Origin of the sequence: Microcoleus sp. B3-D7, from assembly GCF_036705305.1 — a bacterium.
In the GTDB taxonomy this organism is placed as follows: Bacteria; Cyanobacteriota; Cyanobacteriia; order Cyanobacteriales; family Microcoleaceae; genus Microcoleus.
The window spans coordinates 1-44,520 of sequence record NZ_JAUBUE010000053.1 but is presented as its reverse complement, the minus strand read 5'-3'; the positions used below and the strand labels follow the sequence as shown (position 1 = coordinate 44,520).

Here is a 44,520-nt window from a genome sequence, read left to right as displayed (position 1 = left end):
TCTAGCCAGTGCTAGCAACCCCCAAGAGCTTACTTTTACTTCGATCGCACGCGCTTTCCCAGCTAGTTTTTTATACATCATCATATTTTTGGCTTTTTGTCAACCTCTTTTACTGGACTGGCGCTCTAGACTATAAGTTAATTGAATTAGTATGGTCTTCAACAAAAGAATAAAGAATATATAGTCACTCGACTTTTTACATCAATTGAAGAGCTAGAGTATTTATTGCATGGCATCTTAAATGAACGATAATTAATAATTAAAGGAGGGCACAAAATCAAAAATAAGGGCAATTCTTGTATCAGAGTTTAAATATGCAATAGCTTAATGCTAATAGCCCTGGAGAGCAAGCACTTTGACCGCAGTTAGCTCGACACAAGGTAACAAAATCACTATCTAAGTACAAGACTCCGAGTTCGTCGCGCATTTTCATATACGGGTTTCCTTTCCGAAAGGAGGTTCGTGCTCTATTAAGCGGTGATTTCTGGAATCAATGACGAGTACCGGGGATGAAGAGTCATAATCAATTATTGAATGTGGTGCACGATCACACAATCCTTCTCGCTATTAATTGTGACTCTACCTGATGGTTTCACCCCTCAGGTAGAGTCAACAGTCTCTTTCAACCGCCGAGTAATCAATGAGATAACTTCTACTTGAAATCTCCTAAAGACCTGCCGCACAAACAGCCGCTCCAATTAATCCTACATGGGGATCCAAAACAAGACGAACAGGCATCATTTCTAACAGCGAATCCATCCGGCCTTTGTGGGTAAAAGCCCGCATAAAACCTCCGTCTTGAATCAGCGGCAAAATTTTAGCAGCGATGCCGCCGGCTATGTACAAACCGCCGTAAGGTAACAGTGTCAGAGCCAGATTTCCGGCCACTGCACCGTAGGCTTCTACAAACATTTGCATTGTTTGTTCCGAAAGCCGATCGCACTTTTTGAGTGCCGCCTGTGCAATTGTCGCTCCCGGATCGACAGTCTTTTCAGTTTTCCCGATTTCTGACTCCCATTTTTTGATAACTTCCCCTATCTCCGGCGATTCAGGAGCAAACTTTTTATCCCGCAAAAACTGGTAAATTGAAACAATCCCTTGTCCCGAAACTACACGCTCGATCGATATTCGGGAAATGTGGTGTTTTGCTAACAAATATTTCAGCAATTGAAACTCCAACTCCGAACGAGGAGCAAAGTCACCGTGCCCCCCTTCCGAAGAAAAAACCCTGATGCCATTTGCTTCGGGAATTGCATAACAATTTCCCAAACCTGTACCCGCACCAATCACAGCAATTGGGTCGTATTGGCGGGGTTTTCCAACTTGCAAAGTGTGCAAATCTCGATCGTCCAAAGCCCACACGCCGTAGCCAACCGCGACAAAATCATTAATTAAACTAACGTGTGATATTCCTAATTCCTGTTCCAGACGCTTCGCATCCAGCATCCAAGGCAAATTAGTCAGTTTTGCAGTGTTGTTAACCACCGGGCCTGCGATCGCAAAACAAGCTTTTTCAGGCAATGGCGTCAAATCCAATTTCGTAGCAGCTTCCCTCAAAAACTGCTGCACCATCGGCACTAAATCGGGAAACTCCGCGCTCGGATAGCGAAACTCGTAAAGAGCGTTCATTTCACCGTTAACAGTCCTTTCCACTAACCGCAAAATTGTCTTAGTTCCGCCAATATCGCCCGCTAATAATAATGCCATAAATCTCCTATTTTATTAGTAGTTGTCTTGATTTCGTTGCCGAATAACTCACCTAGTTTATAACAATTACAGGCAGATTGGTGAACTCTTTTTTTTAACGAACCGCAGAGGTACTCTTGACTCAGAGAAAGAGAACAGACAGAGAAAGAGAGATTCTCTTGAGGGCTTAAATTTGCGATATTACCAAATGATTGATAACACTACTAATTTAAACACCCACAGTATTAATTGCCAACCAAGCCCGCAGCACCTCAGCCACAGTCCAAGCTTGAGCCGTGCAGCCCCGAGGCGAGTGAGGGGCGTCGCCCTCAAAAATTTCGCCCAGACTGCCAACTCCGCCGCCCCTTATATGATGTGCCATCGGTTCCAGGAATTCGCGAGCTTGTGCTGGGTTTTTGTATACGTGTAAGTGCGCCAAGACAAACGGGCCAATCAGCCAGCCCCAAACTGTGCCCTGGTGGTAGGCGCTGTCGCGCTGCAATTGGTCGCCTCCGTATGCGCCGCGATATTGCGGGTGCTGCGGCGAGAGGCTGCGGAGGCCGACAGAAGTCAGAAGCTGTTGAGCGCAGGCGTCCACCACGCCGCGCTGCTGGATGGGCGTCAGTAAGGATGTATAGCGAGTTTCCTGGCGCATCCCCGCTGACAAGGAGTTGGCGGAGTGAGGAGGAATCGAGTCTAGGGGCAAGGATACGGCGAATATTTGGTTGGGTCGCAGCGAACTATCGTGTCCGTCGGGGCCGTCGAGAACGTCGTAACAGTAACCGGTTGAGACGTTCCAGAAGCGAGGGAATCCGGCGGCTGTTCGATCGCCCAATTGCTGGTATTCATTGTGAGGCTTGCCCAGTTTTCGAGCAAAACTTGCCATAGCTTGTATAGCATTGTACCAAAGCGCGCTGAGTTCGATCGGCTTACCAATCCGGGGTGTCACCACCCAATCGCCGATTTTCGCATCCATCCAAGTCAGTTGCACGCCGGTTTCGCCCGCGTAGACTAAACCGTCATCGGGATCGACGCGGATGTTATACCGAGTACCCTGCAAGTGCCAGTCAACAATCTCACATAACACCGGCCAGAGTTCGGTCAAAAGTTCGTCGTCGCCCGTGGCATCGATGTAAGCGCGAATTGCCTCAAAGTACCACAGCGTGGCGTCTGCGGTGTTGTATTCCGGTTCGCCGCCCGCATCCGGGAAGCGGTTCGGCAGCATCCCCCGATCGACATACCGCGCAAATGTCCGCAAAATCGATCGCGCAATTTCCCATCGCCCGGTACAGATTGTGAGACCGGGTAGGGCGATCGTCGTATCGCGCCCCCAGTCGCTGAACCAGGGATATCCGGCTATGATCGTTTTGCCTTGGGATTCCTCCGGTAGGGGGCGGCTGACGATAAATTGGTCGGCGGCTAGCACTAAGTGATTGATCCAGTCGGGAGATTCGCTCACTTTTGACCAGTGGTGCAGCAGTTGTTGGTCATAAGCGCGGCGCACTTCTAAAGCTTTACCGCCATTGAGTTCGGGATTTTTCTCGGTGCTGGCTATCAATGTGAGAGAACTTCCCGGTGCGATCGTCATGTGAAAAGTCGCCCCGTGCAAGTGATCCTCGCTGCAGTCCAATCCGCGGCGCTTTTCGGCTGCTAGGTCCAATCCGTAATGCCAATTGTATAAAGCCGCAGAAACTCGAAATTTTGCCTCGGCTTCGGCATCTGTCAGCAGGTACAGGGGTGCAGCCTTGGGAAATGCAGTCACGCAAACCCCGCGTTCCAAGGTTTCTAGGCTCATCTGCCAGTCGCCGGCGCTCGTGGTGTGGTGGTAGTCGCGGTAGTTGACTAGGGCTTTGACAGCGAGGGCGATCGGTTGTGAGGCCCGGTGCAAGCGGTATTGAATATATGTTGTGTTAGCACCTTGCTGCATCCAAATCCGCTTTTCCAGGATAGCGTCGGCGAGAGCAAACCTCCAAACAGGCGTCGTGCCTTCGAGGTGAAAGCTTTCGATGTAGTTGTAGCCGTGGGGTTCCATCGTCGCGTCGGTCCAGCGGTTTGTATAAAGCGGATAGGCGCGATCGTGATACACAGCCGTCTCGTCCAGCTTGGCGAGCATCAAAGTGCGTCCCAGCGGAGGTTTGAGGGCGGCTACCAGCAGCCCGTGATAGCGGCGGGTGAGGAGATTTGCGATCGTCCCGCTAGCGTAACCGCCGATCCCGTTTGTGACCAACCACTCCCGAGACTCCGCCGAGTCGAGATTGCAGCAGATTTCCCGTCCAAAAGCCATAACCATAAAGTCCACACTCGCGCTGATTTTTGACCTACCTTTAGGTAGATTTTCGACATCATATCAACCAGAAATATTAACGCTTCCAGACCGTTAATTTGGCGATCGCCCCCGTGCCGATTCATGCTCTAATTTAGACACAACCAACCGCTAATTTTGCCCTTTACACAATTTTTGCCTTTGATGCCTCTGTCTAAAGTTAGTTGTTTGTTATATTAAGTAATATTACCGTCTAAACAGGCGCTGAACGTTAAGGGCAAAGCATTTGATGGCGCGTCGGGCGATCGAACCACCAACCTATTTTATAAGGAGAACAACTCAAAGTGAAGATAGGAGCAAATTACCTCGGCAACAACCAATGTGAATTTACCGTTTGGGCGCCCACCGTCAAACAAATCGCAGTCCAAATTGTTTCCCCCAAAAAACGCCTGATACCCCTGCAACAATCAGCAGAAGGTTATTGGCAAACCACAGCTACAGACATCGAACCAGGAACCCTTTACACCTACCAAATCGAAGGAAAAACCGACCGACCAGACCCAGCCTCAAAATATCAACCCCAAGGCGTACACGCCCCGTCGCAAGTAATAGATGAAAATATTTTTATTTGGACTGACACAAATTGGCAAGGCGTGCCCCTAGCCGAAATGATTATTTACGAACTGCACGTCGGCACATTCACCCAAGCCGGAACCTTTGAAGCAATAATTCCCCAGCTAAAACAACTTAAAGAATTGGGAATCAACGCCATCGAAATAATGCCAGTAGCCCAATTCCCTGGCGAGCGAAACTGGGGATATGACGGCGTATATCCCTACGCCGTTCAAAACTCCTACGGCGGCCCCGAAGGCTTCAAAACACTCGTCAACGCCTGCCACGAACACGGTATTTCAGTAATTCTCGATGTAGTTTACAACCACCTCGGCCCCGAAGGAAATTATCTCAGGGACTTCGGCCCCTACTTTACCTCAAAATACGGCTCGATTTGGGGAGATCCCCTCAACTTCGACGATGCCTACAGCGACGGCGTGCGTAACTACTTTATTGAAAACGCCCTCTACTGGTTTCGAGACTATCACATCGATGCCCTGAGATTAGATGCAATTCAGGCAATATTTGAAGTTGGTGCAAGACCTTTTTTACAAGAACTATCCGATGCCACAGCCGAGATTTCCCAAGAACTAGGACGGAAACTTTACTTAATAGCCGAAAGTGACTTAAATGATGTCCGCACTATACGTCCTAAAGAACTGGGGGGCTTCGGATTAGACGCCCAATGGTGCGATGATTTCCACCACGCACTGCACGCCTTGCTCACTGGAGAAGACGACCGATACTACCAAGATTTCGGCAAGTGCGAACACTTAGAAAAAGCCTTCAAAGAAAGCTTTGTTTACTCCGGCCAGTACGCCCCACACAGAAAGCGGAAACACGGCAATTCTGTTAAGGATGAACCGGGTTATAAATTTCTGGTGTTTGCCCAAACCCACGACCAAATCGGCAACCGCATTTTGGGAGACCGATTATCCAAAATAGTTGACTTTGAAGGATTAAAACTTGCAGCAGGCACAGTCTTAATTTCTCCCTACATTCCCTTCTTTTTTATGGGAGAAGAATATGGAGAAGAAGCACCGTTTTTTTACTTCATTTCCCACTCGGACGAAAACTTAATTGAAGCTGTCCGCAAAGACAAACAACAAGAATTTAAAATCTTTGAAGGCCGAGGCGAGTTTAACGACCCCCAGAGTCCTGAGACTTTCGATAAGTGTAAGTTAAACTGGGAAAAACAAACCGAAGGCAAACACAAAATCCTTTGGGAATGGCATCAACATCTGATTCAACTGCGGCGGACAATACCGGCCCTTAAAAAACTAGACAAAAACAGTCTAGAAGTGTCCAGCATTGAAGCGGAAAAAATCTTATTTCTACGTCGCTGGACAGATGACAGCCAGATATTCTGCATTCTAAACTTCAACAGTCAAGAGGTAGCCTTTACGGCTGCACTTCCCCAAGGCAACTGGAACAAAATTTTAGACTCTGCTGATGAAAAATGGATGGGTTCAGGTTCTAGCTTGCCTGAAAAGATAAATTCACAGCAAGAATTGACTGTTAAACCTCAGAGTTTCGCACTTTACGAAATAATACAGAAATAGTAGGTTGGGCGGAGCGAAGCGTAGGGTTCGCTGCCGCTCAACCCAACAACTGATTTTAGATTGGCGATTTGAGATTTTAGATGGGAGCAACAATCTCAAATCTCACTTAAATCTCAAAGTGAAGGGCTTGGGCGGAGTGAAACGGAGGGTTCGTTCTCCACTCAACCTAACTATTTCTAATTTTAAACAACAAACCCAACCAACTAATTAATTAGGAGTAAAATTAAGGTGAGAATTCCCACAACCACTTATCGGCTTCAATTTCATGCAGGTTTTAACTTTGAATCCGCCAAACAAATCCTTAGCTATCTGGAAGATTTAGGAATTACCGACGTTTACGCTTCACCGATATTTAAAGCAAGAAAAGGCAGCTCTCACGGATACGATGTCGTTGACTCAAATCAGATCAATCCCGAATTGGGAACATCAGAAAATTTTGAAGCCCTCACATACGAAATCAAGAAACGGAACATGGGATGGCTGCAAGATATTGTCCCAAACCACATGGCTTACGACACTCAAAACTTGCTACTGTTAGACGTATTGGAACACGGGCCGGATTCCGACTATTTCGATTACTTTGATATTGAATGGAATCATGCTTACGAACATCTCAGAGGTCGAGTTTTGGCTCCGCTGCTGGGCAATTTTTATGGAGAGTGTCTGGAAAATGGCGAGATTCAACTCAAATACAGCGAAATTGGGCTGACAATCAATTATTATAGCTTACAATTGCCAGTAAGAATTGAATCTTATGCTAAATTTATTAGTCATAATTTGGGGCATTTAGCCAGAGAATTAGGCAGACGCCATCCAGATTTTATCAAGTTTTTGGGAATTCTTTATTTGATTAAAAATACACCTTCAGAAACTAAAGGTAAAACCCGATACGATCAGATAGCTTTTGTCAAAGGACTGCTCTGGGAACTCTACAATCAAAATCCCCTTGTACAGGAATTCATTGATGAAAATATCAAAGTTTTTAACGGAGAAAAGGGAAATGCCGAAAGCTTTAATCTGCTAGACGATTTGCTTTCCGAGCAGTTTTACCGTCTGTCTTTCTGGAAAGTCGGGGCAGAAGAAATTAACTACCGAAGGTTTTTTACGGTCAACGAACTTATTTCGGTAAAAGTTGAAGAGATTAAAGTTTTTCACAAAAACCATGCTCTGATATTCGACATGGTTGATGAGGGAAAGTTTACCGGATTGAGAATCGACCACATCGACGGACTGTACGACCCCACAGAATATTTGAAAAGGCTCCGGGAGAAAACCGGAGACACTTACATTACTGTTGAAAAGATTCTGGAACACGAAGAAGATTTGCCGTCATATTGGCCGATTGAGGGAACTAGCGGCTACGACTTTTTGAATTACGTAAACGGCGTTTTTTGTCGGTGCGATCGCGAGCAGCAATTTAGCGAAATATATCATAGATTTACTCGCTTGACCGTTCCCTACGAACAGTTGTTTTTAGATAAAAAAGGGCTGATTGTTGAGAAAAACTTGGCGGGAGATGTAGACAATCTAGCTCAACTTTTGAAGAATATCTCCGGTCAATCGAGACAGGGAAATGATTTTACTCGTCCCGGTTTGGAAAAAGCATTGGCGGCTGTTTTGACGATTTTTCCAGTCTACCGGACTTACATCAATCAAGATGGTTTGAGAGAGTCCGATCGCACTTACGTAAAATATGCGATCGCTCACGCGAAAGAACAAGTACCGCGACTTCTCAAGGAACTTAAATTTATCGAAACGGTGCTGTTGCTGGAAGAAGAAGAAACCCTAACAAGCGAACAAAAAGAGCAGCGCCGGCACTTTGTAATGAAACTCCAGCAGTTGACAGGGCCTTTGATGGCCAAAGGTGTTGAAGACACGCTTTTATACGTCTACTATCGGCTTTTATCCCTCAACGAAGTGGGAGGAAACCCCAGCCAGTTCGGCGTGTCGTTGGTAGATTTTCACGAGTTCAACAAAAAGCAGCAAGTCGCTTGGCCGCACAAAATGAATGCTACAGCTACCCACGATACCAAACGCGGCGAAGATGTGCGAGCCCGAATTAACGTTTTGTCCGAAATTCCCGATGAATGGGAACAGCAAGTCAAGTCTTGGAGAGAGCTAAACTCTTCTAAGAAAATCAACTTTGTGAATCGAATGGTTCCTGATATTAATGACGAATACTTCTTGTACCAAACTATGCTCGGCACTTTTCCCTTTGAGGGAATTGAAAACACTGATTATGTCGATCGCCTGAAAGATTATGCCATTAAAGCCGTCCGCGAAGCCAAAGTTTATACGGCTTGGCTGAGACCGGATAACGACTACGAAGCTGGTTTTATGACCTTTATCGATAGCGTTCTCGAACCTTCGGAACAAAATCAGTTCCTCAACAAATTTGTACCTTTCTGCAAAAAAGTAGCTAATTACGGAATTTTCAATTCTTTATCTCAAACGCTGCTGAAAATCGCGGCTCCGGGCGTTCCCGACATTTATCAAGGGACGGAATTCTGGGATTTAAGCCACGTCGATCCGGATAACCGCCGTCCCGTTGATTTTGACCGCCGAATCGAGGTTTTGCGGGAAATTAAAGAGCGATCTCAGACTGATATTTTGCAACTGGTTGAAGATTTGATGGCGACGCGGGAAGACGCTAGAATTAAGTTGTTTTTGACAGCAAGAGCGCTGTCTGCGAGAAAAAAATACTTGCAAGTTTTTCAATCAGGGGACTATCTGCCCCTGCAAGCAGTTGGCACATTTAAAGATAATGTTGTTGCCTTTGCCAGAAGCTTTGAAGATACTACAGTTATTGTCATTGCTCCCCGGTTTTTCACGGGAATTGTCAAACCAGAAGAATTGCCGATCAGCAAACAAGTCTGGAAAGATACTAATTTGAAATTATCCGAGCAAATGCCGTCGGTTTGGAAAGATGCAATTACAAATCAGGCGGTAGAAACTAACGGTACGTTGGCAATTGGTGAAGCTCTTAGTTACTTTCCGGCAGCTCTGCTGATCGGTGAAAAATAGCAATTAAACGCTGGAAAATTCCAGAATTTTCCGAGATTCCCAGGAGGCCGACTTGAGGCTCTCCCTCAATAATATATTCCTTCCCAGGCACAGCCTGGAAGCAAACTGATAGGGACAGGGCATTGCCGTGTCCCTTTTCAGAATTGATATTAAACCTGATTTCCAGCCAAAAAACCGATCCCGCCTACCAACCAAACAAAATTTATATACATAAGACGGCAAATACAACACAACGTATACGGTTTGCCACAATACCCGAATGGATCGCACACCGTACATTGGGAAGAGTAAAGAAAAGCAAAGCAGTCAACAACTGTAGCGGTGCAAGCCTCACGGATGCAACCGTCCCCCAATAGGTTCGGTAAATACCCCTTCATCGCAAGGTCTACCGCCCGCAGTATAGAGATCAGCACCCTATCGAAGACTGTATTAAAGCAGGACTCACTACCCGTAAACCGCGAGGTAAAATCGCAGTCCTGAATAACCAGACTATCGCACAGATAAAACACCAAAATTTTGTAGAGATTGGAGCCGGAACACCCCTATGGGAAAAGTAGTTGGAATTGACTTAGGTACGACAAACTCCTGCGTCGCAGTTATGGAAGGCGGCAAACCCACCGTCATAGCCAACGCCGAAGGGGGTCGCACCACACCTTCTGTAGTAGCATACGCTAAAAATGGCGATCAACTTGTCGGACAAATCGCCAAGCGTCAAGCCGTGATGAACGCCGAAAACACCTTTTACTCAGTAAAACGGTTTATCGGGCGTCGGGTTGATGAAGTAGCGCACGAAACCACTGAAGTTTCCTACAAAGTCCTCAAAGTTGGCAACAGCCTTAAACTAGACTGTCCCGCCCGCGGCAAGCAATTTGCACCAGAAGAAATTTCTGCACAAGTTCTCCGCAAACTCGTAGAAGACGCCAGCAAATATCTCGGCGAAACAGTTACCCAAGCGGTAATTACTGTTCCCGCTTACTTCAACGACTCCCAGCGCCAAGCTACGAAAGACGCGGGAAAAATTGCCGGTATAGAAGTGCTGCGGATTATTAACGAACCTACAGCTGCAGCTTTAGCTTACGGGTTAGATAAAAAGAGCAACGAAACCATCCTCGTATTTGACTTAGGTGGCGGTACTTTCGACGTATCTATTCTCGAAGTAGGCGACGGCGTATTTGAAGTGCTAGCAACTTCTGGAGACACTCACCTAGGCGGTGACGACTTCGACAAAAAAATCGTCGATTACATTGCAAACGAATTCCAAAGAGCCGAAGGCATTGACCTCCGCAAAGACAAACAAGCACTGCAACGCCTGACGGAAGCAGCAGAAAAAGCCAAGATTGAGCTTTCGAGCGTTACCCAAGCAGAAATCAACCTGCCGTTTATCACCGCGACTCAAGACGGACCAAAACACTTGGACACGACTTTGACGCGGGGCAAGTTTGAAGAACTGTGCTCGGATTTGATCGATCGCTCTCGCATCCCCGTAGAAAATGCGATCCGCGACGCCAAATTAGACAAATCTGCAATTAATGAAGTCGTCTTAGTTGGTGGTTCTACACGCATTCCTGCGGTGCAAGAACTGGTCAAAAAAATCCTCGGCAAAGAGCCAAACCAAACAGTAAACCCGGATGAAGTGGTCGCAGTCGGTGCAGCAATTCAAGCCGGCGTACTCTCCGGTGAAGTCAAAGATATTCTGTTGCTCGACGTTACTCCGCTGTCTCTCGGCGTCGAAACCTTGGGCGGCGTGATGACTAAAATCATTCCCCGCAACACCACTATTCCTACCAAGAAGTCGGAAACTTTCTCGACTGCTGTAGACGGCCAAACAAACGTGGAAATTCACGTTTTGCAAGGCGAACGGGAAATGGCGAATGATAACAAGGATTTGGGAACCTTCCGCTTAGATGGAGTTCCTCCAGCCCCCCGTGGCGTACCTCAAATTGAAGTTACTTTCGATATCGATGCTAACGGTATTTTGAATGTAGCTGCTAAGGATAAAGGTACTGGCAAGGAGCAATCGATTAGCATTACTGGTGCTTCTACTTTGCCCAGCAATGAAGTCGAGCGCATGGTGAAGGAAGCCGAATCGAATGCTTCTGCTGACAAAGAGCGTCGCGAAAGGATCGATCGCAAAAACCAAGGCGATTCTTTAGCCTATCAAATTGAGAAGCAGTTGGCAGAATTGGGTGATAAAGTTCCCGCTGCGGACAAGACTAAGGTTGAAGGCTTGATCAAAGACTTGCGCGATGCGATCGCTACTGAAGATGACGATCGCATCAAAACCCTAACAACAGAGTTGCAGCAAGCATTCTACGCTGTCAGCAGCAACCTGTACCAGCAAGCAGGCGGCCCAACTGATGGCCCTGGCGGCCCTGGTGGCCCTGGTGGCTATGGAGACGGCGGCCCCACTGGCGGCGACGACGTGATTGACGCCGACTTCACAGAAGGCAACAAATAAAAGGCTAAATTAAAAGCCCCCAGCTAGAAGCAAGAAACCCGGTTTTGAACAGAAACCGGGTTTCTGTTCATTCAAAAACAAACCAAAGCCGATCGGCTAAAATTACTAAAAATCTTGCTTGAGGCATATAGACAAAACTAGAATATGCTTCAATAAATATCATAAACTAGCATTTATATCGCACTTGAGAGTAATTAAATGTCACGTTCTCCTCTACAAAATTCTTCCGCAAATACTCCCAACCAATCTCATGTTGCATCCTTGCGCCGAATCCGCCGGATCAGCCATTTACTAGACAATGCAATTCCGATTCCTGGCACAAAATACCGCATTGGACTCGATCCAATATTAGGACTGATACCGGGAGGCGGCGATTTAATCAGTTCAATTTTTGCCGGCTATGTTGTCTTCAAGTCCGCTCAAATGGGAGTGCCGCGAGAGACTTTAGTACAAATGGCTGCTAACATCGTGTTTGATACATTTGCCGGTACTGTACCCGTTGCCGGAGACTTGTTGGATGTTACTTGGAAAGCTAATGTCAAAAATATAGAATTGCTGGACGCTCATTTAGGTTCCCCTGAACCTGGGAAAAAAGCGGATTGGCTATTTGTGGCGGGGCTGCTTTTGGGTTTGATGTTAATTGTCGGAGGCGTGATTTTCTTGAGCGTGATGCTTTTTGGCTGGCTATTTCAAGTAATTACAGGGCGTTAATCTTTGGTGTGATGCTGAAGATAAATCACTCTCTTTGTGTCATATTAATAGCATCTAATCGGGGAAAGTATTCCTTTCCAACCATCTTTGAGGATGATTAATAGCAGGGAAAAACATCTGGGTTTAACTACCCGTAGGATGTATTGCTTTTTTTTATCCCTCAACAAAGAGCGAGAATCTCACATATTCGTACCTTACAAACAGGTCGAGTAAAAACAAACCCAACACTTTTTTTGCTGCAACACTTGAGAAAAATAATATCAGTATCAGCTACCAAAAAACAGCGGGTGCGCTCAATCTTCAATAAATACTAAAATGTGTCAGCGTTTTAAAATTTAACCAACCCATACCAAGAAAAGTTCTGAGCCTCTTACCAAGAAGAGATATGTGGCAGAAATCGGATCTGTTGAACAAAGTTTATTAAAGCACTTATGAGACATCAAAGACCAGACAGCATCTCAGTTGTGTCAAAAGTGAGATGCTGTCTGGTCTTTGACCGAAATCGAGGTGAATCAGCACTCTTCTTATATCTCAAATGGATTTTATAATAAAAAGTAAAGCGATCGCCCTCTCTTGACCATAAAATAATATATATTAAGGGTATTGACAAATACTATTAAATGTGTATAGTGTATCGGGTCGGTGAAACTAGCTATTTACCAGATCGCCGTTGAGTCCGATATAGTGATATAATCCAGACTATAATATCAATTTGATATAAATGCTTGAATTATCAGCGCTTGGGCTGCTACAGTTGCAACCCCTGCACGGCTATCGGCTAAAGCAACAACTGGAGCTGTTTATGAGCAGTTGCATCAGCGTCAACTACGGAGCGATTTACCCGCTGCTGAAGCGCTTGGAAGAGCGAGGGGAGATTTCGGTAATAGCCGAAGAAGCCGGAGATGCGGGCTGTCCGCGCAAAATCTACGGAATTACCGCCAAAGGGCGCGAACTCTGGCGGCAAAAAATGCTCGAACACCCTCAAGAAAGCTGGGTTAACAGTGGTTCCCGGTTCCGAATCAAGTTTTTCTTTTTTGGTAACTTAGAACCTGAAGAACGGCTGAAGCTATTGGAACACCGCTTGCGAGCCTGTTACACCCGGCAAGACTACATCGAAAGCCTCAAAAGCGAATATCCACTAACCGACGACTATCAATTCGCCTCTCGCGATCGCTGCAAGTCAGTGCTGGCGTCAGAGATAGAGTGGTTAACCGAGCAACTAGCCAAGGAAAAAAGCGCGATCGCCGGAGTGCGTGACTCCCTCACCTCCGCTGAATCCGCCGACTCCAAGGAAAAATCCTTCCAACTCACCCACTCAGGTGAGTCATAAGAAGGATGTGTAATCTTCCGTGCCATCGTAACTTTTGAGAGATAACAAAAAGCTTTCCTAAAAATAATCACTCCCTAGCTTGGCTAACTGCGATCGGACTAAAGCCCTGCACATACCCCAACCCCATTAAAAAGGGACTTTCCAGATTCCATCCTGTTTAAAAGCGCTTGTCCTTATTCCCCCTCTGTTTGAGGGGGCACCGGAGGAATCAAAGATTCCGCCAAAGTCTCAGTAAGTCAGAAGTTAAAAAAATCTAAGTGGTGCTGCCCATGAGTTATTCTAAATCCCCAGAATCGGTCGTTGAAGCCCAAGAGCAAAAATCTGCCACACCGGAACTCCACCCAACCAATGCAGACAGCGATCGAGCGCAGGATTTGGCCCCCCTTGCCGATCGCCCCGAACATGTTGCTAAACCGGAACTGCACCCAACCGATGGAGACAGCGATCGACCGGATGATTTTCCGCCTATTGTCGATCGCTCCGAACCTGTTGCTAAACCACGATCGCGCTGGCCCCTAATTGCCGCGATCGCGATCGCCACAGGCGCAGCAGGTTTCGGCTGGTACTCGTGGCAATCGGGTCATAATCGCGCACAGCCACCGGCAGCAGCAGCCCAACCCCCAGGCATACCAGTCAAGCTCGCAGCCGTACAAACCAGCTCAGTCCAAGATTCCTCGGAATTTGTCAGCAGCTTAGAAGCCAAGCGTTCGGTAGAAATCAAACCCGAAGTAGAAGGGCTAGTCACGGAGATTTTTGTCAAATCCGGCGACTTCATAAACAAAGGGCAAGCCATCGCCCGCATGAAAAGCGAGAGCGCCCAAGCTGACTTGAGGCAATCCCAAGCCAACCTGATCCGCGCTCAATCCCATTTAGCCGAATTGCAAGCAGGAGCAAGGCCCGAAGAAATCGCCCAAGCTCAAGCCCAAGTCGCCCAAGCCCAAGCCAACCTCGCCCAACTGCGATCGGGCTCTCGGCCAGAAGAAATTGGTCAAGCCCAAGCCCGCGTTTCCCAAGCTGAAGCCGACCTCGCCGACGCCCAAACAGGTAGCCTCTTAGAAGACATTGCCCAAGCAAGAGCGCAAATAGAGGCAAGCACAGCCGAAGCAAAATTAGCCAGCCAGCAGCTTACCAGATATCAGGCCTTGGCCAAAGAAGGCGCAGAATCCGCGAACACCCTCGAGCAATACACCCAAAAAGAAGGCACCGCCAAAGCCAATCTCCGAGAAGCTCAAAGGCGGTTCGAGCAGCGGCAAAAGAACAGACAAGCCGAGATCGAGCGCCGGACAGCGGCCTTGCAACAGCAGCGGCAAGCTTTGCGGCAATTGCAAAACGGTTCGCGCCCAGAGGAAATAGCCAAAGCCGAAGCAGAAGTTGCACAAGCCAAGAGCAGATTGGCGCAGTTAGCCAACGGAACTCGCCAAGAACAGATCGATCAAGCCCAAGCGCAAGTTGCCGAGGCCGCCGCTCAAGTGCGCGGCTTTGAAGTACAACTGCAAGAAACTGCTGTCATCGCGCCTTTCGCGGGAGTCATCGGCGACATACCAGTGAAAGTAGGTGATTACTTGCAAAAAGGTAACGCCATTGCCACCCTGACAGAAAACCAATTGCTAGACTTGCGGTTATCAATTCCTTTGGAACGGATGCCTCAATTACGCTTAGGGCTGCCAGTACAGATGCTCGACGCTCAAGGAAAGGCGATCGCCCAAGGTCAAATCAGCTTTATCTCCCCAAACGTCAGCGCCAATTCTCAAACAATTTTAGCTAAAGCCACCTTTCCCAACCCCAGCGGCGAACTGCTTAATCTCCAGTTTGTAAAAGCTAAAGTCATCTGGAAACAGAACCCTGGAATTTTAGTTCCAGTCACAGCAGTCACTCGCTTAGGTGGGCAAACTTTTGTCTTCACAGCTCAAAAGCCGGAACAGCCAAAACCTGGAATGCCACCTTTAGTAGCGCGACAAAAGGCCGTGAAATTGGGAGCCATTGATGGGAATAATTATCAAGTTATAGAAGGTTTGAAAGCCGGGGAAAAAATTGTTACCGCAGGCATCCTTAACCTGACAGACGGTGTTCCGATTATGGCTCAAGAGGAAGGAAAAGGCTCAGGAGAAAAATTACCAGTAGAAAGCAAAAAATAAGGTATGTTGTTGCGCTTGAGCGCTCTTAAGATGGTAATTAAGAGCGCTCAAGCGCAACTATCTACCTTACGTGAAACTAATTGATTGCTCCGCTATAAAAAAGGGGGCTATTTTAATTTTTGACTGAAGTGCCTGCAATTAGGAATTAGCAATTATCAACTAACAACTACCCATTACCCAAATAATGTTTGCAGATTTCTTTATTAAACGACCTGTCTTTGCTAGCGTCTGCGCCTTAATTATTATTTTGGTAGGCGCAATCAGCATTCCCACATTGCCGATCGAGCGCTTCCCCGACATCAGCCCTACCCAAATTAACGTCACAGCTAACTATAGCGGGGCGAGTGCTGAAATTGTCGAAAATGCAGTTACCAACATCCTAGAAAGGCAAATAAACGGCGTTGAAGGACTAAAATATCTAACTTCCAGTAGTAGTAACGATGGCACTAGCACCATTACAGCTACCTTTGATTCCTCGCGCAACAAAGACATTGCCGGCGTCGATGTTCAAAATCGAGTTGCAGTTGCTCAACCCCAACTACCAGATGCCGTACAACGCACAGGAGTTACAGTTACAAAACAATCTACAAGTCTCCTATTAGCGATCGGTTTATTTACAGAAAATAAAGAATACGACACCATATTTTTAAGCAACTACGCTGACCTATATTTAGCAGATGCTTTAAAGCGGGTAAAAGGTGTTGGCGACGTGCGAATTTTTGGGGAAAGACGCTATGCAATGCGTTTATGGATAGATCCCAATAAATTAGCAGCTCGCCGTCTCACAATGCAAGATGTAACGAGGGCTCTCAACGAACAAAACTTGCAAGTTGGTGCTGGGAGAGTTGGTCAAGAACCTGCTCCACAGGGACAAATGTATCAAATAGACTTGCGTGCTGAAAGTCGCCTCAAAGAACCAGCAGAATTTGAAGAAATCGTCCTCAAAACAGAGACAAATGGAACGTTAGTTAAATTAAAAGATGTGGGTAGAGCAGAACTAGGGGCAGAGAATTACAGCTCATTTCTGCGATTTCGAGGCAATGATGCAGTAGGTTTAGGGATTTACCAACTGCCTGGAAGTAATGCTTTGAATGTTGCCCATGCCGTCAAAAAAGAAATGGAAAAACTAGCTGTTGCTTTCCCTCCGGGGTTGATACATAGAGTAGCGCTGGACACGACTTTGTTTGTAGAAGAGTCGATGGCAGAAGTAGTCAAGACATTATTTGAATCTGTCTTGCTAGTGGTGATAGTAATTTTTGTTTTCTTGCAAGACTGGCGCACAACTCTTATTCCTATCATCACAATTCCAATTTCTTTAATTGGGACGTTTGCCTTTATCAAAGTTTTCGGATTTACGATTAACAGTTTATCTCTTTTTGGTCTGACATTAGCGACGGGATTAGTGGTTGATGACGCTATCATTGTAGTAGAAAATATTGACCGCATGATCCGCCAAGGGATGAATTCCCGCCAAGCGGCTTTTGAGTCAATGCGGGAGCTTTTTAGCGCTGTAATTGCGACTTCTTTAGTGTTGATGGCAGTTTTCGTGCCAGTGGCATTTTTCCCCGGAACTACAGGAGCGCTTTATAAACAATTTGCGCTGACAATTGCTTTTTCCGTTCTGCTTTCTACCTTTATTGCTATTACTCTCACGCCCTCACTTTCAGCTATATTACTGCGTCGAGGGCCGAAGTTTGGGGGACCGCTAGGTTGGGTTTTTGACCGTTTTAATGGAATTCTCGATTGGGTACAGCGACAATATCGAAAATCCTTAATATTTCTCACAGGAATTAAGACTATTGTCACCCTCGTGTTCATCGCTTCTCTGGGAGTCACCGCTTGGCTTTATTTATCAGTGCCCACAGCATTTATCCCGGAAGAAGACCAGGGCTATTTTATGACAATTATTCAAGGGCCCCAAGGTGTTTCGCTGCAATACACTCAGAAAGTAATGGATCAAGTAGAACAAGAAATCCTCAAACTTCCTGAAGTTGTCGGGACTTTTTCAGTGGGTGGATTTGGTTTTAGCGGTAGCACTTCTAATCAAGGCATTATATTTACTACACTTAAACCCTGGGAAGAACGTCACGGAGAAGATCAAACTGTACAAGCAATTATTGGTAAGTTGCGGGGTCAGTTTTTCTCGATTCCCGAAGCTAGAATTTTCCCTGTGAATCCGCCGGCTATTCAAGGTTTAGGTCAATTTGGGGGTTTCCAATTTCAATTGCAAGACCGCAAAGGTAACAGCGGTTTAGATGGCTTAGTCCAGACTATGGGCGGGATTTTGAAGCAGGCAAATCAGACACCGGGATTGCAAGCGGTATTTAGTACGTTTGCTGCGAATACGCCTCAGTTAATTGTGGAGGTTGACCGCAATCGAGCTAAGGCTCTAGATATTCCCATTAATGATGTTTTCAGTACGTTACAAACGGCTCTGGGTGCTCAGTATGTGAATGATTTTAACCTCCAGCAGCGCAATTATAGGGTGTATGTTCAGGCGGATAAACAGTTTCGCGATAACCCTGAAGATATTGGGAAATTGTATGTGCGTTCTGGAAAGAATGAAATGATTTCTTTGAGCAATTTGGTGAAGATTACTCCGGTGGTCGGAGCACAAACTGTTAACCACTACAATTTATATCGGTCAATTGAAATTACTGGCTCTCCTGCGCCGGGAGCGAGTTCTGGGCAGGCGCTAAAATCGATGGAAAAGGTGTCGGCTCAAGTTTTGCCATCGGGTTTTGGCTATGAATGGTCCGGGAGTTCTTTGGAAGAAATTGAATCGGGGGGTCAAGCACCGATTATTTTCGGTTTGGGGCTAATTTTTGTGTTTTTGGTGTTGGCGGCTCAGTACGAAAATTATGTCGATCCTTTCATTATTTTGCTATCGGTGCCTCTGGCGATTTTAGGTGCTCTTTTAGCTCAGTCCTTGCGGGGTTTGGCGAATGATGTTTATTGCCAGATTGGTTTGGTGATGTTAATTGGGTTGGCTAGTAAAAATGCGATTTTAATCGTGGAGTTTGCTAACCAGTTACGGGAGCAGGGATATTCAATTGCTAAGGCGGCAGTTGAGGCTTCTCAAGAGCGTTTACGACCGATTTTGATGACTTCTCTGGCTTTCGTTTTGGGTATTGCTCCTCTGGTTAACCCAGAAGGCGCGGGTGCAGCTAGCCGCCGATCGCTAGGGAATGCGATCGCGGGGGGGATGGTTGTTTCTACTGTCTTGAGTTTGTTTATGGTGCCGGTTCTGTATGTGGTGGTTGTCTCGGCTCGCGATCGCTTTAAGAAGCGCGATCGACTAGACAATCTCCCCGAGGATGGCACAGTTTTGAACGGCAAAACAACTCCCCACGAGGAGATTGAACGCGATAAAGTATCGCCGTTGTAGTTGGTAAGTGGAAAATACCATCGTTTTGTGAGTAGGATTGGTGCGATCGCCCAAAACCCGCCAATCCCGCATCAAAACCCCCAAAACCCCCAGATTAGTCCGGGGATCAATTATTCAATCCAAAATCCAAAATCCAAAATCCAAAATCGATTGACGGCGGCCCCCATCTGCGGCTACGCTTTGAAGTTAGAGGTTGCTTGCTTGTAGAGGAGGCAGCCCGCGTCGCCCAAAAATCTAGTTGCACTGCCCAAAGCTGCTACCAACAGCAATGGACAGCTAACCGCCAAACTGGTATCAGCAGTCTGGAGGCTAACGGAGCATCATAACATCCTCTGTAGCCGCCCTGCTATGCGTTGAAATGCGGGGCGGCTGGGTTTTTGGGTTTTTCTAGAAAACCCAAAACCAGGAGAACATATTATGTCACAGGAATTCGTGCCTGACGACAACTCTTCCGATCGCCCAAATGACGACTCAGCAGCAGTATGCGAACAGGAAGTGGTGCTGTTAACGGTTGTCGGTTCGCCCAAGGGTGTCAGGGAAACCATACTGACTTTGTACCGACTAGGATTTGCCGAAGTCGGCGATTGGAGCCCCGTACAACGTGCAGCCAATCCGAAGCAGGTGATGAGCGTACTGATCCGTCGGAAGCGATCGACTGATGATACACCGCCGAGAAAATCTGGACGGTAACTTGCGCTGTCATTCTGATTGAAGCGAAGAATCTTCGTGGGGTGGGCGTCTCGCCCGCCCTAAAAATACAATTACTTACTGGGCGTTGATATTGGATTTCAGGGTAGAAGTAAGAGACTTGCGATCGCAGGCAACAATTTACTGCAAGCTTCCACCAATGTCGCCGCACTAGGTAAACCAGCAATAGTCCCTTTCAAAATCTTCATTGCCGTTTTCCCCGCCTTTTGCATTGTACTTTCTTGGGGATTTTTCCCTACTTCTGCCAAAGTTTTTACCTGTTCCAATGCTTCAGCTTTATCATCATCAGATAAATCACTTTCAGCCTCGATCGCTGTTTGTAGCTCAGTCAGTAATTCTTTGATTCCAGGTTCATCAGGTTTAGCAGAATCAGATAATTGATTAATTGTATTGGCAACAGTACCGCTGATATCACCTAAACTTAACGCTCCTGCACCGCTAGCGTTAACGGTTCCGCCTGTAATTTCTATTTTGCGACTTTGGTCGATTTGGTCACTCATAGCTTTACTATTTGCTGTAGATTTAACTTCATTAATAAATTTAACATTTACAGGTGGCGGAGTCAACAATTTTACAAATTCATTCTGTTCCCAATTTTTAGGATTCCCTCCTTTCACTAAGTCTAGAAAGACATTTAAATAATCTTTTTGAAGGGCAATAATTTCATCTTTAGATTTTAATTGCTCGGCTCGCATTTTAGCTTCCAGCCTTGCTTGATAAACTTCGTCCCAAATTTGCTCAACTTTACCCTTATCCGTTCCTTCGGGAACTTTGAGAGTCAGTAAAACATCATTTTCTTTCTTCTCAATTCCTTGAATTGACTCCGGTGTAATGTCTGGAAATTCTTGCATTAACTTCTGAAAAGCGGCGGTAAAAGCTTCGGGGTTAATCCCATCTTTGAGCAGGATTTGCACGGTTGTCAGAATTTTTTTATAGAGTTTCTCGAAATCCCCCGGTTCAAAACACTTGTTGATGTGGTGAGGGCGGCGTTCGCGATCGTCAGTTCCCGGTTTGGGATATTCTAGAAGATAAACAAACCGACAGTCAACGCGATCGAGCTTTGTATTAACGTCAATGTTCCAAGCTTCCAAACAAGCACCTGTAAAATAAGCTGCTGTAAAATCTGTTGCCAAGGCTTGAGTTTCAGTGAGGTTTGCCCATTCCAAATTAGCTAGATGCAAAGTTGCTTCGCTGAGATTAGCCTGCTTGAGATTAGCCTCGTTGAGATTAACGCCTGTCAGGTTTGCTCCTTGGAGATTCGCACCGAAATATGATTTTTTGTAACCATTGCGAGTGATGAGTAATTCTCGGACTCGGGTATCAGCTAATATCGAATTACCGACTCGCGCGCGATCGAGTTTTTCTGTATTGTGGAAGCAAGTGCGAGTGAGATTGGCGGTTCTCAAATCTGTACTTTTGAGGGTGGCCTCAGTGAAATTGGCATCAGTTAGATCCGCATTGCGAAAGCTAGTGCCACCTGTAGCGGCAAAGGCAATGGCGATGCTGCGAATCAAGGCCTGTTTTTCATCCCCAGCCAGGGCACGCCAAGCAACGTAAATACCTAGTCCTGCCGCTGTCGCTGCCACTACCACTGCCCCTGCCACTGCCCCTGCCCCGGCCCCGGCTGCTGCCCCTGCCCCGGCTGCTGCCCCTGCCGCTACCACTGCCACTATCCCTGCGAATGCGACTGCCCCTGCGCCTGCCACTACCGCTGCGACTGTCCCTGCCGCTGCGATTGCCCCTGCCCCGGCGGCTGCCCCTGCGGCTGCGACTGCCGCTGCCCCTGCCCCTGCAACTGCCGCTGCCACTGACCCTGCCGCTGCCCCTGTCCCTGTCACTGCCCTTGCCCATGCCGCTGTCGCTGCCGCTGTCGCTGTCGCTGCTGCTGCCGCTGCCCCTGCCCCTGCCGCTGCCCCTGCGGCTGCCCCTCCTCCTAGACCTTGGCGGATAGTAAGTATAAAGAAGATTGCCAAAACTATCAACACAACCACACCGGGAATAATGGTGTACTGTTTGATGTTATCTGGAGTGAAAAAAACTGCTACCCACAAACTAGCAAAGCCTGACATCAATCCCGATATTAACGATAGAAATAGCGAAACAGTTACTAGAAAAATTGTCCAGCGACGTTGCAGTCCAGCTTTGGCACGGGTGAAGTCAGCTTTTCTGAGGATGGCATCGGTGAAGTTTGCGCCTCGGATGTCTGCACCGATGAATTTTGCACCTGTGAGATTTTGACCTTTGAAGTTGTGACCTCGGAGATTTTGACCGGAGAAGTCTTTGGGCATGATTTCACGCAGCGAGATAATATTATGTCCAGTCAATTAATGACGACTACAGTGCGAGCTTCTAGCTCGCGAGCCTTACCCTTTTACTACAGAATCATTATTAGCGATTACCGAAACATAATATGATAACTATTTAATAAAAACTCCAATAATTCCACATATCATGTTGCGTCATATCCGAAAAAACATTTAAAATTTGTTCATAACTAATTCCATCCTCGAGATATTTCAACAGTTCATAAACCGTACTTATCATGCCTATAATACAAGGTTTACCACCTCGCTTACCCGGTTCGATCGCAATAATATTAGCGATGTCTTGTTCTGACATGGCACTTTTCCTTTAGCTTATTTTCTCAATTCTCGGCTAACAAAGGGATAGAGCCCTCCTAACGTTTGGTAGCTTCCAGCATTTTATTAGTTCCTTTAATTTCTTAATTCACTTTAACTCAATCCCCACACAGCCAGCACTCGCATCAAGTCCCATCCGGGGGGTGCCCGGAGTCATTTTGGGTATCTTTTCGCCGATCGCCCTCCATCGTGCAATAATAATATGACTTGCACACAAACTCTATTAGTAGGTAAATCTTGCCTACCTTACCGCTACATATAGCGTCTCAACTGTCAACCCGTGCAACTTCTCAATTAAACCGGCTGTTGCACTACACAAATTTTTCCTAATGGCTGAAGTCCCCCTAAATCCCGCAGAACTTGCAGAAGCCCTCAACGGCTTTACCGATATCAATTTCCAATTGCCAGACCCCGAAGACGAACAAATACCAGACTTTGATTTTGACAATCAGGTTGACAATGCCTGGAAAGTGTGCGATCGCTTCGACTTGCAAACCGACATTTGGCGGGGACGCATTCTCCGAACAGTTCGAGACAGAGAAAAAAAAGGCGGCGAAGGACGCGGTACAGGCTTTTTGAACTGGCTCAAAGAAAGAGAAATTGGCAAAAGTCAAGCATATTCTTTGATAGAATTAGCTAATAGTGCCGATACTCTGATCCAGCAAGGAGATTTAGACCCAAATTCCATTAGAAACTTCAGCAAAAGAGCCTTTGTAGAAACCGCCAAAGCATCTCCCGAAGTCCAGCAAATGGTAACAGATGCCGCAGCAAGTGGCGATCGCATCACCCGCCGCGAAGTCAAACAACTATCCGACGAATGGATGGCAATGAACTCAGATTTATTGCCAGAAGAAGTCAAAGAAAAAGCATCTACCGGTTCTCTACCTTCCCGCTACCTCGCTCCTTTAGTGAAAGAAATGGAGAAACTCTCCCCATCTCACCAAAGCGAAATTCAAAAAGAAGTAGCAGAAAATCCCGACGTAGATACTGTCAAACAGCTAACTTCCGACGCCAAGAACTTATCAAAATATCTCGACGCCGCCGCCCAAGTGCAAGCTCTCAATCAGTCTCATTTAGATATGGAAATGGCCTTAGAAGAATCTTTGCGAGTCGGCTGTTTGGGAACCACCGCCGACGTTGTAAAACAAGCCGCACAGCTAGAACAAACAGTAGTCAAACTCTACACGATTTGGAAGCGTTTAGGCAGTTTAGCCGATAGATTGTACGTGGATACAGGAGCAAGCACACCCAATTTGCGGTTGCTTTTGGGATGCTTGGACACTCTTTCGGGAGAAAAGATTGAAGTGGATTTTGGAGACGGAGAACGCTCTATTCGCTTGCAAATTTTCAGCGAATAACTCAACCTTGCCCGCAGATAAACGCCAATCTCCAGGCTCATTATCGGCGTCGATTCCTGTTCATCTGCGGTTAAAATTTCTGATTTTTTTCCAAAGATATCGGGGATGCAAATAACGCCGATATTTGGTAACTACTTCTTTTCCCAACAGCACTACGCTAATCCAAAAACAAACCTCGGCCCCAACAGCCAGAACGACAGATAAAGTAGTTTTTTGGGTAATGTCCAGCGGCAGGAACGGCACAACAAAAAAGACTGCCAACCACGGTAGAAAAGATACGATAAATAAAAATAAACCGAGCTTCTGCATAGATTCACATAATACAGCTTTGATATGCCCTTGATCTCTTAGTGTGCTGAAAGTAAACTTCGTTTGTATAGTAGCGAGTTCAATCACCGAGTGACTACAAAATCACATCTGGCACCATTCTCAAGAACAGACCCGAAAGCCTGTTCTTGAGAATGGTTCCACAAATGACTACAAACTTAATTGCCAAGCATCTCCAACTCAATTCTTAATCCCCGTCGCCGCAATCCCTCGAATAAACTGCCGCTGACCGACCAAAAACAGCAACACCACCGGCACAGTTCCAATTACCACCGCCGCCATCAACAACTGCCAACTGCTAGTAAACTGTTCCTGAAACTCAGCCAGAACCAACTGCACAGTCCGCAACTCCGGCCGTGTCGTAAACACCAGCGGCTTAAACAAATCGTTCCACTCCCCGATAAAGGTAAACAAAAACAGCGTCACCAAAGCAGGGCGGGCCAAAGGTAACATCACCTGCCACAAAACCTGCCAGCGGTTAGCCCCATCCAGCATTGCAGCCTCCTCCAACTCCACCGGAACAGTCATAAAATACTGGCGCAGCAGAAAAATCCCAAAACCGTTAGCCGCCGTCGGCAAAATCAGCGCCCCGTAGGTATTCAGCAGATGACCCCACTTCAAAACCAAGAAAATCGGAATCACCAAAAGCTGAAACGGAATTACCAGCGTTGCCAAAACCCCCAACACAATCGCCTGTCGCCCGCGAAACTTCAGCCGGGCCAAGGCGTAACCGGCCAAAGCAGAAGTTACAACCTGAAAACCCGTCACTGCGATCGCCACTAGAGTAGAATTAAGGAATGCCAACAAAAAATTGCCCCGTCGCCAAGCCTCCTGATAGTTCGCAAAAGTCAGGCCTGTGGCCTTGACACCGACACTAGATGGTGATAACGAAACCAAAAATACAGCAGCTAGTGGCAGCAGCACCAGCGCAGCACCCGCCAGCAACAAAATAAAACTCAGCAGTTCCAGCGTTTGAGACCTGTCAAAGGATTTACCCATAAATTTGTGAATTAACCTAAAATAATAAGCCTGTGAGGTTCTCCAACCCGATCGCATCCCCGATTCCCATACAACAACATAATAGTCGTAGAAGGAAAGAAGGAGTACCTAGGGAGGAAGTTGTGATTAGGATATAATGTTATAGATAGAGTTGGTACTGTAAAACCCTGAAAGGTGGAGACATAGACCGTATTTCTATCATCTATTTCCGGGCAAAAGATCGACTAACGACTAATTCAAGTAATTAGTAAATAGATAGCATTCTAGCGATAGTCTTTCTGGAGTGTTCGACGGCAAAACTCCGCCAAACACGCTGATGACGCCAGTTTTTCCCGGAACGTCAAAGAAAAGTTCTTTGTCGAAAGAATCCTCAGCTATAATCTCTGATTTAGATGGGGTGCGTTCAAAAAAGGTAAAGTGCACTGTCACTGACCCCCAATTTTAAAGTGGTTTGCAGACATCCCACAAGCTTATATGAGGAGACTACATATCTATGCCCCAGCTTGAGGCCAGCCCAACAATTGACTTTCAAACCGAAACTTACAAAGATGCTTACAGTCGCATCAACGCCATTGTGATTGAAGGCGAACAAGAAGCTCACGACAATTACCTGACACTGGCCGAACTGTTGGCTGACAAAAAAGCAGAGTTAGTTGGCTTGTCCAAGATGGAGAACCGCCACATGAAAGGCTTCCAAGCTTGTGGCAGGAATCTTAAAGTCACGCCGGACATGGCATTTGCCAAAGAGTTCTTTTCGGAACTGCACAAAAACTTCCAGACGGCAGCGGCCCAAGGTCAGATTGTAACTTGCTTGTTGATTCAATCGCTAATTATCGAGTGTTTTGCGATCGCAGCTTACAACATCTACATCCCCGTCGCCGATGACTTTGCTCGCAAAATCACCGAAGGCGTCGTCAAAGAAGAATACACCCACCTCAACTTTGGGGAAGTCTGGCTGCAAGCTCACTTTGAGGAATCCAAAGCCGAACTCGAGGCTGCCAACCGCCAAAACCTGCCCATCATCTGGAGACTGCTAAACTCTGTCGCAGACGATGCCCGCGTTTTGGGAATGGAAAAAGACGCTTTAATCGAAGACTTTATGATTGCCTACGGCGAAGCCCTAGGCAACATAGGCTTTAACAACCGCGATATCATGCGGATGTCAGCACAGGGCCTCGCAGCCTAGTTAATTTGGAAATAAGGAATGGGAAAAAAATTAAAAATTAAAAATTAAAAATGGGATACCTCATTTTAAAATATACATTTTTAATCTTCCCATCTTCCCATCTTCCCATCTTCCCATCTTCAATCTTCCTTCATTTGACAACTTAATGTTTGGTCTAATCGGTCACTTAACCAGCTTAGAACACGCCCAATCAGTAGCTAACGAGCTGGGCTATCCAGAATATGCCGATCAAGGTCTCGATTTTTGGTGCAGCGCACCGCCCCAAATAGTTGATCAGATCACGGTAACAAGCATTACTGGACAAAAAATAGAAGGCCGCTATGTGGAATCCTGTTTTTTGCCAGAAATGCTAGCCACTCGCCGGATTAAAGCAGCTACTCGCAAAATCCTTAATGCGATGGCACACGCTCAAAAAAACGGGATTAACATCACTGCTTTAGGCGGCTTTTCTTCGATCATTTTTGAGACTTTCAACTTGCAGCAAATTAAGCAAATTCGCAATCTCAAGTTGGAGTTTGAACGCTTCACCACTGGTAACACTCACACGGCTTACATCCTCTGCCGCCAAGTAGAAGAAGCAGCCCCTAAATTGGGGATTGAACTTTCAAAAGCCACGGTAGCCGTTTGTGGTGCTACTGGCGATATTGGCAGTGCTGTGTGTCGCTGGCTCAATGTTAAAACAAATGTAGCAGAATTGTTGCTCATTGCCCGCGACAAAGAACGATTGCAAGATTTGCAATCGGAATTGGGCCGAGGCAAAATTATGGACTTGGAAGAAGCCCTCCCCCAAGCGGATATTGTAGTGTGGGTAGCCAGTATGCCCAAGGGAGTAGAAATTGACCCTAAGACATTGAAGCAACCATGTTTATTGATTGACGGTGGCTATCCGAAAAATCTGGCAACTCAGGTTCAGCATCCAGAAATTTACGTACTCAATGGCGGCATTGTGGAGCATTCCCTCGATATTGAGTGGAAAATTATGAAGATTGTCAATATGGATGTACCGGGCCGACAGTTGTTTGCCTGTTTTGCTGAATCAATGCTGCTGGAATTTGAAAAAATGTATACCAACTTTTCTTGGGGACGCAATCAAATTACTGTGGAAAAGATGGAGCAAATCGGTCATATTTCTGTCAAGCACGGTTTCAGACCTTTAATGTCATTTTGATGTGATTTGTTGTGGTTATTGGTTATTGAGGAAAGTTTTTCTGATAATAACCAGTAACTTTTTTTATACAGTTAATAGTGAATTTTTAACACTTAACTATTAACATTAGAGCAGCTCACACAACCCGAAGAAAAGTAGTTTGTAGTTCGGAACAAGCGGATGTGATTGGTGGCAAGAGTTGGTCTTTAATTCTTCTGATATTTGAATTTTGGCGAAAAAAGGTAATATAGACACGGCTGTTAAAGCTTCCGAAGGGGTCAGTTCGATCGCGCTGGTGTCGCTTTTTGGAGTTGGGAACAGTTCAGCAGGGTTAGGTCTTTTGTGGCGATGGGGAAACCCAGGAGCGCTGGGAAATATGGGCCTAAAACTCAGAAGTAAGCCAAAATAGTGTAGCAAAAAACGAGGCTCCAGCCTCTGGTTTTCAACCAGCTTAGTAAGCCAAGCATAATTCAAAATTTACAACTTCCAAATTTCCCCTCTTTTTCAGCATCCCCTGACAGGGTAGGATCGGAAAATAGTCGATCGACAAAACCTTATAGAAATTATCCGCGTGCCAAACCCAGATCGTAAACCCTTACTCTTAGATTTTGAAAAGCCCCTGGCCGAACTCGAAGGCCGAATTCACCAGATTCGCGAACTCGCCGAAGAAAACAGCGTCGATGTCACCGACGAAATCCGCAAACTCGAAGCTCGCTCAGCCCAACTGCGACAAGAAATCTTCAGCAGCTTGTCCCCCATGCAGCGGCTGCAACTCGCCCGTCACCCGCGCCGCCCCAGTACCCTCGATTACATTCAGGCAATGAGCGACGAGTGGATCGAGCTTCACGGCGATCGGCGCGGCGGAGACGACCCGGCCCTCGTCGGTGGAATTGCCCGCATAGATGGGCGTCCCACAGTCATTATCGGCCATCAAAAAGGGCGCGACACTAAAGACAATATCGCCCGCAACTTCGGTATGGCTGCTCCCGGTGGCTACCGCAAAGCCCTGCGGTTGATGGAACACGCCGATCGCTTCGGAATGCCGATTTTCACCTTTATCGACACTCCGGGGGCTTGGGCGGGCTTAGAAGCAGAACAGCTCGGACAAGGAGAGGCGATCGCCTGCAACCTCCGAGAAATGTTTCGCCTCGACGTTCCCATTATTTGCACTGTCATCGGCGAAGGCGGTTCCGGCGGCGCTTTGGGTATCGGTGTCGGCGAGCGGCTGTTGATGCTGGAACATTCCGTCTACACCGTCGCCACTCCCGAAGCTTGCGCGGCCATTCTCTGGAAAGACTCTGGCAAAGCTAACTTGGCCGCAGAAGCCCTGAAAATCACTTCCTGGGACTTGAAAAACCTCGGCATTCTCGATCAAATAGTACCAGAGCCGATCGGTGGCGCTCACTCGAATCCCCTCAAAGCTGCTTCCATACTCAAACAAGCTTTGTTGGAAAACTTAGCAGAACTCACACAGCTTACGGCTCAGCAGCGACGCGAGCTTCGGTATCAAAAGTTTCGCCACATAGGTGTATTCACTGAAATTTCTGCTTGAGCCGATCGATTCAGAGTTATCAGTTATGAGTTAAAAATTCTTAACTTTAAACTCATAACTCACAGCTCATTATTCTGCCGATCAGTCAGCAGTGTTATAATTTCTCAGGTGACACCGGCTTAACAGTTCTTAATGTTCATCTCATAATTAACTGTTATCACCCGCAGCAGACAGTTGTTTAATTTGCCGAAGAAGGCTGCAACGCTGTAGGGAGTTGCCGAGCGAAAGTATTAGGACACTGAATGAACCATCCAACAACAAAGCAGGCTCTGATTACCGGAGCCAGCAGCGGTATTGGCAAAGCGACGGCTCTAGCGTTCGCCGCCGAGGGCATAAATCTGGCATTAGTTAGCCGAGAGTCGGAAAACTTAGAAGCCGTTGCCGCAGCAGCCCGAGAAGTCGGAGTGAAAGCAGAAGCTTATCCCTTAGACTTGGCAAAAATTGAGCAAGTGCAAAGCAGCATCAGCGCGATCGCATCTCAATTGGGCTCCGTAGATATCCTGGTCAACAGCGCTGGCATGGGCTACACCGGCTCTTTGACGGAAACGCCCCTAGCCGAGTGGCAGAGCGTTCTAGACCTCAATCTGACTAGCGTTTGGCAGTGCATTTTAGGAGTTTTGCCCTCCATGCGCGATCGCAGATCGGGAATCATCATCAACGTTTCCTCGATCGCCGGCACCCAAGCCTTCCCCAACTGGGGAGCCTACTGCGTCAGCAAATTCGGTCTCATGGCTTTGTCTAAAACCTTAGCCGCCGAAGAACGGGCTCACGGAATTCGCGTAACAGCAATCTGTCCGGGTTCTGTCAACACTCCCCTGTGGGACACAGACACCGTAGACGCCGACTTCGATCGCAGCTCCATGTTAACCCCAGAAATCGTGGCCCAATCAATTCTGCACGCAGTTCAGTTGCCAGCAAGTGCAGTAATTGAAGAAATCACGCTCATGTCCAACGCAGGAGTTTTGTGAACTTGAGATTTTAGACTGCTGGATTTTTCTCGAATTCAACAATCTTTGAATCTATAGCTATATCCCCCAATCCAAAATCGCAAATCGATTCACCCTCACACCAAATTGTTATGACAATTGCATCTTCCCCCGATTCCAATGGCTCGAACTCAATCTCGACTGACAGCATGAAACTGTTACAAACCGCAGACAACAACACCCCGCGCATCCCAACTCGACCAGATCGCAATTCCTCGAACGGTCAAGAATCCAGCGTGCCCAAACCTTCAGAAGTAGGCATGGAAGAAATGATGGAGGCCGTTCGTACAATGCTGCTGGGAGTAGGAGAAGACCCCGAACGTGAAGGATTGCTCAAAACCCCAAAACGGGTAGCAGAAGCAATGCGGTTTCTCACCAGTGGTTACAGTCAATCCCTCGAAGAACTCCTCAACGGCGCTATCTTTGACGAAGGCCACAACGAAATGGTACTGGTGCGAGACATCAGCGTATTCAGTATGTGCGAACACCATATGCTGCCGTTTATGGGTCGAGTTCATATTGCTTACATTCCCAACCAAAAAGTAGTGGGATTGAGCAAATTAGCCCGAATTTCCGAGATGTACAGCCGCCGATTGCAGGTGCAAGAACGTTTGACGCGCCAAATTGCCGAAGCAGTTCAGACAATATTGGAACCGAAGGGAGTGGCCGTAGTAATGGAAGCCAGCCATATGTGCATGACGATGCGGGGTGTACAAAAACCCGGTGCTTGGACGGTTACGAGTGCAATGTTGGGCGTGTTCCAAGAGGAACAGAAAACTCGCGAAGAATTCCTGAATTTGATCCGCCACCAACCGGCATTCTTTTAGTCGGTTGACAGTTGACAGTTGGCAGTTGGCAGTTAGCAGTTAACAGTAATTAGTAAGTTGGGTTGAGGGACGAAACCGAACATAATCTATCCAGCAACGCTAATGACAGCCAGCCAACAGTCAGCAGCTAACAGTCAACTGTCAATAGCCAGAGGAAAGGCTGTGGAAGCAATTCCCTAATCTAAAATCTAAAATCTAAAATCAGATGACGATCGACTGATAAACCCATAAAATAGACGGGTGACTCATGACTTGTGACTAAATGAATCCTATTAAATTCGGTACAGATGGCTGGCGCGGTATCATTGCTGACGATTTTACATTCGATCGCGTAGCGTTAGTCGCTCCCCTAGCGGCACAAGTTCTCGCACAAACCGGCAGTAGCGATGGCAGCAGCGGTACCGTAATTGTCGGTTACGACCGCCGATTTCTGGCTGAAGAATTTGCCAAAACAGCGGCTGTTGCCGTCCAAAACGCAGGATTTGACGTGCTGCTGAGCGAATCCTACGCCCCCACTCCAGCTTTCAGTTTAGCTGCCAAACAATTAAATGCTTTGGGTGCGATCGTCCTGACAGCCAGCCACAACCCCGGTGCATATTTAGGGTTAAAAGTCAAGGGCGGATTTGGCGGTTCAGTTTCGCCCGAAGTTACTCAACAGATAGAAGCAAAACTCGAAAATCCGGCGGCACTTTCAGCAACTCCAGGCAAATTGGAGAATTTCAATCCTTGGCCGGCTTACTGCAAAACCTTGCGGGAAATGGTAGATATTGAGGGGATTAAAGAAGCAATCGCCAGCGGCAAAATTACAGTATTTGTAGATGTAATGCACGGTGCCGCCGCCGGAGGATTAGCTCAAATTTTAGAAGTTCCGGTACATGAAGTCAACAGCGATCGAGATCCGCTGTTTGGTGGCGGTGCACCGGAACCTTTGCCGCGATACCTGTCGCAGTTATTTCGGGTGATGCGTACTCACCAGCGAAAAAGCTCTGGTTTGTCGATCGGATTTGTATTTGACGGAGATAGCGATCGAATTGCAGCCGTTGACTCTAGCGGCAACTTTCTCAGTTCACAAATCCTAGTTCCCATATTAATCGAACATTTAGCAAAACGGCGCGGCTTGACGGGGGAAGTCATCAAAACAGTCAGCGGTTCAGACATAATTCCCAAAATTGCCAAGCTGTACAACTTGCCATTATTTGAAACGCCAATCGGTTACAAGTATATAGCCGATCGAATGTTAACCACCCAAGTCTTAGTCGGTGGCGAAGAATCGGGAGGAATTGGCTACGGTACACACATTCCCGAACGAGATGCTTTACTGGCAGCGCTGTACTTGTTAGAAGCAGTTGTCAAATCCGGCGAAGACTTAAGCGAAATTTACAGCCGACTGCAACAAGAAACAAGCTTTACTTCAGCGTATGACAGAATCGACTTGCACTTAGCAAACATGGAAGAAAGGTCGCGTTTGCTGTCGCTGCTGCAAAATCAACCCTTAACAGAAATCGCCGGCAAAGCCGTTGTAGATTGCAACAAAGTTGACGGATATAAATTCCGCTTAGCTGACGGAAGTTGGCTGTTAATTCGGTTTAGCGGAACCGAACCAGTGTTGCGGCTGTATTCAGAAGCGGCGACATTGAAAGAAGTTATGCAAAACTTAAACTGGGCGAAAAACTGGGCGCATAATTAATCCGAGTTTTCAACCGCAGATAAACGCAGATAAAAATAGCTCAAATACTATCAGCGTTAATCAGTGTTCATCCGCCGATATCTGCGGTCAAAAAATTCCATTATTTCCCAGCCTACAAGCAATAAATTCCCAAGCAACCAGAAACAATATAACTTATTTGCGATCGTGCGACGTTTTTTTTGTTAATATCAATTCGTAAGTTTTAATTGAAATAATGACCGATCGCAAATTGCTAGTTGTAGCTACGGGGAATCCGGGTAAACTCAAGGAAATGCAAGTTTATCTTCAGGATTTGGGATGGGAATTGGAACTAAAACCGGAAGAGTTGGAAATCGAGGAAACAGGCGAAACTTTTATTGCTAATGCTTGCTTGAAGGCGTCTGAAGTGGCAAAAGCAACGGGCAAATGGTCGATCGCCGATGATTCTGGTTTAATGGTAGATGCACTCGACGGCCAACCTGGGATTTACTCGGCACGCTACGGGAAAACCGATGCTGACAGGATATCTCGACTTCTCAATGAATTGGGTAGCGAACAAAACCGGGAAGCACAATTTGTTTGCGCGATCGCGATCGCCCGTCCCGACGGTACAATTGCCTTGCAAGTAGAAGGAATTTGCCGTGGCGAAATCCTCCACACTCCTCGCGGTACGGGAGGTTTCGGATATGACCCCATTTTCTACGTACCCACACAGCAACAGACTTTTGCAGAAATGACACCCGATATCAAGCGATCGCACTCTCACCGCGGTCGAGCCTTTCATGCTCTATTACCACAAATGCCGAACCTTGTCAACTCCTAATGAATAAAAAAGCCCAAACAGGGGGTAACTGTGGCATTGGATATTGACACTTAGGTATCAAAACTGAACAGGAAAGAGGTATTTCGTTGGCAATGATTAGTTACCGATGACCAATTACCAATGCCCTGTTTTGCCAATGCCCAATGCCCCAGTATCTTAGATTGCCTCCAAGTTCTTTTCCCCAGTCCGAATCCGAATAATTTGTTCTACAGGAGAGATGAAAATCTTGCCGTCGCCAATCTCGCCCGTGCGGGAAGCCGCGATAATTTTATCAACCACCATGTCAACTTGATCGTTTTCCACAACAATCTCCACCTTGAGCTTTTGCAAGAACTCAACGGTGTACTCAGAACCGCGATAGCGTTCTGTCATGCCCTTCTGACGGCCAAAACCTCTAACTTCAGAAACAGTCATCCCCACAATACCAGCATTGACGAGTGCGATTTTCACTTCGTCTAGTTTAAAGGGGCGAATAATAGCTTCAACCTTTTTCAAGTTTTTCACTCCTAACAGTTAGTACCTTCGTTATATTACTTAATCGGCGTGACATCTTTTAATATCACGGCCAACAGCAAGTATTTTGTCAAGTATATTACCCTATCTTGTACTCACGATGAAATGCACGCCAACCTTTAACAATCTTCTCGGATTTTTCGGGGGCGCGGGTTCTGGGCTCCGGCTGATCGCGGTAGAGTTAAGAAGACTGCAGCAGGCGTCCCCCGCCGATCTGCTAAAACAGAAAAAGAACGCAGGAGACAGGAGTTTTCCGAGTTTCCGCTTTGCTATGTCAGATTTGCACGTATTGCTGAAAACTATAATTGCCAGAGGCGGTCAGTTAAACTATTCTTATGCACCCAGCCAGCCCTCCCCCTGACCGCAGCGGGCTTGATGCCCTACTGAGAAATCGCCCCTTCCTCGCCTTGTGGACGGGCCAGTTATTGGCCCAAGTGGCGGATAAAATCTTTTACGTATTGCTGATTATTCTGCTCAAAACCGGCGACTACCGACCCTGGCCGGTTTCTTGGCAACATTCGGAAAATTCTATGCTGTCAGCGGTGATGATTGCCTACACAGTGCCGGCGATCGTCTTTGGTTCCATAGCCGGTATCGTGGTAGACCGCTTTTCCAAAAAACAAATGCTGGTCGCCTGCAACGTGATTCGAGCCGGGTTGATTGTAGCTTTGCCGTTTTTGCCCAAAGCTTTCGTGGTTTTGTTGACGATGACGTTTTTGATCTCTACCGTAACGCAATTTTTTGCTCCGGCAGAGCAGGCTGCAATCCCCCTGGCCGTGGGGCGAGAGGGACTGATGTCGGCAAATGCGCTGTTCGCCTCGTCCACAATGGGCGGGATTATTGTCGGGATGACGATCGGCGAACCGCTGTTTAGTTGGGTAAAACACAGCTTCGGAGCCGATTCTCAAGAGTTTATGCTGGGCGGGTTGTACCTGATATCTGCCGGTTTGATCTATGCCATGCGGATCAAAGAAAGTCATGCCGGTAGCAGTGGCAAAAACGTCCATCCTTGGCAAGATCTCAAAGAAGGTTTGCGCTATTTGAAACACAATCACCTTGTCAGCAACGCGATGGTGCAGTTGACAATTTTGTATTCCGTGTTTGCGGCGCTTCAGGTGCTGGCGATCGCGCTTTCAGGCAAAATAGGTCTCAAAGAAACTCAATTTGGCTTTTTGCTCGCTGCTGCGGGAATTGGAATGGTCTTCGGTGCAGCCTTTTTGGGACACTGGGGTCATCGAATGCACCACAAACCTCTGCCTTTAATCGGTTTCTTGATGATGGGTTTTGTATTAGCAATGTTTGCCTTTACTCGACAGTTATGGGTGGGATTCGGATTGAGTGCTCTGTTCGGTTTTGGTGCTTCCTTAATTAACGGGCCGATGCAGGCTCTGATTCAAGAAAAAACTCCAGAATCTATGCGGGGCAAAGTCTTTGGATTGGAAAACAATGCCATTAATATTGCTCTGAGCCTGCCTTTAGCACTGACCGGCCCGCTGACGGATGCTGTCAGTAATGCTGTCGGCGACGATGACTTGGGCTTGCGGATCGTGTTGCTGAGTTTGGGCTTTTTGGTCTCCGTGATGGGAATGGCAGCTTGGAAACATACTCGCAAAGTCTTGCAGGATGTTCTCTGAACTTTGCAAAGAAGGCAGAAGGCAGAAGGCAGAGGGCATGGGTGTCAACTTAAGGTCAAATGTAGTACCGATCTAGTGTTTGACGATGATTGTGGATATCCCCTGATAGTTGGGGGCAACCAGAGCATTCTCTTTAGTTTCCCTTCTTAACGGGAATGGGAGCAGGATCGAGACTCGCGTCTAAACAAAATTTATCAAGGGTTTTAGGCTAGTGTTGACACCAATGGGAAGAGGGAAGAGGGCTTTCTTTTCGCGATCGATCCATAACATAGCAACCGCCCTGATGATTATGACGTTCTTAATTGCTGAAACGATTGTTTTTCTTGTCGAATGCCGAATCACGAATGCTCTAAAAGCGTCATATTGCAGTAAACAGGCATAGAGCCCACTATTTCCTCTGTTTCTTTTCTTCCTCTGCTGTTCCACAATTTCTCGATCGGGCTAACTCTCTGCGGTCGCGCAATCTTTTGTAAAATCTCACCACTTAAATTTTCCTAGTTTCATTAATTGAGATTAAAGTAGTATAAAAGCTTTCATTAAAAATCATAATTAGTTTAAGGAAGGAAATTCTGTGCAACTAAAAACTAAAGTGACCATCAGGCGTGCAACTGGTGGATTTGCTCTGATTGACAGCTTGATCCGCCACGGCGTCAAGCATATTTTTGGTTATCCCGGCGGTGCAATTCTGCCGCTTTACGACGAACTCTACCGCGCCGAAGAAACTGGCGCTATCAAACATATTCTGGTGCGCCACGAGCAAGGTGCTGCTCACGCGGCTGACGGATACGCCCGCGCTACCGGCAAAGTAGGGGTTTGTTTTGCTACTTCGGGCCCCGGCGCAACTAATTTGGTAACGGGGATTGCGACAGCCCACATGGATTCGATCCCGATGGTAATTATTACTGGTCAGGTTCCTCGTCCGGCGATCGGCACTGATGCGTTTCAGGAAACTGATATTTACGGGATTACCCTGCCAATTGTCAAGCATTCTTATGTAGTGCGCGACCCGAGAGATATGGCGCGAATTGTGGCAGAAGCTTTCCACATCGCGAGTACAGGGCGGCCGGGGCCAGTCTTGGTTGACGTGCCCAAGGATGTGGGTTTAGAAGAATTTGACTATCTGCCCGTGGAACCCGGATCGGTGAGAATTCCGGGCTACCGGCCGACGGTGAAGGGAAATCCCCGGCAAATTAATCAAGCAATCTATTTGCTGAAGGAAGCAAAGCGTCCTTTGCTTTATGTGGGCGGCGGGGCGATCGCAGCGGGGGCCCACGAGGAAATTAAGGAACTGGCCGAACTTTTCCAATTGCCGGTCACGACAACGCTGATGGGCAAAGGTTCTTTTGACGAACACCATCCTTTGTCGGTGAAAATGCTGGGGATGCACGGCACTGCTTACGCTAATTTTGCCGTTACCGAGTGCGATTTGCTGATTGCTGTGGGGGCGAGGTTTGACGATCGCGTGACGGGCAAATTAGACGAGTTTGCCGCCCGCGCGAAGGTGATTCACATCGATATCGACCCGGCGGAAGTGGGCAAAACTCGCGGCCCGGACGTGCCGATTGTGGGAGATGTCCGGCAAGTTTTGATCGATTTGCTGCGCCGCTGTCGGGAGGCTGGAGTTTCGCCGAATCCCGGACAGACTGCGGAATGGCTGCACAGGATCGATCAGTGGAAACAGGACTATCCGTTAGTGGTGCCTCATTACCCAGACATTTTGGCTCCGCAAGAGGTGATTTCGGAGTTGGCGACTCAAGCGCCGGATGCTTACTACACAACGGATGTCGGTCAACATCAAATGTGGTCGGCTCAATTCTTGAACAACGGGCCGCGCCGCTGGATTTCTAGCGCTGGTTTGGGCACGATGGGTTTCGGGCTGCCGGCTGCGATGGGCGCGAAAATGGCGCTACCCGATGAGCAAGTGATTTGTATTGCTGGGGATGCTAGCATCCAAATGAATATTCAAGAATTGGGGACTTTAGCACAATACGGCATTAATGTCAAGGTTGTTATTGTAAATAATGGCTGGCAAGGCATGGTGCGGCAGTGGCAGCAGGCGTTCTATGGGGAGCGTTATTCGTCGTCGAATATGACTGTAGGGATGCCGGATTTTGTGATGCTGGCTGAAGCTTATGGCGTGAAGGGGATGCTGGTTTCGCGGCCGGAGGAACTCAAAGATGCGATCGGTCAAATGCTCGCTCACCAAGGCCCGGTGCTGATGAACGTGAAGGTGACGAGGGACGAAAACTGCTATCCGATGGTAGTTCCGGGTAAGAGCAACGCTCAAATGGTTGGTTTGCCGGAACGTAGCAAGTTGCAATCTGCAGAGTTGGTTTATTGTCCGAGTTGTGGCGCGAAGAATGTTTCGAGCAATAAGTTTTGTCCTGAGTGCGGGACAAAAGTTTAACGAGTTTTGAGTGGGGACTTAGGCTGTGCCTATTAGTCTCAACTTAAGGTCAAACGTAGTCATAGACTGCTGTTTATCGTCGAGGCCAGATCCCCCCCTAGCCCCCCTTAATAAGGGGGGAACCGGAGCGAGATCAAAGTCCCCCTTATTAAGGGGGATTTAGGGGGATCTGGCCTCGGATAAAAGCGAGAGATATCAAAGGTTTCAGACTTAAGTTGACACGATGAAAGGCAATGCGATGCCCTTACCCGGCTCTGCTGTTTCACATTTAAAACCATCTCCGCTGGCATCGCATGGAGAGCTTTAATCTGTAATCTCTAAGCATATTTTATGAGCCAGTGTCTAAACCCTGATTGCCTATTCCAAAACCCGTCTGGCCATACAAAATTCTGTCAAAAATGTGGGAATAAACTGCTATTGGGCGATCGCTACGGAGCCAATAAAATTATTGGACAAGGGGGATTTGGGCGCACTTTTCTAGCTATTGACGAGTATAAACCATCAAAACCTCCCTGTGTTATTAAACAATTCTACCCCCAACTTCAAGGCACTTCTAGTATCCAGAAAGCTGCTGAGTTATTTGAGCTGGAAGCAGTACGCCTAGAACAGTTGGGTAAAAATTCTCAAATTCCCGACTTATTAGCATATTTTAGTCAAGAGGGGCGACAGTATTTAGTCCAAGAATTCATCGACGGTGAAAATTTAGCCGAAGCACTAGAATCTAAGGGATATTTTAGCGAAACGCAGATTCGCGACTTGCTTAATAATTTATTGCCAGTATTCGAGTTCATTCATTCCCGCCAAGTAATTCACCGGGATATCAAGCCAGAAAATATTATTCTTAGGCAAGATGGGCAACTGGTGTTAGTTGACTTTGGAGCCGCGAAATATGCGACACAAACGGCTCTAGCGGTAACGGGAACGAGGATCGGGACGGCTGGATATACGGCACCAGAACAAGCCAACGGCAAAGCTATTCATGCGAGTGATATTTATAGTCTGGGTGTCACTTGTCTGTGTCTGTTAACTGAGGTTGAACCGATTGATTTATTCGATGATAGCGAGTTTGAGTGGGTGTGGCGAGAACACTTAAAAACATCTGTCACTTCGGAACTGGGTCAGATTTTAGATAAAATGATACAACCTGCTATTAAAAAACGTTATCAATCTGCTACTGAAGTTTTGCAGGCTCTTGGTACTCAATCACCTCAATTATCACCTCAAACACCTCCACCGCCACCGCCACCAAACTCGCTTAAATCAGCGCGGGGTGTTGACTATACTCGTCTCCGGGATTTATTGGCCACAGGGGAGTGGAAAGAGGCGGATCAGGAAACATTCAAAGTGATGTTAAAAGCTGCTAGACGGGAGAAGGAAGGTTGGTTCGATACGAACTCGATCGAGAATTTTCCTTGCGATGATTTGCGGACGATCGACAAATTGTGGGTAAAATACAGTCAGGGTCACTTTGGCTTTAGCGTCCAGAAAAAAATCTGGTTAGAAATAGGCGGTAAAGCTGATTATGACACTGAATGCAAGCTAGGCGATCGTGTCGGTTGGCGAAAGAGGAGAAAGGGGAGGAAAGATTGGTTGAGCTACAATGATTTAACCTTTAATTTGCAAGCACCACGGGGGCACCTCCCGTCCTGTGCGCGTGTGTTTGCGTGGGGGGGAGAAGGATTGGGTTGGGTTGTTGGGGTGTTGGGGTGGTTAGGGTTGGTTGTATGGTTTTCTCTTCTTTCGCATCGAGAGCTGTAAGCTGTAATTTATAGCGATTTCAGCATTTTTTCAAGTCTTTTTTATCGAACCTTATTTTTACGAAATTTAGGGTGAGTTAGCGAAGTGTAACGCACCAATTATGTTAAAACATATACAGGTTAGATATGACCTATTAAAATCTGTAGAAGACCTAAAACTTTTCAGACCTAGCGATCGCACCTTAGAAAATCATCCCCTATTTAAAGAAGAGGACAAAGAGCAGATAAATGCTGATATTCTCGCTGAAGAAGTGGAGTTAGAAACAACCATAAGATGTAAATAAACTTTGTGGTTTACTCAAAATAGAAAAATTCGCGGGAGTGGCAAATGAATCTTTATTTGGGAATAGATTTCGGCACGACTGGCGCGCGATCGACTGCCATAGACTCCCAGGGTAAAATACATTGTGAGACAGAATATACTTTTGCCAACAACGGGCAACAACAGCCTGAATTGCCCTCGGTGTGGCAAAATGCGCTGTGGGATTCGATCGAGCAAATTCCCCCAACAATCCGTAATCAGGTAAGGGCGATCGCCCTTGACGGCACATCCTCCACTGTCATGCTGTGCAATACCGATGGTATACCAGTATGCGAGCCGATTTTATACAATGATGCGCGCGGTGCAGCGGTGACAGAGAGGTTGCGGGCGATCGCCCCGGATAACCACACAGTATTGAGCGCTACATCCAGTCTGGCTAAACTCCTGTGGTGGCAGGAGTTTCGAGAGGAAACCGCCCCTACAGTTTTCCTGCATCAAGCTGACTGGCTGGCATTTCTGCTGCACGGAAAATTGGGAATTAGCGACTATCACAATGCTTTGAAACTCGGTTTCGATGTTGATACTTTGTGCTATCCGAATTGGCTGATAGAGGGAATTGCGGGCGCTGCAACTCCTGAATTGCCACAAGTTGTCGCACCGGGCACGCCTGTGGGAGAAGTGAGAGATCAAGTGGGCGATCGCTTCGGTTTTTCCCGCGATTGTATGATTTGTGCTGGTACAACCGATAGCATAGCTGCATTTTTAGCAAGCGGTGTCAATTCTCCGGGGGAAGCAGTAACTTCTCTCGGTTCTACACTAGCAGTCAAACTGTTAAGTCATACCCGCGTAGATGATTCTAGATACGGGATTTACAGTCATAAATTAGGCGATTTGTGGTTAGTTGGAGGTGCTTCTAATACCGGAGGTGCGGTGTTGCGACACTTTTTTACTGATGTTGAGTTGGATAATTATAGCACACAAATTAATCCAGAAGAAGAGAGTTTGCTGGATTATTACCCATTGTTGAAAAAAGGCGATCGCTTCCCAATAAATGACCCGAATTTGCGGCCCCGACTCGAGCCGCGTCCCACTGATTCTGTGGAATTTCTGCACGGTTTGCTAGAAAGCATAGCGCGGATTGAAGCGCGGGGATATCAATTATTGCAAGTATTGGGGGCAACTCCTTTGACAAAAGTTTATACTGCTGGCGGCGGGGCAAAAAATTCGGTTTGGAGTGCGATTAGAAAGCGTTATTTAAAAGTGCCTGTAGTAACGCCTGTTCATACTGCGGCTGCTTATGGGACGGCGTTATTAGCAATGCGAAGTGTTACAGATTAGGCTTATTGCATAAATATTTGATGGATGGGGAAACCGCAGATTTATGCAGATTAACGCAGATGCTTTGCAATATACTTTGCGAATTGAGGGAATCTTGTTTATTGAGGCGGTTTCAACCGCTGCAAACAGTGATGTTTTTACTTACACTCGCTGCAACTTAGCTGTTCTCGGATCGATGATTTTTCTGCCCAAACCCGAAAACTTAATTGCCAGATTAATTTTGTCGCCCGCCCCTAAAACGTGGGTAATTTCTCCAACTCCAAAAGCATGATGAAAAACCCGATCGCCCGTTTGCCAATCCGCCGCTTGTCCATTGTTTCCCGGTTTAGAACTCCCGGAATTGGCGGCTGAGTTATTAGTTTTTCCCTTAGATGCAGCCGTTTTCCCCGCTGGAGTTTTCTTCGCACTTCCAGCTAGCAAATGTGTCGGCAATTCTCCTAAGAATAGCGAAGGGGTGCAGTGTTCCCGGAAACCTCCCCAAAGGCGGCGTTCGCGAGTGTGGGTGAGAAATAGCAATTCCTGGGCGCGAGTGATGCCGACGTAGCACAAACGGCGTTCTTCTTCGATCGCTTTCGGGTCGTCCAAACTGCGGAAATTGGGAAATAAACCCTGTTCCATTCCGACTAGAAATACTACGGGAAATTCTAACCCTTTGGCTGAGTGCAGCGTCATCAGCGACACGCGGGAATCTTCTTCCTGCAAGTCATCTAAATCGGATGCTAAGGATGCTTTTGCTAAAAATGATGTCAGGGTCGGTTCTTCGTTTTGTTCTTCAAATTGGAGCACCGCATTGTACAATTCTATGACGTTTTCTATGCGATTTGTGGCTTCGTCGGTTCCTTGATTTTTCAAATCTTCAATGTAGCCTGAATCTTGGATAATTCCTTGGACAATTTGCGAAGCCGGCAGGGTTTCAACTTGCGATTGCCAACGACCAATCATTTCGGCAAACTTAATAATAGCTTTTGCCGATCGCCCTGCGAGAGTATTGACAGAAGACTCATCGCTGAGGATTTCCCACAACGGAATGCCTAACTGAGTTGCAGCGTCTTCGATTTTGGAAAATGTGGTATCCCCAATGCCGCGACGGGGAGTATTGATGATGCGTTTGAGGCTGACGCTATCGTCGGGATTGGCGAGCGCCCGCAGGTATGCTAGGATATCTTTGATTTCTTTGCGATCGTAAAATTTGAGACCACCGACAATATTGTAAGGAATGTCTAAACGCATTAACGCTTCTTCAAAGGAGCGAGATTGAGCGTTTGTGCGGTAGAGAATGGCAAAGTTACTGCCGTTTTCGTATTCGGAGTTTTGGCGCTTTAAGGAATGAATTTGACCTGCTACAAATTCCGCTTCATCTAATTCGTTGTCGGCGCGCCAAACAACAATCGGAGCTCCCGGTTCGCGAGTCGGGCGCAGAATTTTTTCGATCCGTTCGGTATTGTGTTCGATCAAGTGGTTCGCCACTTGCAGGATGTTTTCGCGCGATCGATAATTTTCCTCTAATTTTACCATTGTCTGAGTTTTATCGTCGGACAAACCATCTCCAAAATCCTCTTGAAATTCCAGCAATATGGTATAATCTGCCATCCGAAAGCTGTAAATTGATTGATCCACATCGCCCACGACAAAAATCGAGCGGTTTTGCCATTTATCGAAGCTTTTCGGGTCGGCGTTATTTGTCACCAACATCCGAATCAAATCGTATTGAGTGCGGTTAGTATCTTGGTATTCGTCAACTAAAATATGGCAAAACTTTTTATGCCAGTAACTTAATACTTCCTCGTTTTGGCTCAAAAGTTTAACGGGAACGAGGATTAAATCGTCAAAATCTAGGGCATTGTTGGCTGCTAAAGCGTCTTGGTAGCGACTGTAAACATCGGCAATCACACGGCCTCGATAATCCGGTTCTGCTGCTTGGTATTCTTGAGGTGACAAGCCTTTATTTTTAGCGTTGCTGATGACATAGCGGACTTTTCGCGGGTCAAATTTCTTGTCGTCGAGGTTCAGTGTTTTGGTGACGATTTGTTTGACGATACTTTGAGCATCTGATTCATCAAAAATCGAAAAATTTTTCTGCCACTTGCGGCCTTTTTCGTCTTGGTATTTTTCAATATCGTAGCGGAGAATGCGGCCGCACAAAGAGTGGAAAGTTCCCATCCAAATGTGCTTGGTAATTCTTTGGTAAATTTGCGATCGCAATTTGGTTTGTACATCCGGGGCTAAGTCTACCAAAGGTTTGCCATATTGCGCTTCAGCTTGCTGAGTTGCCAGCAACTTCTCAATTCTTTCTTTCATCTCCCTGGCGGCTTTATTTGTAAATGTCACCGCCAGAATATTTTCAGGATCGACTAGATGGGTGCGAACTAAGTTAGCAACTCGGTAAGTTAGAGCTCTGGTTTTGCCGGAACCAGCGCCCGCTACTACTAACAGCGGCCCGTTATAATGGGCGACTGCTTGGCGCTGAGATGGGTTGAGGTGGCTGAGGAAATCAGTGGTTTGAGTCATAGCTAGAAAGTTAGTTTGATTTTTTAAGGAGTAAATAATACTTGGTCTGCGATACCGCGATTTTTTTTAACGTAAGGTGCGCTGCACCCTATATTATAACTAGAATGGTAATTTTTTAAACTTTAAATATTTTTGGGTCAAACGAGTTGTTTAAGGTAAGGTGATCGGCGCGCACCCTACACAATAACTAGATAGGTGATGTTTTTTAACGTTTAAATATCCGTGTCAGCCAAATTGCTGCTAATATTCCCAAGCAAATCCAAATGGCAATAATCACAACAGCGGCAGCCCGATTTATCGGTTTTCCTCGCTCTATTTCTGCGGCTGCTTTTTCCCGACACTCGGCTAAAACCTGTGGCGGAATCATCTTCAGTACCAGCCAAATTCCCAAGGGTACAATTATCAAATCGTCCAAGTAGCCGAGAATCGGTATGAAGTCAGGAATTAAGTCGATCGGGCTAAAAGCGTAGGCAACCGTAAGGCCTGCTAAAATTCTGGCGTACCAAGGTACTCTCTGGTCTGTACTTGCTAAATAAACAGCGTAAGTCTCTTTTTTGAGTCGGCGGGCAACTTGTTTTAAGGATTGCATTTTTTAAAAATTTTATCATTTTTAAAGTTTATTTAAAATGAAAGAGGAGGGTGCATCTCACTTTTGCAAATACATCAAGCGGAAAGTTGACCATTGAGATAAGCACAGCGCAGAGAAAGGATAGA

At 46.8% G+C, this 44,520-nt stretch carries 31 protein-coding genes; 21 read left to right on the top strand and 10 right to left on the bottom strand.

Annotation, left to right across the window (positions count from 1 at the left end):
• Positions 1-666 precede the first annotated feature (666 nt).
• Together QUB25_RS25480 and QUB25_RS25475 are read right to left on the bottom strand one after the other, a co-directional pair.
• Positions 667-1,707, bottom strand: coding sequence for a glucokinase (locus tag QUB25_RS25480; protein WP_333187477.1), 1,041 nt, complete (start codon positions 1,705-1,707; stop codon positions 667-669).
• A gap of 208 nt (positions 1,708-1,915) precedes the next feature.
• Positions 1,916-3,976: an amylo-alpha-1,6-glucosidase gene (locus QUB25_RS25475; RefSeq protein ID WP_333187475.1), complete on the bottom strand. Its 2,061-nt coding sequence runs from the start codon at positions 3,974-3,976 to the stop codon at positions 1,916-1,918.
• Positions 3,977-4,293: 317 nt separating this feature from the next.
• On the opposite strand from QUB25_RS25475, the gene treZ reads away from it, so the two are divergent.
• The 9 genes from treZ (at position 4,294) to QUB25_RS25430 (ending at position 19,859) form a co-directional block, all read left to right on the top strand.
• On the top strand, positions 4,294-6,123 hold the full coding sequence (gene treZ, locus QUB25_RS25470; protein ID WP_333187472.1) for a malto-oligosyltrehalose trehalohydrolase: 1,830 nt from the start codon (positions 4,294-4,296) through the stop codon (positions 6,121-6,123).
• 228 nt (positions 6,124-6,351) lie between these two features.
• Entirely contained in the window at positions 6,352-9,147 is a 2,796-nt protein-coding gene (treY, locus tag QUB25_RS25465; RefSeq protein WP_333187470.1) for a malto-oligosyltrehalose synthase, read from the top strand.
• Between the two features lie 544 nt (positions 9,148-9,691).
• Positions 9,692-11,605, top strand: coding sequence for a molecular chaperone DnaK (gene dnaK / locus QUB25_RS25460; protein WP_333187467.1), 1,914 nt, complete (start codon positions 9,692-9,694; stop codon positions 11,603-11,605).
• A gap of 198 nt (positions 11,606-11,803) precedes the next feature.
• Positions 11,804-12,316 (top strand): DUF4112 domain-containing protein, encoded by a 513-nt coding sequence (locus QUB25_RS25455; protein ID WP_333187465.1) that lies wholly within the window; start codon positions 11,804-11,806, stop codon positions 12,314-12,316.
• A 721-nt stretch (positions 12,317-13,037) separates the two neighbouring features.
• Positions 13,038-13,646, top strand: coding sequence for a PadR family transcriptional regulator (locus QUB25_RS25450; protein ID WP_333187462.1), 609 nt, complete (start codon positions 13,038-13,040; stop codon positions 13,644-13,646).
• 269 nt (positions 13,647-13,915) lie between these two features.
• Positions 13,916-15,781 carry an efflux RND transporter periplasmic adaptor subunit gene (locus QUB25_RS25445; RefSeq protein ID WP_333187460.1) on the top strand — a complete coding sequence of 622 codons (1,866 nt, stop codon included), beginning with the start codon at positions 13,916-13,918 and terminating at the stop codon, positions 15,779-15,781.
• Positions 15,782-15,965: 184 nt separating this feature from the next.
• Entirely contained in the window at positions 15,966-19,169 is a 3,204-nt protein-coding gene (locus tag QUB25_RS25440) for an efflux RND transporter permease subunit (protein ID WP_333187457.1), read from the top strand.
• A 27-nt stretch (positions 19,170-19,196) separates the two neighbouring features.
• Complete coding sequence (locus QUB25_RS25435; protein WP_333187454.1) at positions 19,197-19,376, top strand: hypothetical protein; 180 nt, start codon at positions 19,197-19,199, stop codon at positions 19,374-19,376.
• Between the two features lie 210 nt (positions 19,377-19,586).
• Complete coding sequence (locus QUB25_RS25430; protein WP_333187451.1) at positions 19,587-19,859, top strand: hypothetical protein; 273 nt, start codon at positions 19,587-19,589, stop codon at positions 19,857-19,859.
• 98 nt (positions 19,860-19,957) lie between these two features.
• Here the strand turns inward: QUB25_RS25430 and QUB25_RS25425 are convergent, their stop codons facing one another.
• Positions 19,958-22,165 (bottom strand): pentapeptide repeat-containing protein, encoded by a 2,208-nt coding sequence (locus QUB25_RS25425; RefSeq protein ID WP_333187447.1) that lies wholly within the window; start codon positions 22,163-22,165, stop codon positions 19,958-19,960.
• 133 nt (positions 22,166-22,298) lie between these two features.
• Positions 22,299-22,496, bottom strand: coding sequence for a DUF433 domain-containing protein (locus tag QUB25_RS25420; RefSeq protein ID WP_333187444.1), 198 nt, complete (start codon positions 22,494-22,496; stop codon positions 22,299-22,301).
• 349 nt (positions 22,497-22,845) lie between these two features.
• On the opposite strand from QUB25_RS25420, the gene QUB25_RS25415 reads away from it, so the two are divergent.
• Entirely contained in the window at positions 22,846-23,874 is a 1,029-nt protein-coding gene (locus tag QUB25_RS25415) for a hypothetical protein (RefSeq protein WP_333035370.1), read from the top strand.
• A 60-nt stretch (positions 23,875-23,934) separates the two neighbouring features.
• On the opposite strand, the gene QUB25_RS25410 is transcribed toward QUB25_RS25415, so the two are convergent.
• The 3 genes from QUB25_RS25410 to QUB25_RS25400 form a co-directional block, all read right to left on the bottom strand.
• Complete coding sequence (locus QUB25_RS25410) at positions 23,935-24,270, bottom strand: transporter suffix domain-containing protein (RefSeq protein ID WP_333035371.1); 336 nt, start codon at positions 24,268-24,270, stop codon at positions 23,935-23,937.
• Between the two features lie 111 nt (positions 24,271-24,381).
• Positions 24,382-25,200: a carbohydrate ABC transporter permease gene (locus tag QUB25_RS25405; protein WP_333187441.1), complete on the bottom strand. Its 819-nt coding sequence runs from the start codon at positions 25,198-25,200 to the stop codon at positions 24,382-24,384.
• A gap of 231 nt (positions 25,201-25,431) precedes the next feature.
• Complete coding sequence (locus tag QUB25_RS25400) at positions 25,432-25,623, bottom strand: hypothetical protein (RefSeq protein ID WP_333035373.1); 192 nt, start codon at positions 25,621-25,623, stop codon at positions 25,432-25,434.
• A gap of 70 nt (positions 25,624-25,693) precedes the next feature.
• Here QUB25_RS25400 and QUB25_RS25395 point away from each other — a divergent pair, with 70 nt between their 5' ends.
• The 7 genes from QUB25_RS25395 (at position 25,694) to rdgB (ending at position 33,387) form a co-directional block, all read left to right on the top strand.
• Complete coding sequence (locus tag QUB25_RS25395; protein WP_333035375.1) at positions 25,694-26,386, top strand: aldehyde oxygenase (deformylating); 693 nt, start codon at positions 25,694-25,696, stop codon at positions 26,384-26,386.
• Positions 26,387-26,531: 145 nt separating this feature from the next.
• The gene (locus QUB25_RS25390) at positions 26,532-27,554 is read left to right on the top strand and encodes a long-chain acyl-[acyl-carrier-protein] reductase (protein ID WP_333035377.1); all 1,023 of its coding nucleotides are present in this window, start codon (positions 26,532-26,534) and stop codon (positions 27,552-27,554) included.
• Between the two features lie 550 nt (positions 27,555-28,104).
• Positions 28,105-29,085 carry an acetyl-CoA carboxylase carboxyl transferase subunit alpha gene (gene accA, locus QUB25_RS25385; RefSeq protein WP_333187436.1) on the top strand — a complete coding sequence of 327 codons (981 nt, stop codon included), beginning with the start codon at positions 28,105-28,107 and terminating at the stop codon, positions 29,083-29,085.
• A gap of 242 nt (positions 29,086-29,327) precedes the next feature.
• The gene (locus tag QUB25_RS25380) at positions 29,328-30,053 is read left to right on the top strand and encodes an SDR family oxidoreductase (RefSeq protein ID WP_333187433.1); all 726 of its coding nucleotides are present in this window, start codon (positions 29,328-29,330) and stop codon (positions 30,051-30,053) included.
• 110 nt (positions 30,054-30,163) lie between these two features.
• Positions 30,164-30,898, top strand: coding sequence for a GTP cyclohydrolase I FolE (gene folE / locus QUB25_RS25375; protein ID WP_333035382.1), 735 nt, complete (start codon positions 30,164-30,166; stop codon positions 30,896-30,898).
• A 262-nt stretch (positions 30,899-31,160) separates the two neighbouring features.
• Entirely contained in the window at positions 31,161-32,585 is a 1,425-nt protein-coding gene (locus QUB25_RS25370) for a phosphoglucomutase/phosphomannomutase family protein (protein ID WP_333187430.1), read from the top strand.
• A gap of 214 nt (positions 32,586-32,799) precedes the next feature.
• Positions 32,800-33,387 (top strand): RdgB/HAM1 family non-canonical purine NTP pyrophosphatase, encoded by a 588-nt coding sequence (rdgB, locus tag QUB25_RS25365; RefSeq protein WP_333187427.1) that lies wholly within the window; start codon positions 32,800-32,802, stop codon positions 33,385-33,387.
• A gap of 156 nt (positions 33,388-33,543) precedes the next feature.
• Here rdgB and QUB25_RS25360 read toward each other — a convergent pair whose 3' ends face one another.
• On the bottom strand, positions 33,544-33,882 hold the full coding sequence (locus tag QUB25_RS25360) for a P-II family nitrogen regulator (RefSeq protein WP_006633346.1): 339 nt from the start codon (positions 33,880-33,882) through the stop codon (positions 33,544-33,546).
• A gap of 353 nt (positions 33,883-34,235) precedes the next feature.
• On the opposite strand from QUB25_RS25360, the gene QUB25_RS25355 reads away from it, so the two are divergent.
• The 4 genes from QUB25_RS25355 (at position 34,236) to QUB25_RS25340 (ending at position 41,298) form a co-directional block, all read left to right on the top strand.
• Positions 34,236-35,534, top strand: a complete 1,299-nt coding sequence (locus QUB25_RS25355) for an MFS transporter (protein ID WP_333063536.1) — start codon at positions 34,236-34,238, stop codon at positions 35,532-35,534.
• A 571-nt stretch (positions 35,535-36,105) separates the two neighbouring features.
• A complete protein-coding gene (gene ilvB, locus QUB25_RS25350; RefSeq protein WP_333187425.1) occupies positions 36,106-37,941 on the top strand; it encodes a biosynthetic-type acetolactate synthase large subunit in 1,836 nt (611 codons plus the stop codon).
• A gap of 330 nt (positions 37,942-38,271) precedes the next feature.
• Complete coding sequence (locus QUB25_RS25345) at positions 38,272-39,699, top strand: serine/threonine-protein kinase (RefSeq protein ID WP_333187422.1); 1,428 nt, start codon at positions 38,272-38,274, stop codon at positions 39,697-39,699.
• Between the two features lie 327 nt (positions 39,700-40,026).
• Positions 40,027-41,298 carry an FGGY-family carbohydrate kinase gene (locus tag QUB25_RS25340; protein WP_333187420.1) on the top strand — a complete coding sequence of 424 codons (1,272 nt, stop codon included), beginning with the start codon at positions 40,027-40,029 and terminating at the stop codon, positions 41,296-41,298.
• Between the two features lie 141 nt (positions 41,299-41,439).
• On the opposite strand, the gene pcrA is transcribed toward QUB25_RS25340, so the two are convergent.
• Complete coding sequence (gene pcrA, locus QUB25_RS25335) at positions 41,440-43,806, bottom strand: DNA helicase PcrA (RefSeq protein ID WP_333187417.1); 2,367 nt, start codon at positions 43,804-43,806, stop codon at positions 41,440-41,442.
• A 205-nt stretch (positions 43,807-44,011) separates the two neighbouring features.
• Positions 44,012-44,395, bottom strand: a complete 384-nt coding sequence (locus tag QUB25_RS25330) for a YkvA family protein (protein WP_333187415.1) — start codon at positions 44,393-44,395, stop codon at positions 44,012-44,014.
• Positions 44,396-44,520: the final 125 nt, after the last annotated feature.

Coding starts and splice junctions, on each gene's coding strand:
- QUB25_RS25380 (WP_333187433.1), top strand. CDS start 29,328: ATGAACCATCCAACAACAAAGCAGGCTCTGATTACCGGAGCCAGCAGC.
- dnaK (WP_333187467.1), top strand. CDS start 9,692: ATGGGAAAAGTAGTTGGAATTGACTTAGGTACGACAAACTCCTGCGTC.
- QUB25_RS25475 (WP_333187475.1), bottom strand. CDS start 3,976: ATGGTTATGGCTTTTGGACGGGAAATCTGCTGCAATCTCGACTCGGCG.
- QUB25_RS25345 (WP_333187422.1), top strand. CDS start 38,272: ATGAGCCAGTGTCTAAACCCTGATTGCCTATTCCAAAACCCGTCTGGC.
- QUB25_RS25330 (WP_333187415.1), bottom strand. CDS start 44,395: ATGCAATCCTTAAAACAAGTTGCCCGCCGACTCAAAAAAGAGACTTAC.
- QUB25_RS25440 (WP_333187457.1), top strand. CDS start 15,966: ATGTTTGCAGATTTCTTTATTAAACGACCTGTCTTTGCTAGCGTCTGC.
- QUB25_RS25425 (WP_333187447.1), bottom strand. CDS start 22,165: ATGCCCAAAGACTTCTCCGGTCAAAATCTCCGAGGTCACAACTTCAAA.
- rdgB (WP_333187427.1), top strand. CDS start 32,800: ATGACCGATCGCAAATTGCTAGTTGTAGCTACGGGGAATCCGGGTAAA.
- QUB25_RS25370 (WP_333187430.1), top strand. CDS start 31,161: ATGAATCCTATTAAATTCGGTACAGATGGCTGGCGCGGTATCATTGCT.
- QUB25_RS25405 (WP_333187441.1), bottom strand. CDS start 25,200: ATGGGTAAATCCTTTGACAGGTCTCAAACGCTGGAACTGCTGAGTTTT.
- pcrA (WP_333187417.1), bottom strand. CDS start 43,806: ATGACTCAAACCACTGATTTCCTCAGCCACCTCAACCCATCTCAGCGC.
- QUB25_RS25455 (WP_333187465.1), top strand. CDS start 11,804: ATGTCACGTTCTCCTCTACAAAATTCTTCCGCAAATACTCCCAACCAA.
- QUB25_RS25445 (WP_333187460.1), top strand. CDS start 13,916: ATGAGTTATTCTAAATCCCCAGAATCGGTCGTTGAAGCCCAAGAGCAA.
- QUB25_RS25340 (WP_333187420.1), top strand. CDS start 40,027: ATGAATCTTTATTTGGGAATAGATTTCGGCACGACTGGCGCGCGATCG.
- QUB25_RS25450 (WP_333187462.1), top strand. CDS start 13,038: ATGCTTGAATTATCAGCGCTTGGGCTGCTACAGTTGCAACCCCTGCAC.
- QUB25_RS25420 (WP_333187444.1), bottom strand. CDS start 22,496: ATGTCAGAACAAGACATCGCTAATATTATTGCGATCGAACCGGGTAAG.
- QUB25_RS25480 (WP_333187477.1), bottom strand. CDS start 1,707: ATGGCATTATTATTAGCGGGCGATATTGGCGGAACTAAGACAATTTTG.
- QUB25_RS25355 (WP_333063536.1), top strand. CDS start 34,236: ATGCACCCAGCCAGCCCTCCCCCTGACCGCAGCGGGCTTGATGCCCTA.
- QUB25_RS25395 (WP_333035375.1), top strand. CDS start 25,694: ATGCCCCAGCTTGAGGCCAGCCCAACAATTGACTTTCAAACCGAAACT.
- QUB25_RS25390 (WP_333035377.1), top strand. CDS start 26,532: ATGTTTGGTCTAATCGGTCACTTAACCAGCTTAGAACACGCCCAATCA.
- folE (WP_333035382.1), top strand. CDS start 30,164: ATGACAATTGCATCTTCCCCCGATTCCAATGGCTCGAACTCAATCTCG.
- QUB25_RS25430 (WP_333187451.1), top strand. CDS start 19,587: ATGTCACAGGAATTCGTGCCTGACGACAACTCTTCCGATCGCCCAAAT.
- QUB25_RS25415 (WP_333035370.1), top strand. CDS start 22,846: ATGGCTGAAGTCCCCCTAAATCCCGCAGAACTTGCAGAAGCCCTCAAC.